The following is a 57671-nucleotide window of genomic DNA, read 5'->3' as shown; positions in this document are numbered from 1 at the left end:
CGGACCTGCCTGCAACAGCAGTGAACTGTAGCAACTTCGGGTCCAGGAGCCGAATCGTCCAGCGCCATGGTCAGCACCCGCCGGGCCGGGAACCAGCTGGACCACGGCGAACGAGGACAGCACCGACGCGCCGATCCCGATCCGCTCCGTAGCCGGTCCCGCGGCCACCCCGAGCGACGTCGGCTGACAGACCGCCCTCGCGTAGGCGAGGACGCCGACGCTCCAGACGGACCAGGCGCGCCGCGAGATCGACACAGGTTCGGCGACGGAAGAGGGCACGTCCCATCGTTTCCCCGCTTCGTAGGTCGGGTGGTCGCCTACGACGCGCGTGGGACAGGATGGGCGAGTGAGCCAGACCTACGCCCCTGACGCCGAGGTCGTCGGCATCTGCACCGACCTGATCCGGATCGACACCTCCAACTACGGTGCCCAGCCCGGTCCCGGCGAGCGTCCGGCCGCCGAGCACGTGGCGGCCCTGCTCGAGGAGGTGGGCATCGAGGCTCAGCTGTACGAGTCCGAGCCCGGCCGCACCAGCGTCGTCGCGTCCTGGGCGCCTGAGGGCGTCGACCCCTCGCTGTCGCCGCTGCTCGTGCACGGCCACCTCGACGTGGTGCCGGCCAACGCGGACGACTGGTCGGTGCCGCCGTTCGCGGGTGAGGTGGTCCAGGACTGCGTCTGGGGCCGGGGTGCGGTCGACATGAAGGACTTCGACGCGATGGTGCTGAGCGTGGTCCGCGCCCGGGCCCGCGCCGGTGTCGCCCCGCGGCGGGCGCTCCGCCTGGTCTTCACCGCCGACGAGGAGGCGGGCAGCGGGCTCGGTGCGCACTGGCTCGCCGACCACCACCCGGACACCCTCTCGGACTGCGAGCTCGCGATCGGGGAGGTCGGCGGCTTCTCCCTCACCATCCGCGACGACCTCCGCCTCTACCTGGTCCAGACCGCGGAGAAGGGGCTGGCCTGGCTCAACCTGATCGCGGACGGCCGGGCCGGCCACGGCTCTTTCCGCAACGACGCGAACGCCGTCACCGCGCTGAGCGCCGCCGTCGCCCGCGTCGGAGAGTACGCCTGGCCGCACCGGATCACGTCCGCCCAGCAGGCGTTCCTCGAGGCCGTCTCGGAGGCGTTCGAGATCGAGCTCGACCCCGACACCGTCGAGGAGACGTTGGCCCGGCTCGGCAGCATCGCCCGGATGGTCGGCGCGACCATGTCCAACACGGCCAACCCGACGATGCTCGAGGCGGGCTACAAGCACAACGTCATCCCCGGCCGGGCCACCGCCGGCATCGACGGTCGCTTCGTCCCCGGCTACGAGGAGGAGTTCTACGAGACCATCACCGAGCTGATCGGGGACTCGGTGCGCTATGAGGTGCTGACCCGGCAGCCGTCGGTGGAGACCGAGTTCTCCGGGGCGCTGGTCGAGGCGATGCAGGCCTGCCTCGCGGCCGAGGACCCGGGCGCCCGCGCCGTCCCCTTCCTGATGAGCGGGGGTACCGACGCGAAGGCCTGGGACCGGCTCGGCATCCGCTCGTTCGGGTTCGCGCCGCTGCGGCTGCCGCCCGAGCTCGACTTCGTCGGCATGTTCCACGGTGTCGACGAGCGGGTGCCGACCTCGTCGCTGGAGTTCGGTGCCCGCGTGCTGGACCGCTTCCTCGACCAGGCCTGAGCGCGGGTCTAGGCTGCGGAGCAATGAGCACGCGCACCGTGGAGTACGAGGTCGAGCGGGTCCGGCTGGGCCGGCACCTGTCGCGCGGCGCCGTCCGCCAGCTGCTGACCGACCACGCCGAGTACGGCGGCTGGGAGCTGACCCGGCTGCGGCGCTACCGCGACGGCACCCGTGACGTCTGGATCCGCCGGCGCATCATCCGGGTGCCCGCGACCGTCTGACCTCAGCCGGCCTCAGCGCGCGGGTCGGGCGGCGTTCGGCCCGCCGGAGACGTCGTCGAGCGCGGAGGCGATCTCGTACGGCAGGGTCTGGTCCTCCACCGCCAGCGCCGGGGCGAGCTGGCCGGCCGTCCGGGCCCCGAGCAGCGGTGCGGTGACCCCGGGGGCGTCGCGCACCCACAGCAGCGCGACCTGCAGGGGGAGGAGGTCCAGACCTTCGGCCGCCCGGACCACCGCCTCGACGACGCCACGGCTGCGCGGCTCCAGGTAGGGCTCGACGAACCAGGCGAAGTGCTCGGTCGCCGCCCGCGACCCCCGCGGCGTCCCGCTGCGGTACTGCCCCGTCAGCACCCCGCGTCCCAGCGGTGACCACGGGAACACCCCCAGCCCGAACGCCGCGGCGGCCGGCAGCACCTCCACCTCGGCCCGCCGGGCGAGCAGGGAGTACTCGACCTGGACGCTGCTGAGCGGCGTCCGCCCCGGCAGGGCCAGCTGCCACGTGGCGGCCTGCGCGGTCTGCCAGCCGACGAAGTTGGAGATCCCGGCGTAGCGCACCATGCCGCGCGAGATCGCCTGGTCCACCGCGTCCAGCGACTCCGCCAGCGGCGCCTCGCCCCAGGCGTGCAGCTGCCACAGGTCGATGTGGTCGGTCCCCAGCCGGGTCAGCGAGCCCTCGAGGTCGCGCAGCAGCGCCCGACGAGAGGTGTCGACGATGCGCTCGCCCCTGCGGACCGCGAAGCCGGCCTTGCTCGCGATCACCACGTCGTCTTGCAGGCCCAGCTCGGCGACCAGGGTCCCGAGCAGCCGCTCGGCGTCCCCCGCCCCGTACGCGGCGGCGGTGTCGACCAGCGTGCCGCCCGCCTCGACGAACATCTCCAGCAGCGACCGGGCCTGCTCGGGGGTGGTGTCGCGGGCCCAGGTCATCGTGCCGAGCCCGAGCCGGGAGACCCGCAGCCCGCTGGCGCCGACTGCTCGCGTCTCCATGGTGTCGACCCTAACGGCGCCGCCGTTACGGTGGGCCCATGCGCCTCGGTCTGAACCTCGGTTACCTCGTCGGCGCGGAGGACCCCCGGGGCCAGCTGCGGCTGACCCAGCACGCGGAGTCGCTCGGCTTCGACGTCGTCTGGGCCGCCGAGGCGTACGGCTCCGACAGCCCCACCGTCCTGGCCTGGCTGGCCGGTCAGACCTCTCGGATCGGCATCGGGTCGGCGGTGATGCAGATCCCGGCCCGGACGCCGGCGATGACGGCGATGACCGCCGCCAGCCTGGACCTGCTCTCCGGCGGCCGCTTCCGGCTCGGCCTGGGCGTCTCCGGACCCCAGGTGTCCGAGGGCTGGCACGGCGTCCGGTTCTCCCAACCGCTGGCGCGGACGCGGGAGTACCTCGCTGTGCTCGAGCTGGCCCTGGCCCGGCGCCGGGTCGCCTACGAGGGGCGGCACTACCGGCTGCCGCTGCCGGACGGACCGGGCGTCCCGCTCAAGCTGACGATCGCGCCGGTGCGCGAGCACGTGCCGACCTATCTTGCCGCGGTCGGCCCCAAGAACCTCGAGCTGGCCGGCGAGCTGACCGACGGCTGGCTGGCCGTCTTCTTCGCTCCCGACTTCGCCGCCGAGCAGCTCGCGGCGGTCCGCGCGGGCCGGGAGCGGGCCGGCCGGACCATGGCGGGCTTCGACGTGGTGCCGACGTTCCCGCTGGTCGTGGGCTCCGACGCCGCGGCCTGCGCCGACCCGGTCCGGGCGTACGCCGCGCTCTACCTCGGCGGGATGGGCAGCCGGACGCAGAACTTCTACAACGCCCTCGCCGTCCGGATGGGCTACGCCGAGGCGGCCGCCCAGGTGCAGGACGCCTACCTCGACCGACGCCAGCGCGACGCCATGGCTGCGGTGCCGGCAGAGTTCGTCGACGCGACCTCGCTGCTGGGGGACCGGGACCGGATCGCCGACCGGCTGCAGGTGCTGGCGGCCTCGGGCGTGACCACGTGCTCGGTGGCGCCGTACGGCACCTCGGGCGAGGAGAAGGCTGCGGCGCTGACCGTGCTGACGGAGGCGTTCGACCAGGCTGGCGTCGGCTGAGCTTCCCCTTCGAGCCGGTCAGGCCGGCGGCAGCGGCTGCAGCACGCCGCTGAGCAGCAGCACGACGACCACGGCGGCCAGCGCGAGCCGGTAGACCACGAACGGCAGGAAGTTGTGGGTGCTGATGTAGCGCAGCAGCCAGGCGATCACCGCGTAGCCGATCACGAAGGCGACCACCGTGGCCAGCAGGATCGGCCCCCACGCCGGCGGGGTCGGGTCGCTGGAGACGTCGGCCAGCTTGAACACCCCGGAGCCGACGACGGCCGGGATGGCCAGCAGGAAGGAGTACCGCGCAGCCGCCTCCCGGGTGTAGCCGAGCGCCAGTCCGGCGCTGATGGTGGCGCCCGAGCGGGACACCCCGGGCACCAGAGCCAGGGACTGGGCGAGACCGAAGAGGATGCCGTGTCCCCAGGTCAGCGACTCCAGCGGACGGACGTTGCGGGCCAGCCGGTCGGCCACGCCGATCACCACGCCGAAGCCCGCCAGCATCGCCACGGTGATCCACAGGTTGCGCAGGGCGGAGTCGATGGCGTCCTGGAAGGCCAACCCCAGCAGCACGATCGGGACCGAGCCGATGATCACCAGCCAGCCCATCCGGGCCTGCGGGTCGTCCCGCGGCACCCGGCCGACGAGCGAGCCCACCCAGCTGCGGATGATCCCGGCGATGTCGTGCCGGAAGTAGACGATGACGGCCGCCTCGGTGCCCAGCTGGTTGATGGCGGTGAACGCCGCGCCGGGATCACGGCCGCCGAAGAACTGGCCGACGATCGACTGGTGCGCGCTCGAGGACACCGGCAAGAACTCCGTCAGCCCCTGCACGATGCCCAGCACCAGTGCCTCGAACCAACCCATGCCCGCTCCTCATCACCTGCCGCGCCCGGCGTGAGCACCGGAGCACTCTACGGTCCCGAGGGGGTTGCGCTCCATCGTGTAGAGAAGACGCGTGACGATCCACCCCGAGCACCCGTTCCTGCCCGGCGACGGCGACCGGGACCCCGTCCGGCGGTGGCGAGGCCGGATGCCGGCCCCGGTGAGCGTGTGGACCACCCACGCCGCCCCGCGTCCGGTCGGCTGGACGGTGTCGTCGTTCGTGCTGGCCGACGGTCAGCCGCCCGAAGTGGTCGGCCTGGTCGACGAGGAGTCCGACTTCGCCGACGCGCTGGCGCTGAGCGGGCGCTTCGCGGTCAACCTGCTCGGCTGGTCCGACCGTGCCCTGGCTGACGTGTTCGCCGGTCTGGCGCCGGCGCCCGGCGGGGCGTTCACGGTTGGCTCGTGGTCGGACAGCGAGTGGGGACCGGTCCTGGACGGCGGTGCCGGTTGGCTCGGCGTCCGAGCGGTGGGGCCGTACGACCACGCGGGCTGGGGACTGCTGGTCCGCGGCGTCGTGGAGCACGTGGAGCTGGGCGCGCTGCCCGACGCGGGCGTCCTCACCTCCTTCCGGGGCCGGTACGGTGCCGCGGGCGCTAGCCTCGGCTCATGACTGCGGTGCTGCCATGACGACCGTGCTGCTGATCCGCCACGGCCGCACCTCGGCGAACACGGCCGGGATCCTGGCCGGCCGCACGTCTGGGGTCGAGCTGGACGCGGTCGGTGAGCGCCAGGTGGCCGACGTGGGCACCCGGCTGGCCGGCGTCCCGCTCCGCACGGTGGTCAGCTCGCCGTTACGCCGCTGCCGCCAGACCAGCCAGGCCGTGGTCGGCCCTCGGACCGACGGATGCCCGGTCGTGATCGAGCAGGGCCTGGTCGAGTGCGGCTACGGCGAGTGGACCGGCAAGGCGCTGCGCGACCTGGCCAAGGAGAAGCTGTGGGCCACCGTCCAGACGCAGCCGTCGGCCGTGCGGTTCCCGGGGGGTGAGTCGATGACGGAGATGTCGTCGCGGGCCGTCAACGCCGTCCGGACCTGGAACGGCCGGATGGAGGCCGAGCACGGACCGCACGCCGTCTGGGCCGCCGTCTCGCACGGGGACGTGATCAAGGCGATCCTCGCCGACGCGCTCGGCATGCACCTCGACGCCTTTCAGCGCCTGATGGTCGACCCCGCCTCCGTCTCGATCGTCCGCTACACCGAGAGCCGGCCGTACGTGGTCACCGTCAACTCGACCAACGCCGACCTCGGCCAGCTGCTGCAGCCGCCGCCGAAGAAGGCCCGCGGGCGACGCAAGGCGGTCGACGACGCCGCAGTGGGCGGCGGTCTGGGGGCGCTACCGCCGGTCAGCGCCGATCCGGACGCATAGGCTGGTTGGCATGGCCATTCTCGTGCACCGCTACGACGCACCGGACCGGTTCGTCGCTGGCACCGTCGGTCAACCGGGGGAACGCGCGTTCTTCCTGCAGGCGCGTGAGGGCAACCGGATCACCAGCGTCGCTTGTGAGAAGCAGCAGGTCTCGGTGCTGGCCGAGCACCTCGACCGCGTCCTCGACGAGGTGGTCCGCCGCAGCCCCGGCCCCACCGACGTACCGCCGGCGACCCGCAAGGCGTCCGACACCGACCCCCTCGACGCGCCGATCACCGAGGAGTTCCGGGTCGGCACCATGACGATCGCCTGGGACCCGACCATCGACAAGATCGTGATCGAGCTGTTCTCCAACGTCGACGGGGACGAGGACGAGACCGACGAGAGCCGTCCGGCCCCGGCCGTGGAGGCCGAGGCGGCGACTGAGGTCAACGCCGACGAGGTGTTCGTGGTCAAGATCACCGCCGGCTACGCCCGCGACTTCGTCGCCCGCGCCCAGGCCCTGGTGTCCGCGGGCCGGCCACCGTGCCCGTTCTGCCTGCAGCCGCTGGACCCGGACGGCCACGTCTGCCCACGCGCCAACGGCTACCGCCGGCCGCTGTTCTGACTCGTGGTCAGCCCCGGCGCATGAGCCACCCCGCCCTGACCGTCGAGCTCGACGACGCCACACTCGCTGACGCCGAGCTGGAGATCACCGGTCGACTGATGCAGGCGTCCAACGCCACCTTTCTCGCCGAGCTGACCACCCCCGCCGGCAAGACGTCCTGGGTCTACAAGCCGGTGGAGGGGGAGCGGCCGCTCTGGGACTTCCCGCACCGCACCCTCGGACTTCGCGAGGTCGCGGCGTACGAGGTGTCGCGGAGCGGCGGCTTCGACTGCGTCCCGGTCACCGTGTACGCGAACGGTCCGTTGGGCCCGGGCTCGCTGCAGGCGTGGATCGACAGCGAAGAGGACGCGGTCGCCGAGCTGGTGGACATCGTGCCCAGCCCCAAGGTGCCGAAGGAGGGCTGGTTCTCCTGCGTGGAAGGTCTCGGTGCCGACGACCGGCCGGTCTCGGTGATCCACGCCGACGACCCCCGGCTGCACACGCTGGCCGTCTTCGACGTGCTGATCAACAACGCCGACCGCAAGGGCGGCCACATCCTGGCCAGCCAGGGTCACGTGTTCGGTTGCGACCACGGCATCAGCTTCCACACCGACCACAAGCTGCGGACGCTGCTGTGGGGCTGGGCCGGGACCGAGCTGCGGCCCGAGGACCGGGAGGCCGTGGCCAAGGCCCGGGAAGAGGCGCCCGAGCAGCTCGAGCTGCTGCTGGCCGAGGACGAGATCGCGGCCTTCGTACGGCGGGCCGACCTGCTGCTCAACCGGGGCAAGCTGCCGCGGCCCCGCGGTCAGTGGCCGTCGATCCCGTGGCCGCCCTTCTGACCTTCTGCGGTCAGCGCCGCCCGATAAGGTGACGCCATGCAAGCGTGGACCTCCGGACCGGTCATCCCCCTCGAGGTCCCCTCGGACGGACGGCGCGTCCGCGCGTTCGACTCCGCCGCCCAGCAGCTGGTCGAGGTGGGTCCGGAGTCGGGGACGGCCCGGCTGTACGTCTGCGGCATCACCCCCTACGACGCGACCCACATCGGCCACGCCAACACCTACGTCGCCTTCGACCTGCTGAACCGGGTCTGGCGTGACGCCGGCCTCGAGGTCGTCTACGTCCAGAACGTGACCGACGTCGACGACCCGTTGATCGAGCGGGCCGCCGCCACCGGGGTCGACTGGGCCGAGCTGGCCCGGGAGCAGACGCAGCTCTTCCGCGAGGACATGTCCGCGCTGAACGTGCTGCCGCCCCAGCACTACGTCGGCGCGGTCGAGTCGATCCCGCTGATCGTCGACCTGGTCGAGGACCTTCGCTCACGCGGTGTCGTCTACGCCATTCCTGGGGACGCTGGCGACGAGCACCCCGGCGACCTCTACCTGGAGCAGAGCCTGGACCGCGAGTTCGGGTCCCTGTCGCACCTGAGCCCTGCAAAGGCGCGTCCCGTCTTTGCCGAGCGCGGCGGCGACCCCGACCGAACCGCCAAGAAGGACTCGCTCGACTCGTTGGTCTGGCTGCGGCACCGCGACGGTGACCCGGCGTGGCCATCACCGTTCGGCGAGGGCCGGCCGGGCTGGCACGTCGAGTGCGCCGCCATCGCGCTGCAGCACCTCGGCGTCGACTTCGACGTGCAGGCCGGCGGCAGCGACCTGGTCTTCCCGCACCACGAGATGTCGGCCTCGGTGGCCCGTCTCGCGACCGGGAAGCCGTTCGCCCGGGCGTACCTGCACAGCGGCATGGTCGCCCTCGAGGGCGAGAAGATGTCCAAGTCGCGTGGGAACCTCGTCTTCGTCTCCGCCCTGCGCCGCGACGGGGTCGACCCGATGGCGATCCGGCTGGCCCTGCTCAGCCAGCACTACCGCGACGACTGGGAGTGGACCGCCGACCTGCTGACCGCCGCGGAAGGGCGGCTGGCCCGTTGGCGTGAGGCGGTGCAGCTGCCGGCCGCCGTGGACGCCGGCGACGTCATCGCCCACCTGCGCAGCGCCCTCGCCACCGACCTCGACGCCCCCACCGCCCTCGCCGCCGTCGACGCCTGGGCCGGCGCCTCCACCGCCGTCGCCGGGACCGACACTGCCGCCCCCGCCCTGGTCGCCCGGGCGGTGGACACCCTTCTGGGTGTCAAGCTCTAGACCACCCGCCCCAACCCGACTTGTCAGGGTGGTACTCGGGCCAGATCCGCGGGGCGTGTCGTGTACCGAGCGTGGCCAGCACGGCGTCGTCGAAGCGGCGGGCGGCCTCGAAGTCGTCCACCTGGATGCCGACGTGATCCAGCATGGGCCGAGCGTGACGCACGGAACATCTCAGTGACAAGGAGCGAACGCTCACGGCGTGCCGAACGTGTCAGACTGTGGTCGACGAGTTGTCAAACTCGCACGTGTTCCGGGGTCGGTGAAAGTCCGAGCCGGCGGTGAAAGTCCGCGACCCGATCGCAGCCAGCGACCGGTTGATGTGGTGAAACTCCACGACCGACGGTGAGAGTCCGGATGGGAGGAACACGGGAGCGGTTCGACGACGCCCGGAGCAGCAGGCTCCGAGCGTTGCTGAGCGTTCTTTCACCCCGGGTAGTCGTGCGACCGGATGAGTGGAGGACAGATGGATTACTCAGACCTGCTCACGCGGTTGCTGAACGCCAAGCTGGACATCGGTCCTGGCGTTCTCCTGCGTGAGATCATCGGTAACGCCTTCGGGCTGGCGAGTGCGGTGTTGGGGATGAGACGCAAGGTCTCGGCCTGGCCGATCGGCATCGTGGGCAACGTGCTGTTGTTCACGGTGTTTCTTGGCGGGGTGTTCCACACCCCCCAGGACCTCGACCTGTGGGGCCAGGCCGGCCGCCAGGTCTTCTTCCTGATCGTGAGCGTCTACGGCTGGGTGCGCTGGCAGCAGTTCCGGCGCAGCGGCGGCTCCGGCGGCGTCGGCGTGGTGCCGCGCTGGGCCGGCGCCCGCGGTCGGATCCAGCTGGTCGTGGCGGCGGTCGTGCTGTGGGTGGCGTTCTACCTCATCCTCGGCCAGTTGAACTCCTACGGTCCGGCGAGCGACGCCTGGATCCTCACTGGCTCGATCCTGGCCACGTACGGGATGGCCCGCGGCTGGGTCGAGTTCTGGCTGATCTGGATCCTGGTGGACCTGGTGGGCGTCCCGCTGCTGTTCGCCGCCGGCTACTACCCGTCCGCAATGATGTACATCGTCTACGGCGCGTTCTGCGTCTGGGGGCTGCTGTCCTGGCGGCGGATCGAACGCAGTGGCCGACAGCCGGAGCCTGTCAGCGCCGCCGACCCGGTGATCGAGACCGTCGGCTGACCGCGAGCCGTTACGCTTCCCCGGGTGACGGCCAAGACCTTCGAGACCCTGTTCGCCGAGCTGACGGCCAAGGCGGCGGCGCGGGAGCCCGGCTCCAGCACCGTCGCCCGGCTCGACGCGGGCGTGCACGCCATCGGCAAGAAGGTCGTCGAAGAGGCCGCTGAGGTCTGGATGGCGGCGGAGTACCAGTCCAAGGCCGAGGCGGCCGAGGAGATCAGCCAGCTGCTCTACCACCTGCAGGTGATGATGCTCGCGCTCGACCTCAGCCTGGACGACGTCTACGCCCACCTCTGAGCCGCCTACTCTGGGGCGGTGAGCTCCACCCGTACGCCCGTCAAGGTCGCCGTCCCCAACAAGGGCTCACTGGCCGAGCCGGCCGCCGCGATGCTCCGTGAGGCCGGGTACGCCCAGCGCTCCGACCCCAAGGAGCTGGTGCTCTTCGACGAGGCGAACGGGGTCGAGTTCTTCTACCTGCGGCCGCGCGACATCGCGGTCTACGTGGGTGAGGGCACCCTCGACGTGGGCATCACCGGACGCGACATGCTGCTCGACGCCCGCGCGCCGGCGACCGAGGTGCTGCCGCTGGGCTTTGGCCGCAGTCGCTTCCGCTTCGCCGCGCCAGTGGACCGCCACCTGTCGGTCGACCAGCTGCAGGGTTTGCGGCTCGCCACCTCCTATCCGGGGCTGGTCGAGACCTACCTGGCCGAACGGGGCGTCAGCACCCGGCTGATCAAGCTGGACGGGGCGGTCGAGACCGCGATCCGGCTGGGCGTGGCCGACGCGATCGCCGACGTGGTCGAGACCGGGACGACGCTGCGACAGGCCGGCCTGGAGCTGTTCGGCGACCCCATCCTGCAGTCCGAGGCCATCTTGATCCGGCGGACCGACTCACCCGAACCGCCGGGGCTCGGCCAGCTCGAACGGCGGCTGAACGGCGTCCTCGTCGCCCGCAACTACGTGATGATGGACTACGACGTGGCCAGCGCCGAGGTCGAGCAGGCGTGCGCCATCACCCCCGGCTTTGAGTCACCGACGGTCTCCCCGCTGGCCAAGCAGGGCTGGCACGCGGTCCGGGCGATGGTGCCGCGGACCGAGGCGCAACAGATCATGGACGACCTCTGGGAGTTGGGCGCCCGCGCCATCCTGGTCACCGACATCTCCGCCTGCCGGATCTGAGGTGCGCCCCGCTCCGGACGCCGTCGCGCCAGGTCCGCTCGTCATCCGACCCCGCCGGCTGCGCGTCGTGGCCGCCGTGATGGCCGCTACCCTCACCCTCGCCGCGCTCTACGGCTGGCTGGTGCTGCCCCGCAACGTGCGGGACCTGTTCACGCCGTCCCAGGTGCTGACCCTGCTCGGTTTGCTCGGGGCCCTGCTGCTGGTGATGATCTCGCTCGCCCTCAGCGTCGTCCGCGCCGACGAGACCGGGCTGCGCTTCCGCAACGGGCTGCGCAGCCACGTCGTGCCCTGGGACCGCGTGCACAAGATCATCCTGCGACGCGGCGACCCGTGGGCGATGCTGCTGCTCACCCCGGCCGACGGCCGGCCCTTCACCGCCGACCTCGACGCCGACAAACGCCAGCTGATGGCCCTGCAGTACGGGGACGGCGCCGCGGCGCAGATCGGGGTGGAGGAGCTACGCCGGCGCCAGCGGTACTACGCCGACCGCTGAGCCGGCCGCCCGGGACAGATCACTCGATCCCGCGGGACTTCAGCAGCGCCTCGATCTCAGCCATGTCGTCGTCCACCGGCGGCTTCGCCGCTGCCGGCTTGCCCTTGCTGGCCGTCACGGCCGGTGGGGCCGGTTGCGCCGTCCGGCTCGCGGCGCTGGCGGCAGGCTTCTGCGTGGATTGACGGGGCTCCTTGGTCCGGCGGGGAGTCCGGCGGGCGATGACGCCGCCTACCACCCACAGCACCACGCACACGGCGAGCAGCGAGAGCCCGAACCAGACAGCGGGGGACAGGAGCACGTGCGCGGCCCAGTCCACGACCGCGACCACCCCGTTCCAGACCAGCCGCAGCAGCCCGCTGAAGTAGAGGGCGACCGGGGCCAGCGCCAACGCCACCCCTTGCACGGCTCGTCCCTTCCGGCCGCGGCGCCCGGCCAGGATGGCGACGATCAGCCCCAGCAGGGACAGACCCAGGCACAGGGGGAGCAGGACGGCTTCGGCGGTGGGCACCCTCCCAGCCTGCCACGACCGGAGCCGATCGGGATCGGGGAAGCGTCCCCCTCGACCCCGGTCGACCCCCGAGTCGAGCGGCACCGTCACGTACGGTGACCAGGTGGACGCCGGACGCCTGCTTGCCCCTTCACCGTTCCCCGGTGACGACGGGCTCGCCCGACCCGAGACCCGGCGCGCACTCGCCGCGGCCGTGGCCAGCTCGGACCCCTCGGCGTACCTGCGGGCCGTCGCAGTCCTCTGCACCGACCGGGTCCTCGTTCCCGTCATCGCCACCGCCACCCGGATCGGTACCGGTGCCGCGGGACTCACCAGCGACAAGGAAGCCGACATGTCGGTGGTGATGCTGCAGGCGGCCGACGGTCGCCGGGCCCTGCTCGCCTTCACCGGTCTCGACGCGCTGCAGGCCTGGCGGGCCGACGCCCGACCAGTACCGGTCACCCTCGACCGTGCCGCCCAGACCGCGCAGGCCGAACAGGTCAGCACGGTGCTGGTCGACGTCGCCGGACCACACCCGCTCGTCATCGACGGCGACGTGCTCGATGCGCTGGCCGCCGGTCACCGGCTCGTCGAGCTGGACTCCAGCCAGGGCGAGGGCGAGCAGTTCGGCTGGGCCGTCCCTCAGTGGTAATGTAGGCGCCGACCGATTCGGCTACGGCTGGATCTGCAAAGCGGAGACCCGATCTCCCACCCGTACGACGCTCCACCAGCCGGTGGAGACAGTCGCCGGGTTGGTCCATCTGGACGAGGCGCGCTCGCTTGAGCAACGCGCCTGGTGCTGTGGTTTGGGGTCCTCGCTGTCGGCGGAGGCCCTTTTTGCGTTTCTCGGGTCACCGACGCGCAGGTTCGCCTGGAGACCGGTCGTTCACCACCGCACACCTCTGGAGGACATATCAGCACCGAACCGCGAATCAACGATCGCATCCGCGTCTCCGAGGTCCGACTTGTCGGACCGGCCGGCGAGCAGGTCGGGATCGTTCGTATCGAGGACGCCTTGCGCCTGGCGCGTGAGTCAGAGCTGGACCTGGTCGAGGTCGCGCCGATGGCGCGTCCCCCGGTGGCCAAGCTCATGGACTACGGCAAGTTCAAGTACGAGAACGCGCAGAAAGCGCGGGAGAGCCGCCGTAATCAGACCAACACGGTGATCAAGGAGATGAAGCTCCGGCCCAAGATCGACAGTCACGACTACGACACCAAGAAGGGTCACGTCGTGCGGTTCCTCAAGGCCGGGGACAAGGTCAAGATCACCATCATGTTCCGGGGCCGCGAGCAGTCGCGTCCCGAGCTCGGCTACAACCTGCTCAAGAAGCTGGCGGCCGACGTGGACGAGTTCGGCTTCGTGGAGTCCTCGCCCAAGCAGGACGGCCGGAACATGCTGATGGTCCTCGGACCGCACAAGAAGAAGACCGAGGCCCGCGCCGAGGCCGCCGTCGAGCGTGACCGCCGGATGGCTGAGCGCGAAGCCGGAGCCGAGGCCGAGCGCGAGGCGCTGGCCGGGATCCGGGCCCAGCACGCCGCCGAGCCGGCGACGCCCAAGCGTCGTGGACCGGCCGACAACCTCGACCCTGACGTGGACCTCTGAGCGAGGTCCGAGCACGAACAGCAAGGCCCCTGCGGAGCACAGCAACGCGTGGGGGAAACGAGAGACGCACCGCTCCGGCGGGCGCGGACAGGAAGCAGTGAGATGCCGAAGATGAAGACGCACTCCGGTGCCAAGAAGCGGTTCCGGTTCACGGGAACGGGCAAGATCATGCACCGCAAGGCGGGCAAGATGCACCTGAACGAGCACAAGGCCAGCACGCGGACGCGTCGGCTCGACGGCGACGCCGTGCTGGCGCCTGGCGACGCCGCCAAGGCCCGCAAGATGCTCGGCAAGTACGCCAAGTAGCCCTCTTCTCTCGATCACTGACCCGCCGAACATCAAGCAAGGAGCAACCCCATGGCACGCGTCAAGCGTTCTGTGAACGCGCAGAAGAAGCGCCGTCAAGTACTCGAGCAGGCGTCCGGCTACCGCGGCCAGCGTTCCCGGCTCTACCGCAAGGCGAAGGAGCAGGTCACCCACTCCCTCGTCTACGCCTACCGCGACCGTCGCGCCCGGAAGGGTGACTTCCGCAAGCTGTGGATCCAGCGGATCAACGCCGCTGCACGGGCCGAGGGCATGACCTACAACCGCTTCATCGCCGGTCTGAAGACCGCCGGGGTCGAGGTCGACCGCAAGATCCTCGCGGACCTCGCCGTCACCGACCCGGCCGCCTTCGCCTCGCTGGTCGCGGTCGCCCGGAGCCACGCTCCCGCTGCGGCCGAGACCGAGTCCGCCGAGACCGCGGCCTGAGGTCGGTCTGACCGACGACGACGGCGTCTACACGAGCCGCCTCGAGCTCACCTTCGACGAGCCGATCGCCCCGGACCCTGCCTCGCAGGGGCTGGTGCGGTCGGCTCGTCGTCTGCTGCGCCGCAAGGAGCGTGAAGCCGCCGGTGAGTTCCTCGCCGAAGGTCGCCAAGCCGTCGCCGGAGCGCTGGCGCAACCCGGGACGGTGATCGACCTGCTGGTCGGGGCCGACGTGGTCGAGCGGCACCAGGACCTGCTGCACGTCGCTGTCCGCGCCGACGTCCGGGTCGGCAGCGTGCCGCCAGCCCAGCTCGCGACCCTCGCTGACACGGTGACACCTCAAGGGGTGCTGGCGGTCTGCCGGACCGTCGACGTCAGCCTGGACGAGGCTCTCGCGGGGGAGCCGCGGCTCGTCGTGCTCTGCGACCAGGTGCGCGACCCCGGCAACCTCGGTACGGTCGTCCGCTGCGCCGACGCGTTCGGCGCGGACGCGGTGCTGGTCAGCCGAGGCTCCGTCGACCTCTACAACGCCAAGACCGTCCGGGCCAGCACCGGGAGCCTCTTCCACCTGCCGGTGGTCGTCGACGTCGACCTCGCCGAAGCCGTGTCCCGTGCCCGTACGGCCGGCCTGCAGGTCTTCGGCGCCGACGGCGGCGGGCACGGGACGGTGGACGACGCGATCGCCTCCGGCGAGCTCGCCCGGCCGGTGCTCTGGGTGCTCGGCAACGAAGCCTGGGGGCTGCCGTCGGAACACGTGGCCCTGGTCGACCGGCTCGTCGCCCTGCCGATGTACGGCCGGGCCGAGAGCCTCAACCTCTCCACCGCTGCCGCCGTCTTCCTCTACGCCACCGCCACCGCCCAGCGCGCCCCTTCCTGACCGACTTGTCAGCGTGGGTGGCTGCTCTAGCGACCACTGCCGCTGACAAGTCGGTGTCCAGGCGGCAAACCGGTTAGCCGGTCGGGGCCGAGGCTTTCTAGACTGTGCCGGTTGCCAATCCGAGGGGAGCCCATGTCCGGGCCGAACAAGAGCTACGACCCCGTCCAGGTCGCGCCGTTGCACGCCGAGCACGTCGAGGCCATGGTGGCCGAGGCGCTCGCCGCCTTCGCCGCCGCCGGCTCGACGGCCGAGCTCAAGCAGGCCCGGCTGGCGCACGCGGGGGACCGGTCCCCGATCGCCCTGGCCAACCGCGAGATCGGCGCGCTGCCGCCGCAGGCCCGCAAGGAGACTGGCGCCCGGATCGGCCGGGCTCGTGGACAGATCAACGCCGCGCTGAAGGCCCGCGAGGCCGAGGTCTCCGCCGCCGAGCTCGAGCGCGCGCTGGTCGAGGAGCGCGTCGACGTCACGCTGCCCGTCGCCGCCCACCCGGTCGGGGCCGTGCACCCGATCACCGGCCTGATGGCCCTGATTGAGGACGTCTTCGTCGGGATGGGCTGGGAGGTCGCCGAAGGACCCGAGCTCGAGGCGGAGTGGCTCAACTTCGACGCGCTCAACTTCATCCCCGACCACCCGGCCCGCACCCTGCAGGACACGCTGTTCGTCGAACCCGAGGACGGCGGACTGGTGCTGCGTACCCACACCTCACCGGTGCAGGCCCGGACTCTGCTCACCCGCGAGCCCCCGGTGTACGTGATCTGCCCCGGCAAGACCTACCGGGCTGATGAGTACGACGCGACCCACGTGCCCGTCTTCCACCAGATCGAGGGCTTGGTCGTAGACCGCGGCATCACCCTCGGACATCTGCGCGGCACGCTCGACCACTTCGCCCAGGCGATGTTCGGCGACACCCGCACTCGGATCCGTCCGCACTACTTCCCCTTCACCGAACCCTCCGCCGAGGTCGACCTGCAGTGCTTCGTCTGCCACGGCGACTCGGTCGGCCACCCCGACCGCCCCTGCCGTACGTGCAAGAGCGAGGGCTGGATCGAGTGGGGCGGCTGCGGCATCGTCAACCCCCGGGTGCTGGCCGCCTGCGGCGTCGACAGTGACGTCTACTCCGGCTTCGCCTTCGGCATGGGCGTCGAGCGCACGCTTATGTTCCGCAACAACAGCGAGGACATGCGCGACATGGTCGAGGGCGACGTCCGCTTCAGTCGCTCGCTCGTCGGGGCAGCGCGGTGAAGGCGCCCCTGTCGTGGCTGCGTGAGTACGCCGCGCTGGCGGCGGACCTGGACGGCCGCGCCTTGGCCGAGGCGCTGGTCCGGGCCGGGCTCGAGGTCGAGGGCGTCGAGCAGGCGGGTGCCGACGTCACTGGACCGCTGGTCGTCGGCCGGGTGTTGTCCGTCGAGCCGGAGCAGCACTCGAACGGCAAGACGATCAACTGGTGCCGGGTCGACGTCGGTGACCACAACGACCCTGCTGACGCCGGTCAGCCGGCCTCCCGGGGCATCGTCTGCGGCGCACACAATTTCGTTGCCGGCGACCTCGTCGTCGTCGCCCTGCCTGGCGCAGTGCTTCCGGGTGACTTCGCGATCGCGGCCCGCAAGACCTACGGCCACGTCTCCGACGGCATGATCTGCTCGGCCCGCGAGCTCGGCCTCGCCGACGACCACGACGGCATCATCGTGCTGGACGACGCCAGTCTGGTGCCGGGCACCGACGTAGCGCCGACGCTGCACCTCCGTGACGAGGTGCTGGACGTCGCCGTCACGCCTGACCGCGGCTACACCATGTCCATCCGCGGGCTGGCCCGCGAGGCCGCCCAGGCCGCGGGGGGCGCGTTCACCGATCCCGTCGACCGACCCGTCCCGGCCGCGACCGACGCCGGCTACCCGGTCCGGCGCGAGTCGGCTGACTGTCCGCTCTTCGTCGCGGTCTCGGTGACTGGTATCGACCCCAGCCGGCCGAGTCCGCGCTGGCTGGCCCGCCGCGTCCAGCTGACCGGGATGCGGCCGATCTCCTTGGCGGTCGACATCACCAACTACGTGATGCTCGAGACCGGCCAGCCGCTGCACGCCTACGACGCCGACGCTGTGGCCGGCCCGATCGTCGTCCGGCAGGCCGCGGCGGGGGAAAAGCTCACCACCCTCGACGACGCGGTCCGCGCCCTCGACCCGGCCGACCTGGTGATCGCCGACGACTCCGGCCCGATCGGCCTGGCCGGGGTGATGGGTGGGGCCTCCAGCGAGCTCTCCGCCGCGACCACCTCGGTCGTCCTCGAGGCGGCGTCGTTCGACGCGCTGACCCTGGCCCGTACGTCGCGGCGGCACCGGCTCTCCTCCGAGGCCTCCCGGCGCTTCGAGCGCGGCGTCGACCCCGGGGCCGCGTACGCCGCCGCGCACCGGGCCGCCGCCCTGCTGGTCGAGCTGGCCGGTGGCACGCTCGTCGAGGCCGAGACGATCAGCGGTGCCGTGCCCCCCGGCGCCACCCAGACCCTCGACGTCGCTCTGCCGGGGCAGATCCTCGGCGTCGAGCTCGCGCCGGGCCGGGTGGTCGAGCTGATCGAGACCGTCGGCGCCTCTATCGCGGTCGACGGCACGACCCTGACCGTGACCGCGCCGACCTGGCGGCCCGACCTCACCGACCCGTACGACTACGTGGAGGAGGTCGGCCGGCTGGTCGGCTTCGACACCATCCCGCCCGTGGTGCCGCGGGCCCCCACCGGCCGCGGCCTGACCCGGGCCCAGCGGACGCGACGCGCGGTCACCGCTGCCGTGGTGGCGGCTGGGTTCGTCGAGGTGATCAGCTTCCCGTTCGTGGCGGCCGACGACCTCGACCGGCTCGGTCTCGCCGCCGACGACCGGCGCCGCCGGACCTCACGCGTCCTGAACCCGCTCGCCGAGACGACCCCGTACCTGCGGACCTCGGTGTTGCCCGGCCTGTTCGCCGCGGTCGCCCGCAACGTCAGCCGCGGGCTGGACGACCTGGCCCTGTTCGAGGCCGGTTCGGTGTTCTTCGCGCCGGAGCCCCGCCTCACAGCGCCGCGGCCCGGCGTCGAGACTCGGCCGAGCGCGGAGGTGCTCGCGCAGATGGACGACGCGCTGGGCGACCAGCCGCGCCACCTCGGCGCCGTGCTCTGCGGCGACTGGCGCGTGGCGGGCTGGCAGGGTCCGGCCGAGCGCGCCGGCTGGACGCACGCGGCCGCCCTGGTGGATGCCGTTGGCCACGCCGTCGGTCTCGACCTGGTCCGCCGCCAGGCCGAGCAGGCCCCCTGGCACCCCGGCCGCTGCGCCGCGGTCCTGCTGCCCGGCTCGGACGTGGCGATCGGCTACGCCGGTGAGCTGCACCCGCAGGTCATCGCGGCGTACGGCCTGCCGCCCCGGACCGCGGCGGTCGAGCTCGACCTGACCGTCCTGGTCGCAGCCGCTCCGGACGGCGGCTCCGTCAGCCCGATCTCGTCCCACCCGGTCGCCAAGGAGGACGTCGCGCTCGTCGTGGACGCCTCTGTCCCCGCGGCCGAGGTCGAGGCCGCTCTCCGAGCCGGCGCGGGAGAGCTGCTCGAGTCGGTCCAGCTGTTCGACATCTACACCGGTCCGCAGGTCGGCCAGGGTCGCAAGTCGCTGGCCTTCGCGCTGCGGTTCCGTGCGACGAACCGCACGCTGACCGATGCCGAGACCGCGGCGGCCCGAGACGCCGCGGTGGCTCGGGCTGGAAAAGATACTGGCGCGGTCCAACGCACCGAGTAAACACGGCGAGCCAGGCAGGTGACATTCGTGTGACGCTTGAGCGCTATCGCCGCGCCTCGTGGCTGGCTTGGTTTCCACGGGGCTGCCGGAACTGATAGCGTCGTGTGCGTTGGCAGTATTGCCGCCTGTTTGGGGGAAACAGAATGCAGGACTCCACATGCTTTGGGTTCATCCGGTGACGACAACGACCCGTGCCGAAACGGCGCAGTCCCGTACCGGGGAAAATGCGAGACGTGCTAACTGGCGTCGGGAATATGCGTCGCGACTCGTCGTGACGGATGTCCTGGTTCTGGTCTGGGCCATTCTCGGCGCGGCGCTGGTGAGCGTCCGCCTGTTCGAGCCTTTGGTGACGCCGTCGTGGATGGCCTCGCTCAAGCTCAACTACTTCGAGGCGAGCGCGGCGCTCATTATTGTTTGGACATTCGCGCTCGCCGCGGTGGGGTCTCGCGACTATCGCAAGCTGGGTACCGGGATGGGCGAGTACAAGGCTGTCCTGCAGTCCGCTCTCCTGGTGCTCGTGCTGATCGCGCTCGTCTCGTTCGCCTTCCGCATTGACATCTCCCGCGGACTCATCTTGCTGGCCATGCCCGCCGCGCTGGTCGGCTTGCTCCTGTCACGGGCGATCTGGCGGAGGTGGCTGCGACTGCATCGTCGCCGCGGTCAGTTCTCCGCCCGGGTGCTACTCGTCGGGTCCTCCAGCACGACCTCGCACGTGGCCGCAGACCTCCGCCGCCACCCAGCGGCCGGATACCACGTCGTGGGCGCGCTGGTCACCAGTGGCGCGCACGGGTCGGTGCTCCTGGGCGACATCCCCATCCTCGGCACCGTCGAGCACCTGCTCGATGCCGTGACGGCCTCTGACGCCGACACCGTGATCGTGACCGACGGTCACAACCTGGAGCCGGCGAAGCTTCGTGAGCTGAGCTGGAGCCTGGAGCCCGGGCGTCAGCACCTGGTGATGGCGCCGAGCCTGACCGACATCGCCGGCCCGCGCATCCACGCTCGCCCGGTCGCGGGGCTGCCGCTGGTACACGTGGAGACGCCGCGCTACGAAGGCGCCGACCGCTTCGTCAAGAGAGCGTTCGACGTCTGCGCCTCCGGCGGCCTGCTCCTGCTCGGGTCGATCCCGCTGATCATCGTCGCCGTGATCATCAAGCTCACCTCGCCGGGCGACCTGTTCTTCTCCCACGAACGGATCGGGAAGAACGGTGAGCCCTTCCGGATGCTGAAGTTCCGCTCGATGGTGGCGGGCGCCGACTCGCAGCTCGCTGGTCTGCTCAAGGAGCAAGGAAGCGAGGACAAGCCGCTGTTCAAGATCGAGAACGACCCTCGGATCACCCCGATCGGTCGCATCATCCGGCGCTACTCGATCGATGAGGTCCCGCAGCTGATCAACGTCCTCAAGGGCGACATGAGCCTGGTCGGTCCGCGTCCCCAGGTCGCCAAGGAAGTCGCGCTCTACGACCACGCCGCGGCCCGCCGGCTCAACGTGAGCCCTGGGATGACCGGCCTGTGGCAGGTCAGCGGCCGCTCCAACCTCGGCTGGGAGGAGAGCGTCCGGCTCGATCTCTTCTACGTCGAGAACTGGTCGCTCACCGCAGACCTCGCCATCTTGGCGCGGACGGTGCGTGCGGTGGTGGCGAGCGACGGAGCCGTGTGAGCGCCCCGACGGGAGGCGGCCAAGGCGTGCTCGTTCACGAGTGGGTCGCGCAGTCGGGCGGGTCGGAGAACGTCTTCCAAGCCCTGCACGACATCTATCCGGACGCCGACCTGGTGTGCCTGTGGAACGACTCCACCGGACGGTTCGACGAGGGTCGGCTGAAGCAGACCTGGCTCTCGCGCACCCCGCTGCGGCGCAGCAAGGCGCTCGCCCTGCCGTTCATGCCGGCGACCTGGCGGCGGCTGGCCAACGAGGGCTACGACTGGGCGCTGATCAGCTCCCACCTCTTTGCGCACCACGCTCACTTCGTCGGGCAGCCGGCTGGTTTCCGGCGCTACGTCTACGTGCACACGCCGGCCCGCTACATCTGGAACCCGGAGCTGGACGGCCGCGGGACCAGCCTGCCAGCGCGGGCGGTCGCGGCCGCGCTGAAGCCCCTCGACCGTCGGCGGGCTCAGGAGCCGGCCTCCTACGCAGCGAACAGCGCGTTCGTCCAGGCTCGTATCCGCGAGGCCTGGAGGGTCGAGTCGCAGGTGATCTTTCCGCCCGTGGAGGTCGAGGCGATCCAGGCCGTCGACGACTGGCGGACCCGGCTCACCGATGCTGAGCAGGAGGTGCTGGACAGCCTGCCCGAGGGCTTCGTGCTCGGGGCGTCGCGCTTCATCCCGTACAAGCGGCTGGACCTGGTGATCAAGACCGCTGAGGCGGCCGGTCGGCCGGTGGTGCTGGCCGGCAAAGGTCCCGAGCTGGAAAGTCTCCAGGCGGCGGCCCGGGACGCGTCTGTCCCGGTGCACTTCGTGCTCGCTCCGTCAGGTCCTATGCTGTGGGCGCTCTACCAGCAGACGGCGCTCTACGTCTTTCCCGCCATCGAGGACTTCGGCATCATGCCGGTCGAGGCGATGGCGGCCGGAGCTCCCGTCTTGGCCCAGTCGGTCGGCGGTACCGCGGAGAGCGTGGTGCCCGGCCGGACGGGGGCGTTGATCCCCTTCGTCTCGCCGGCGGAGATGGCTGCGGGCGCCGAAGCAGCGATGGACACCACCAGGGTCGAGCGGGTGAGCCGGGCGCAGGACTTCTCGCGCCGACGCTTCGAGGAGCGCATCACCGACTGGGTCGGAGCGGCGTGACCGGGCCGCGAGGTCGGCGGTCCGTGCTGGTCAACCAGAGCTTCGTGATGCAACGGGTGACCGGCCAGCAGCGCTACGCGACCGAGATCGGCAACCGGCTGCTCGCCCACGAAGGCTTTGACGGCGTCCAGCCGGGCGGCCGGTGGGCGGGCTCGGCGCTCCGGGTATGGCTCTGGGTGATGGCGGTGCTACCGGCGCGGGCCGGGTCGTCGGTGTTGCTCTCGATGACCGCGCGCGCACCCCTGTGGCAGCGTCGACATGTGTTGGTGGTGCACGACCTGTTCGTGCTGACCAACCCGGAGTGGTTCTCCCGGCGCTACTACTGGACGCATGCCCCACTGCTCCGGCTCCAGTTGCGTACCGCAGCCGCACTCGTGGCGGTGAGCCAGCCGGTCGCCGACCAGCTCGCCGGCTACAGCGCTGACGTGCACGTCGCCCCGAACGCCCCGAGCGACGTGTTCACGGCCGGCGGCGGGCCAGTCGTCACCGACGCGCTCGCCGTTCGCGGCCTGGAGCCAGGCGGCTACTTTCTGACGGTCGGCAGCATGGACCCGCGCAAGAACCTCCCTGCCCTGGCTCAGGCCTACGCGCGACTGAGCGAGCAGGAGCGCCGAGCCCATCCCCTGGTGGTCGTGGGCGGAGGGAGCGCCGTCTTCCGTGACCAGGACATCAGCTGGCCGGCTGAGGTGGTAGATGCGGGTTACGTGACCGACGAAGAGCTGCGCGAGCTCTACCGGGGCTCGCTCGCCGTGGTCTTTCCCAGCCTGGCCGAAGGATTCGGCCTTCCCCTGGTCGAAGCCGCCGCCGCTGGCGCGCCCTGTCTGGTCATCTCCGACATCCCCGTCTTTCGTTGGGTCTGCGGGGACGCGGCTCACTACGTCGACCCGACCGATGTCGCGTCGATCACCGCAGGGCTCACCGAGGCCGTCGCGACGCCCCGAGCCCAGGTCGTCGACCTGGGACGCTTCAGCTGGGACGAGAGCGCCGGGGTGGTGCGAGAGCTGTGCAGCACGGTAGCGGCGCGATGAGCGAGACCAATGGGGGTGCTGGTACGGGAATATGCGTTGATCGTGACGCATTGCACACGCCAGGGTTCGCTTTGGGACTTTAGTCCCGATAGGATCAGGACTGAAAGCGAAGGGTAGGACCCGGCTCGGGGTGGAGCTGGTAGAAGAGGCTGGACGACGTTGTCAAGCTCAAGTTTCGACAGCGTACGGGGAACTCACAATGGTGCACAGTGCTTTGATGTTGGCTGCCTGGATTACGACAGGTACGGCCGGAATGATTGTTGGAATGGTGGCGGTAGGCCTGGCTAAGCGCCGGTTGAGCGCGCCGCAGACGGAATCCCCCGTCGAGAATCCGGTCTCCGCCTGATTCTCGTCAGCACTGATCGCCAGCCTGGCGAATTCACCATTCTCCTGAGTCGCGCACTCAATGCCGCAGGTTTTGTCTCGGTCTGAGGCTGGCGGCTCGGGCGGAGGGCTTTGGCCGGGCCCGGCGAAGACACGCACGGTCCTGGCCGGTCTGGTTACACTGAGCCGCCCGGAGAACCGACCTATGAGGGGGTACCGGTGGAGCTACGCGATTACCTACGCATGCTCAGGCGCGGGTGGCCCACCGTCCTGCTGGTCACAGCCTTGGCGGTCGGACTCGCCGCCATCTATCTCACGGTGGCACCAAAGCGCTACGAGGCTACGGCCGTGATATTCGTCTCGGCGAACCAGCCCGACACGATCACCGACCTGCAGCAGGCGAACCAGTTCGCGGTCAACGCCGCGGCCACCTACGCCGAGATCGCGCACTCGGCCACCGTCCTCGCACCGGTCGCCGAGCAGCTGCGGCCCAGCCGGACCGTCGAACAGCTGGAAGAGATGGTCACGACCGGCCGGCGGGAGTCGACGTCGTTGATCGACGTCACGGCCAGTGCAAGCAGCGCGGCCGAGGCCGCGAACGTCGCGAACGCCACAGCCGCCAGCGCCGTCAAGGTGATCCCGGCGCTCACCCCGCAGTCCGGGAGCGGCACGCGTTCCTTGGTCGACCTCCAAGTGGTGCGGTCCGCGCCGGAGCCTTCGACGGCGCTCAGCCCGGACACGTCTCGAGTACTGGCAATCGGTCTGATCGCCGGACTGGCACTCGGGCTGGGCCTCACCATCACGAGCCAGGCCCTGGACACGCGCCTGCGTCGACCCGAGGACCTGCGCCACCTGACCAAGCTGCCCCTCCTGGCCGTGCTGCCCCGGCTGAGACGTTCGCAGCGAGATGCCATCGTCGTCAGGGATGATCCGGCGAGTGCCGCGGTCGAGAGCTACCGCTCGTTACGCACCAACCTGAGCTACCTGGAATCGGCCGGCCGACGTAGCCTGCTCTTCACCGGAGTGGCTGATGATCGCCACAGCGTCCAGGTGCCGGTCAACCTGGCGTGGTCGATGGCGCAGTCAGGGCGCAGCGTCCTGCTCGTCGACCTCGACCTGCGGCAGTCCTCGGTCGGGGAGATCCTGCACCTCACGAGCCAGGCCGGCATGGCTGACGTGTTGGCTGGGACGTCGGAGATGCACGACGTCATCCACGAGACCGCTCAGCCCGGTCTGCACGTGGCTCTCGCAGGGACCACGCAGCCGAGCCCGTCGGACCTGCTCAGCACCCCCAGGATGGAAGCTGTGCTGCGGCTGGCCGAGCGAGACTACGACTACGTGGTGCTGCACGCACCGCCGATCCTTACCTACACCGACGCCGCGGTGGTGGCGCGCGCCGCCGGTCAGACTCTGGTCACGGTGTCGGCCGCCCACACTCGGGCCGTCGAGCTGACGAGTGCGCTGGTGGCGCTGGGGAACGTCCGGGTCGAACCGCTTGGCTTGGTGCTCGTCGGATCACGCGTGCACGTGGGAGACATCAACAAGGTGCGGGGCATCTGGACGCGTCGTCCGCCGACCGGTGGCGTGTCCCAAGGCCGGCGCGTGGAGTGGGACTGGGCGGACCGGCCGAAATTCGGGGGAGAGGCGAGATCGTGACCACCAGCCGCGCACCGGAGGCTGACGACCTACGGACGACGTTCCGAACGGCGGTCGTGCTGGCCTCGGCTGGACGGCCCGAGCTGCTCGCTGAAGCCCTCCGTTCCTGCTCTGCGCAGCACGGGGCCGAGTTCGAGCTCGTGGTGTCCGTTCCCGACGAGAACAGCCTTCCAGTCGAGCCGCGGCTGCTCGACGGCGTTCGGGTCGTCACCGGTACCCGGGGCCTGGCTGCTCAGCGGAACGCCGCACTCGAGGTTCTGGACGACGTGGACGTGGTCGCCTTCTTCGACGACGACGCCGTCCTTCGCCCCGACTACCTGGTGGAGGCGCTGCGCTTCCTCCGGTCGCACCCCGACGTCGTCGGCCTGACCGGTCGGGTGCTGATCGACGGGGCCGTCAGCGGCGAGGTCCCGCGGGACGTCGCGGATCGGGCCCTGGCAGCGTCGGCCGCCGAGCCGGCGTCCGGACGCTGGCGGAACACTCGTGAGCTCTACGGCTGCAACTTCGTGGTCCGCGTCGATCGCGCTCCCCACCTGCGCTTCGACGCTCGGCTGCCGCTCTACTCCTGGCTCGAGGACCACGACTTCGCCCGGCGGTTGATGGTGGTCGGACGGCTGGTCGAAGCCGAGGACTGCGTGATCGTGCACCGGGCCGCCGCCTCGGGCGGACGGCAGGCCCACACCCGGTTGGGCTACTCACAGGTGATGAACCCGGTGTACCTGCAGCGCAAGGGCAGCTTTCCCCTCTGGCTCGCCGCCGAGCAGATCTTTCGTCCTGTCGCCAAGAATGTGGCGTTGTCCGTGGCCGGACCCTCCCGACAGTGGCGCCGGGAACGGCTGCGGGGCAACCTGATGGCGGCTTGGGACGCCCTCAACGGACGAATCACTCCAGAACGGATCACCGAGCTGTGACGACGCTCTCCAGCCGATCGGGCCACGACCCTGCGGGCAGCCCGCCCATGGCCGCTTCCCACGAGGCCATGACGACGCTCAGCATCGTGATGCCGAACTACAACTACGGTCACTTTGTCGCCGACGCGGTCAGGAGCGCTCTCGACGTCGACTGGCCTGACGTCGAGGTCATCGTCGTCGACGACGGCTCAACCGACAACTCGCTGGAGGTGCTGGCCGCCTTCGGGGACCGGATCACGGTCATTAGCCAGGAGAACTCGGGTCCGCGCGTGGCCTGCAACCGTGGTTTCGCTGCCTCCCGCGGGGACGTCGTGATCTTCCTCGACTCCGACGACCAGGTCGAGCGGTCCATCGCCCGAGAGGTGGCGGCGGTCTGGCGCCCGGGCATCAGCAAGGTCCAGGTCCAGATGCAGCGGGTGGACAAGCACGACGTCGAGGTCGGTGGGGTCTTTCCGAAGTACCCCGGGACGCCTTCCCCGGAGCAGATTCAGGCCTGGATGGCGGCCACTTCCGCCTATCCGACGCCGCCCGGGTCAGGCAACGTCTACTCACGGGAGTTTCTGGAGCGGCTGTTCCCGCTGGACGGCCGGTGCGGAGACGCGACGGACTCAGCGTGCCTGGCCGCGGCACCGTACCTGGGTGACGTCGTCACCATCGTCAAGCCCCTGGTCCGTTACCGGATCCACCAGGACAACCGGAGCAAGCTCAACGATCCGGTGCGTTTCACCCGCCAGATCGAGCGCGCCTACCAGCGGCACCAGTTCGCCTTGGAGATCTCCGGCCAATCAGCCGCTGAGGCGGACGTGGTCGTCCCCCTGCGGCGCGGCCGGCACCTGCTCCAGATGCGCGTGGCTGAGCTCAGACTGAACGGTGGCGAGCCACCGGTGCCGCACGACAGCCGCTCACGGCAGTTGAAGGACACCCTCCGCAGCGTGGCGGCGCCGGGGCCGGAACCGTCGCTGGACCGTCTGCTCATTGCGGGTTGGTGCCTGGCGACGATGTTCGCCCCCCAGCGGGTGGCTCGGCGGTTGATCCGCCGTCGCTTCGGCTGACCTCGGCGGAAGCCCCCGCCCCGGCAGCCCGCAGGCGGCCACCGGGCACGACCTGACTCACACGACCATACGAACGGAGGACGGCCGATGCCGGTGATCGACCTGCGCAGCATCCGCGGAGACAACCCTGTGCCTCTGGTCGAGTGCGACGTGTGCATCGTCGGCACGGGCCCGGCTGGAGTCACGCTGGCGCGCGAGCTGTCCGCGACCCAGCTGCGGGTGACCGTGCTGGAGAGTGGTGACGACGAGCGGAGCGAGCCCGCCGACCGCTTGAACGACATTGAGAACGTGGGGCGGCCGCGGGTTCCCGACCAGTGGTCGGTGCGCAACCGGATCGTCGGGGGCAGCTCGCACACCTGGGGCGGGCGTTGTGCGCCCTTCGACGAGATCGACTACGAGCAGCGCTCGTGGGTTCCGAACTCGGGTTGGCCGTTCGGACCGGAGGAGATGGAACCGTACCTGGATCGGACGACCAGCCACCTCGGCCTCGCCGTCGGCACCGGCTTCAGTGACGACCGGTTCTGGACGATCGCTGGTCGCCCCCGGCCGGCGGACAACCCGGATCCCGCGCTCCTTCGCCCCTTCTTCTGGCAGTTCAGCCGCGACGAGGAGGAGTCCTACCCCTTCGAGTACGTGCGTTTCGGCCGCGGCCTCGCGACTCGGCTGGGGCCAGACGTCACTCTGGTCACCGGGGCGACCGTCGTCCGCGTCCTCCCCTCAGATTCCGGCGATGCGGTGTCCGCCGTCGAGTACGCCGCACCCGATGGGCAACGGCGCACGCTGAGCACCAGCACGGTCGTGCTGGCCACGGGCGGCATCGAGAACGCCCGCATCCTGCTCAGCTCGGACAGCCAGTCCCCGGCCGGGCTCGGGAACGGTCACGACCAGGTCGGCCGCTACCTGATGGACCACCCTCGCGGGCCGGTGGGCTTCTTCGACGTCGACGCCTCCCGGGAGCTGCTCAAGCGGCTGGGCCGTTACAACGTCCGAGGGCGCCTGTTCCGGGCCGGATTTCGGCTGAGCCCTGAGGTTCAGCGAGACGAGCGGCTTCTCAACTGCGCCGCGTGGCTGGGGGAGGAGGTCGGACCCGACGACCCGTGGGACGCGCTGCGCCGCATCATCCGGCGGACGCCCAACCTGCCGGCCGACGCAGTGGCTCTGGTCAAGGGAGCCCCGCTGTTCGCGCGCGGAGTGCGCGAATACTTCGTCGAGCGGAACGGCATCCCTCGTCGTTTCCAGGCGGTCACGTTGCTGGCCATGGTGGAGCAGCGCCCCGACCCAGACAGCCGCATCACCTTGGGCGCCGGCCGGGACGCGTACGGGATCAGACTGCCCCAGGTCGACTGGCGCATCCATCCCGACGAGGTGCAGACGATGCGGCGGACGGCGGAGATCGTCGGCCAGCAGCTGCAGGCGATGGGCTTCCCGGCCCCGACGCCGGCCCCCTGGGTGGTCGAGGGCGGTGACCTGCCCGCCTCGTTCGTCGACGTCGCCCACCCCACCGGGACCACCCGGATGTCCGCCGACCCCACCCACGGCGTGGTCGACCCGAACAGCCAGGTGCACGGCGTACGAGGGTTGTACGTGACGGGCAGCTCGGTGTTCCCGACGGCCGGGCACTGCAACCCGACCCAGATGATCGTGGCGATGGCCATTCGTCTGGCGGACCACCTGAAGGCCGCGGCCCGTCAGCGCAGGACGTCGCCGTCGCGGACCGTTCTGGTCACCGGGGGGACCGGTCGGATCGGTTCGGTGGTCGTCGCCGACCTGCTCGAGCGTGGCTACCAGGTCCGCGGCACCACGTCGCGGTTGCCCCTACCCGAGTCGGCCCCCGGCCTGGAGTGGCGGTCGGTCGACTTCATGACGGCTGCGGCGGCGGACTACGACGCGCTGCTCCAGGGGTGCTCCGCCGTGCTTCACCTCGCGGCGGAGATCGGCAAGCAGGACCGGATGCCGTCGGTGAACGTGACCGCGACGCGGCTGTTGGCCGAGGCCGCCGAACGGGCCGGGATCGAGGCGTTCGTCTACACCAGCACCGTCTCGGTCTACGGCAGCGGCAAGACGCGGACCATGACAGAGGACGCAGCGACGCTGACGGTCGAGGAGGACGTTGCGGGGGAGTACCTGGCGATGGACTACGTCCGGACGTACGGCCGGACGAAGCTGGCCGGCGAGCGGGCCATCGCCGACGCGGCTGACCGGGTTCGGTACACGGTGCTGCGGCCGACGGTCGTGGTCGGGGAGCAGGCGTTGCTGGGCATCCGCGACTGGAGCCGCAGCAAGCGTGTCCTGGCCGCGCACCGGCACGCTCACCACGTCTACGTCCGGGACGTCTCCGAGGCGCTGATCTGGTCGATGGAGCAGTCCCTCAGCGGGGCCGGTGCTCCCGGTTCGGTGGAGACCTACAACGTCTCCGAGGACGACCTGGCCTCGCCGACCCACGCCGCTTTCATGCGGCGCGCCCTGGAGGCCACGGGGGACGAGCGGTTCAAGGTGCCGACGGTGCCGGGGGCTGCGGACTGGCTGCACGACGTCGTGCGGTTCCGGCAGCCGACTCTGCGCAACCCGCTGTGGCGGATGCGCTTCCCGGCCGACAAGCTCGCCCGGGCCGGCTTTCGACCGCGTTACGGGATGCGCTACGCCGAGGCGCGCGCTCTCGAGCTGCTGCGCCAGGAGCGACTCGTGGTGGACGGCACCTCACCGGAGCCGGTACTGGCGTCGGCCGGTCAGCGCACCACAGGATGACGACCACCGCGCAGGCGCCGACCCTGCGTCGCGCCGTCGTGCTGATGACCGCGTCCAGCTTCTTGGTGCCGGCCGGAGGCCTGCTCACCGCCCCACTGCTGGCGCGCGCGCTGAGCACCGACGGTCGGGGAGAGCTCGCGGCCGCGATCGCCCCCGCAGGTCTGATGCTGGCGGCGGCCACGCTCGGACTTCCCGACGCACTCACGTACTTCCTGGCCAAGCGGCCCGGCGCTACCCGCCCCGCGCTCGCCTGGGCCTCGCTCGTCACGGTGGCCCTTGGCCTGGTCTGCCTGCTGGCCACGTTCCTGGCGTTGTCCTTCCTGTCCGCTGGGGATCCTGATCTCGGCCGGCTCATCCTGCTGGCCACGGCGCTCACCGTGCCCGCCCTCGTCGTCAACGTGTTTCGTGGTGCCGCCACCGGACGCCAGATGTGGGGCGCGATTGCCGTCGAGCGGGTGATCATCACCGCGATCCGGGTGCTGGGCTTTGGCCTGCTGTTTGTGGGCGGCGAGCTGGGCGTGCTGGCCGGGGTCCTGGTGAACACCGTGACCCCGATCGTCGCCGGCATCGTCTACTGGCCGCTGCTCCGACGTCCGCAGGAGGCGACGGAGCCCGCCGAGGCCGCGGGCGACCCAGCAGACCTGCCCGACGACGAGAACGACCGGGGCACTCTCGCGACGATCGTCGCCTTCGGCAGCAAGGTGTGGCTCGGCAGCGTCGCGAGCATGGTGCTCGCTCGCGCCAGTCAACTGCTGATGACGCCACTGTCGAGCGTCGAAGACCTGGGCCTCTACACGGTGGCCAGCACCGTCTCGGACCTGCCCCTGATCGTCGCCCTCGCCATCCAGGGTGCGCTGTTCGGGGTCAACAGCAAGACGCGGGACGCGAGCCAGCTCACCGGGACCGCCCGGCTGACGCTGCTGGTGGCCTTCGGGGGGTGCCTCGTCCTCGGGGCGAGTCTCCCGTTCTGGATCGGTCCGCTCTTCGGGTACGAGTTCGAGGCTGCCACCGTTCCCACTCTGATGCTGCTCGTCTCGGCCCTGATCTGCATCCCCGGCCTGCTGGCCGGCACGGCCCTCAGCGCCTGGGGTCGGCCCGGACTGCGGAGTGCCGGCCTCGGCGTCACCCTGGCGGCCAACGTCGGGTCCTTCGTGCTGCTGGTGCCGCACTTCGGCGTCTACGGGGCGGCGTGGACGAGCATCATCAGCAACGTGGTCCTGGCCACCTTCATGGTGGTCGCCGCCCGCCAAGTCGTGGGCGTGCCCGGGCGGGACTTCTTCTTGGTGCGGCGATCGGACGTGGTCCGGGCCTGGACCGAGGGCCAGCGGATCCTCGCCCGGCTGCCGCTCGGAGGCCGGTCGTGAGCGCGCCCGGTCGGGCCCAGGGCTTGGCGGCGCGGCTGCCCCTCCCCGGTCGTCCCGGTGATGACCCGACACCGCTGACCGCTCTCGAGGAGCTCGCGGATCCCGTACGCTGCGACCTCCTGTCCAGCGACCTGTTCGACACCGTGCTGCTGCGCGACCGGAGCACCGAGACGGCGAGGTTCGCCGAAGCCGCCCGCCGCGCGGCCCCGCTGATCGGGGTGGACCCGGACGCGCTGGTCCCCCTGCGCTGGACGACGCAGGCGAGCGTGTACCGGGCTGTGGCCGTGGAACGCCCCGACGGTGAGGCGACGCTGGCCACGATCACCCAGATCATGGCCACGGCACTGGGCCTGGGCTTCGAGGCGGCCGACGTGCTGCGGCGCTCCGAGGTCGAGGTCGACGGTGAGCACCTGCGGGCGAACCGGCCGCTGCTGGAGGTCTTTGACCGTGTTCGGCGCTCAGGCGTGCCGCTGGTGGCCGTCTCGGACACCTACTACAGCGAGGCCGACCTGCGGCAGCTCCTCGACGCCGTCGTGGGGGACCACCCGTTCCGCGCGGTGTACTCGAGCGCCGATCTCGGCGCCACCAAGCACGCGGGCAGCATCTTTGCCAGGGTGACCGAGATGGAGCAGGTGGCGGCGGCGCGGGTGGTGCACGTGGGCGACAGCAGTACGGCCGACGTGCGGCAGGCCGCCGCGGCCGGTTGGACGCCGGTGCACCTCCCTCGTAGTGCCGGCTTCCACCGCGGCCGTCGGCTGGGTCAGCTGCAGGCGCTCCCGCTCGTCGTCTGGAGGGACCGATGAGCACGCGGACGTCCGACCCGCAGGAAGTCGGACGCGAGGTCCTGGGCCCGATCGTGGCGGAGTTCTGCCTCCGGCTGTGGTCGCTGGGTGCCGCCTTCGAGCGTCCTGGGGAGGCAGCCTTCCTCTTCTGCGCCCGCGGCGGGCTGCGGATGCAGCTGGCCTACGAGCGGTTCCTCGCCGCCTCGGCTCTGCCATCCGCGGTGCACGTCGCTCCGCTGATGGTCTCCCGGGTGGTGGCGATGCGCCCGGCCCTGTCGCGGACGGCGGAGGAGGGACTGGACCACCTGCTGCCCGCCGCGGCCCGTACGCTCGGCCACGAGTTCGGACAGGCATCGGTGGCCGAGGTGGCTCGGGCCATGTCCGGAGCGGTCCCGCTGGGCGACGACCTGCAGTGGCAGCGCCCGCTGACGTCCGACGGTCTGGCGCGGCTGCTGCGGCACGCCGACGGTGAACCGGTGAGCGAGGCGTTGCGGAGCCAGTCCGCGCTCTTCGGTCGTCACCTGCAGGAGTCGCTCGACGGGCGCCGCCAGGCGGTCCTGGTCGACACCGGCCTGCACGGCACCACCGCTCTCGTGCTGGCTGAGGGTCTGCCCCAGGTGTCGGTCAGCTCGGCGCTGATGGCCAACTACTTCCCGCCCACGCGCAACGAGCGGCCCCCGCGCACGTTCGGCCTGACGCTGGAGGCGGACGGTTACTCACCGCTGCGGCCGCGCAGCGTGCTGCTGCGTTACTGGCACCTCGTGGAGTGGCTGTTCGAGCCGGCCCTGGAAAGCGTCCGCTGGTTCGAGGAGACTGACGGCGTGGTCCGGAGCAACCTCGAGGTCCCCGGCTGGCAGGAAAAGGTCCCCCCCGAGGCCGGCAGTGCCTTCGCCGGAGTCCTCAGCTATCTCGACGCGCTTCCGCCGGCACCTGCGGAGAAGGTGGTGCTGGATGCCGAGACCGCCTGGGACCGCCTTCATCGTGCCGTGGTGTTCCCCCGGGCCGGCGATGCTCTGGCGCTCGCGGTCAGTGACCGTACGCACGACTTCGGCCGGGACACCACCTTCTCCACCCGCCCGTGGCAGGGGCCCGTCGCTGCTCTCCGCGGGGCGGCCATGTGGCGGGAAGGTGAGATCGCCCGCTCCGGCACGGCGTTCCGCGTCCCGCTGCTGGCGCTGGTCCAGGCGGCTTACGGCGCGCGACGGGTCAAGCGTGCGCTGATCCGCGGGAGCTGACGGGTGCCACACAACCAGGTGCCACACAACCAGGAGCACTTCACCAGAAAGGCGGGGGTATGGAGAGCACGACGGAGGTGAGCGGGACGCCGGAGATCGTGGACGCCGTCGTGCTCGGGGCCGGGATCAGTGGTCTGGTGAGTGCCTCGGTGCTGCTCGACCAGGGTGAACGCTCGGTTCTCCTGGTCGACGAGTACCCGCGGGTCGGCGGAAACCATCTCGACATGGCCATCGGGGACTACACCTTCGACGTCGGCAGCTTCATCTTCCAGGACGACTCGCCGTTGCTCCAGCACTTCCCGGAGCTGCTGCCAGAGTACGAGCCGATCCGACCCAGCTGGTCGCGGCTCAATCCCCAAGGTGTGGTGACGTCCTACCCCTTCTCGCTGCGCGACGACGTGCTCGCCGCTGGTCCGGTCGAGCTGGCACGCATCATGGCCTCGGCCGTCTTCGCTCGCCTGGACCGGCGGCCGCTGGTCAGCGCCCGCGACTTCGCCCGGCACTGGATCGGGGCACGGTTCCTGTACCGGTCGGGCCTGGAGAACTACATGGCCCGGTTCTGCGGCTGCCCGATTGACCGGATCGACCTCACCTTCGCCCAGAGCCGGATGCTGTGGATCCGCGACCAGACGACGGTGCCGGCCCTGGTGCGGCAGGTGAAGCAGCAGCTGCGGCGGACCCCCCCGACAGCGCCGACCAACCGCCAGCTGGCGCGCCCGCGGCAGGGCTTCGCGACGCTCTACGCGCCAGCGGTGGCCACGCTGGAGAGCCGTGGCGCCAGCTTCGCGCTGGGCCGAGGGGTGCATCGGGTCCAGCGGACGCCGGACGGCTTCGTGGTCGAGACCGCCGCAGGCACGGTCCAGACCCGCCGCCTCGTGTCGACCATCCCCCTGGCGCAGATGGCCGCCCTGTGTGACGTGCCGTTCGAGCCGCTGCCGGCCGTCACCCTGGTCAGCCTCTTCTACAGCTTTTCCGGCCGGCGCGGGTTCGAGGAGTCCATCCTCTACAACTTCTCGCACGAGGCCCGGTGGAAGCGGCTGACCGTCTACTCCGACTTCTACGGCACGGCAGGGGGGCGCACCTACTTCGCCGTCGAGGTGGTCGCTGACCAAGCGGGCACCTCCGTCGCCGAGGCAGCCGAGGAGTTCCGCCGGCACACCGCGGCCAACGGACTGCTGGAGGGCGATCTGCGGCTGGAGGGTAGCCACGTGCTCGAGCAGGCCTACCCGATCTACACCGGCGGGAGTGCCGAGCGGGCAGCTGCCGGCGTCGCAGCCCTCAAGGCGCTCGGGATCGAGTCCTTCGGACGCCAGGGCGCTTTCCGCTACCAGCCGACGGCCCGTGTCTCCGCGCTCGAGGCCGAGGCCGCCTTGCAGTCCGTATGATCACCCCGACCCACAGCCACAGCCAGCAGGACCTAGACCAGGGGGTCTCGTGAGGATCATCCACCTGCTCAAGCACGGAGTGCGGGGGAACGGCCACGTCCACGTCGCCGTCGACCTCGCCTGCGCGCAGTCTGACGCGGGCCACGACGTCGTGTTCGCCGCGGCACGGTCCTCCTACGCCGACGTGCTGCGTCGGCACGGGGTCGAGGTCGTCGACCTGCCCGAGCCCCAGCGGGTCAAGGACGCACCCGGCAGCGCGTGGGCCCTCGCCAGGCTCTGCCGCCGCTTTCGCCCGGACGTGATCAACGCCCACATGATGTCGTCGGCCGTGCTGGCCTATCCGATCGCCAAGGTGCTGCGAGTGCCGTTGGTGACCACCATGCACAACTCCTTCGACAAGCACTCGGTGCTGATGCGGCTGGGCAAGGTGGTGGTGGCGGTGAGCGAGGCCGAACGCCAGCTGCTGCTGTCCAGGGGATACCCCGAACGTCAGGTCGTCACGATCTTCAACGGTGCCGACCAGTCGCCGCGGGAGGGTGCTGAGGCCGACGACCCGCCGCTGCTCCGCCCGTGCGTGGTGACCCTCTCCGGGCTGCATCCACGTAAGGCGGTCAGTGACGTGATCACCGCCTTCTCCCATCTCGCTCCCGACTTCCCCGAGTGGCACCTCAACGTCATCGGCTGGGGTGCGGAGCGGAAACGACTTGAGCTGCAGGTGGCCGAGCTGGGGCTGCAGCAGGCCGTGCACTTCCTCGGCTCCACCGCGGCACCGCGACCGCTGCTCGAGCAGGCCGACATCTTCGCCACCGCCACCTTGGCCGACCCGTGCCCGCTCACAGTGATGGAGGCCAGGGCGGCTGGCTGTGCCATCGTGGCCACCGCCGTCGGCGGCATCCCGGAGACGCTGGAGCACGGCAAGGCGGGTCAGCTGGTCCCCGTCCACGACCCGCAGGCGATGGCCGGCGCGTTGCGGGTGCTGATGGGTGATCCGGTGGTCCTCGAGGAGTGGCGGGCCCGGGCGCTCGAGGGCGCCGACTACTTCACCGTCGAGCGGATGTCGAGGGACTACCTGAGCCTGTTCTCCCACCTGACCGGTCTGCCCGCCGACGTGCGCGACACGGTGAGCGCGGCGGCCCCGTGAGCGAACCTCGCCGGCTCAAGGTCGCCTATTTCGTGCCGCCGTCAGCGCACTTCGCGGGAATCGAACGAGTGGTGCACGAGATCGCCAGCGGCCTGGCCGAGCAGCACCCCCGGCTGCTCGACGTCCACGTCATCTTCTCCTCGTCCTACGACGAGGAGCTGCTGCGGAACACGCCGTACACGATGCACGTGCTTGGCGTGGACCGGCTGCGCCGGCTGGGGGTATCGCTGCGCCGGTGCGTGGCCGAGCATGACTTCGACGTGCTCGTCACCCCGCAGATCGAGGCGTCGGTGATCGCGTGGACCGTCACCCGAGGCCTCCGGCTGCCGGTGCTGCTGCCCCACCTGCACGGCAATCCCCGGCTCGAGGAGGCCGACGGAACCCGTCGGACCCGAGCAGCGTTCGCGGCCTTCCGCACGCTGGTCAGCCGGGACGTGCCGGCGGTGCTGGCCGTGTCGCCCTCCCTGCGGGACTACGCCGCCGGCACGGTGGCGAGACGGACCCGGACCATCTTCGCCAAGAACCCGGTGCGCGACCTGGGTTCACCCGAGCCGCTGCCCGCCACTGACGCACGCTTCCGTTTCGTCAGCGTCGCTCGGCTCTCCTACCAGAAGGGTCAGGACATCCTGCTGCGAGCGTTGGCGTTGGCCCGTCCCGACCTGCCGCCGGTCGCTCTCACCCTGGTGGGCAGTGGCCCCGAGGAGCACACGTTGCGTGCGCTGTGCACTGAGCTGGGGCTGGACGACCTCGTCACCTTCGCGGGCTACAGCACCGACCCCGTCCATCATCTGCAGGCGGCAGACTGCTTCGTCCTGGCCTCGCGGTGGGAAGGCTTCGGGGTCGCTCTGGTGGAGGCCCTGCAGTGCGGGCTGCCGCTGCTGGCCACCGACTGCGAGTTCGGACCGGCCGACGTCATCACCGATCCCGAGATCGGAGAGCTGGTCGCTTCGGAGAGCCCCGAGGCCCTGGCGGAGGGCCTGCTGCGCGCTGTCCGCCGGCCTCGCACCTCGGCCGGTGACGAGCACCGGAGGGCCGCAGCGGCGGCCTACCTGCCGACGGCGGCGGTGGAGTCGCACTTCTCCATCCTCACCTCCGTCGCCCCGGGTAGCTGACGACAACAGAGCAGTTGACGACAGGGAGTGTCATGACGTGGAACGGGGCACGGCTGGTCCGCGCCGCCAAGCTGGTACTGGTGAACTCGGTGGGCATGGCCTACGCCGTGCCGCATTCCGTGCGCCTGGCGTCGTTGCGGGCAGCCGGCTATCGGGTGGGTCGGGTGGCCTTCCTCTCCGGGACGGTCGTTCGTTGTACCTCGCTGGAGGTCGGCGACGGCAGCTACGTCAACCACGGCTGTCTGTTCGACCGGGGGGACATCACCCTGGGTCGGAACGTCTACGTGAGCACCGGGGTGACCTTTGCCACCGGTGGTCACGACCTGGGGCCGCCGGACAAGCGTGCCGGTCAGGACTACTCGCGGCCGATCGTGGTGGAGGACGGTTGCTGGCTGGGTGCGAACGTGGTCGTGCTCAGCGGCGTACGGATCGCGTCCGGCTGTGTCATTGGGGCCGGGGCGATCGTCACCAAGGACACCGAGCCCGACGGGGTCTACGTGGGCGTGCCGGCTCGTCGGGTGAGGACCCTCGACTGATCTGTCGGCTCGACCCGTCCCAGCGGGACGACGCGTGCCGCCAACGCTCCAGCCCAACGGGACAGATGGTGAGACGGCCGCTCCGCGACCTGGTAGAACCCAGCAGCCACGAGGAGCGAAGCAGGTAGCGCCATCAGAAGCACGATGGCCGGGTTGTGGGTGTGCAGGAGCAGAGCGACGCTGGTGACGATGGGCTCGTGCACGAGGTAGAGGCTGAACGAGACCGTCCCCAGCCAGTGCACCGGGCGCCATGCCCCGAGCCGCACCGCCGGAGCCCAGCGGGCGAAGAGGACGACCAGCGCGGCAGCAGCGAGAACGGTGACCGGAGAGACGGTCTGACCCGTCAGCCAGCGCGACTCGGTCAGCACGAGGACAGCGAGGACAAGCAACACCGAGCCGCTGAGTCTTCCGACCCGGTCCAGCAGCGCCCCCAGCCTGTCCAGCTCGGTCGCCAGCAGTACCCCGACCCCGAAGACCGGGAGGTAACGGAGCGGGTCGAGGTGCAGCAACGCCCCGGCCTCGGTCGCACCGAGCAGCAGCACCAGCTTCAGCAGGGGCCACCGGCGGAAGCGCACCAGGAGCAAGAGGTAGAGGGGCAGCAGCAGCGAGAACCACATTTCCCACCGCAGCGACCAGAGCACACTGTTCAGCCAGGTGGTGCCGAGCAGCAAAGTCAGATCACCCCCGAGACCCTGCGGCGTGAGCCGGAAGTCGTGACCGTTCACCCACCACGACGACCCCGGGACCGCCACGCGCGGCACCAGCGAGCTCCAGAGCAGCGCCAGCGCCACCGACGTCCACACGGGCAGGTAGATCCGCACCAGCCGGCGGGGATAGTAGGTCACGGCCGAGAAGGGTCGAGTGCGGAACGGCAGCGTGAGGACGACTCCGGACAAGACGAAGAAGACCAGGACAGCTTCCTCACCGGACCAGACGAGCCGCAGGGGCGTGTAGGTCACGGTGGCCAGCCAACCGCCGACCCGGCTCTCGCCCGAGACGACATTGGCGATTGACGGCAGCACGAGCATGGCGTGGAACACCACCACGACCAGCGCGGCGAGTCCGCGCAGGCCGTCGAGTGCGGGGAGTCGCCCGGAGAGTAGCGGGACAGGGGGCGCAGTCACGATGGCGACGATAGGGAACTCCTGGGTCGCTCGTGTTACGACCGGTGTCGGTTCACTGAGAAGCCGACGCGGCCGTGGTCGGCATCACGCTTGACGGGGCGATGTGGCACCAGCATGACCGTTAGGGTGGGGCGGGCCCGTTCGGGAAACGTGGCCTCGTCGACGACCGGAGGGCGGCCCGTGCAGCGTCTCAGCGTCGTCATCCCCAACTACAACTACGCGCAGTTCGTCGGCGCGGCCATCGACAGCGCGCTCGCCCTGCGATGGTCGGACGTCGAGGTGGTGGTCGTCGACGACGGCTCGACCGACCAGTCGCTAGACATCATTCGCGGCTACGGCGACCGGATCAGCCTGCTCGCCACCGAGAACGCCACCCAGCGCGTCGCGTGCAACCGGGGCTTCGCCGCCAGTACGGGGGACGTGGTGGTGTTCCTCGACTCCGACGACGTACTACCGCCTGACTTGCCCATCCCGCTGGCGGAGGCGATGGGACCCACAGTCAGCAAGGTGCAGTTCCAGATGCAACGGATGGACGAGTCGGGTACACCGCAGGGTGATCCGTTCCCGACGTACGACCCGGTCCCGCCCCCGACCGACATCAGGCGGTGGTTGCTCGCCACCTCGGCCTACCCGACGCCGCCAGGGTCCGGCAACGCCTACGCCCGCTGGTTCCTGGACCAGATCCTGCCGGTCGGTCCGGAGGTCGGAGACGCTGGAGACTCGGCGCTGCTCGCGGCAGCGCCCTTGCTCGGCGACGTGGTCAGCGTGTCAGGGGTCCTGGTGGGTTACCGCCAGCACGGGCGTAACGACAGCGACCTGCTGCGTGACGTGAGCCGATTCGCTCGTGAGGTGACTCGAGCTCGGGATCGCTGGCGTTTTGCGCTTGCCGCCGACCGTCGGCCGGCGGACGACCGTCCCCTCTTCGCCAGCCGCGAGCTGCTCCAGCTGCGCGTGGCGGCCCACCGACTGGCTCCGCAGGCCGCGACCTTGCCCGGCGACCGGCCGGTCCGGATGCTGCTCGACGCGTTGAGGTCCCCCTTCCGACCGGGACCCGACCGCTGGGGTCACCGTTGCGCGCTGGCTGGCTGGTCAATGCTCACGCTTCTCGTGCCTGGTCGCTTCGCTCGCCAGCTGGTTCAGCTCCGTTACGGCAGGACGCCGTGAGCGCTCAGGGAGGTCATCGGTGTCGGGACTGACGATCGTCACCCTGCTCGTGGTGGCCTACGGTGTGCTCGGCCGCGGTGGGTACGGTCGCGCGCTGGCCCTGGGCGGCGCGACCGCTGCAGGCTCGGCCATCGTGGTCAGCGGGACGGCCATCCCCACCTTCTACGCTGCCGCCCTTGGGGTGGTGGTCGCCCTCGTGCTCCGGTTGCTGGGGAGCGGACGCACTCCCAGCCGGGTGCGGGAGCCGCTACCACCTGCGACCTCACTGCTGGTGCTGTTTCTGGGATGGTCGGTCGTGGTGACCCTGGTGGCACCCCTGCTGTTCGACGGCTTGGTGACGGTGACGCCCGGATCCACCCCCCTGATAGCCGGCGTCGTCACCAACTCGAACCTGGCCCAGATCATCTACGTGTTCCTCGGCGTCTGCGTGGTGGTCTTCCTGGCGCGGTCACCGCGGGCGGGACCGGAGCTGATCGGTCTCGCGGCCGGGGCTTGCACCCTGCTGTCGCTCTGGCGCTACCTGCACCAGCTGGTCGGCCTGCCTTTCCCGGAGGGCTTTTTCGACAACTCCCCATCCTTCGCCTACATCCAGACGGCGGCCGGCAACATCCCCCGCTTTCGTGGGATACTCTCCGAGCCCTCGTCGCTGGCCGGGAGCTCCCTGGTGACCATGGCTTACATGTTGCCGCGGGCCAGTGCCCTCCGAGGATGGCGGCAGTTGGGAGCCCTCACGGTCGCGGGGATCGCGTGCTACCTGGGCATCATCTCGACCTCCGCAACGTTCGTCGTGGCCGGGATTGCGGCGGCGCTGATACTAGGCGGTGCGAGCCTGATCGGCTTCCTCGCTCGGCGCACGTCGCTCAGCCGGGTGCTGAGCCTGGTCGGCTGTGCCGCCGTCATCGTCGGAATCTGGGTGCTGCCGGTCGTCGCGGCTTTTGTCGAGTCCACGATCAACGACAAGGTGGCGTCCTCCTCCTTCACCGAGCGGTCCTCGGCCAACGGTGACTCCGTGAACATCTTTCTCGACACCTGGGGCTTCGGCGTCGGGCTGGGGTCGGCCAGGGCGTCGTCGTTCATCCCGACCCTGCTGAGTGCGACGGGCATCGTAGGGGCACTGCTCTTCACCGCGGCCGTGGTCACCCTGCTCTACCGCGGTGCCGCGCTCCGGGAGTACCGCCCCGTGCTCTGGGCCTTGGTGACGCTGCTGGTGGTCAAGATTGCGGCCGGTCCCGACCTGTCCGACAGCACGGGCGTCTTCTGGCTGTCCCTCGGGCTCCTCTCCCGAGCGGCGCTGCTGAACAGTCGGCTTCCGGTCGACCGGGTCGAAGCGGTCGACCCGTCAGCACCGCCATCGGCGCCTCCGCTCGGCGATGGTCTGCCCCGGCTGGAGCCACGACCCAGCACGTCAGGGCCAGCCCTGCCGTGAGGCGACCCAACGTGAGGCGGCTGAGGTGGCTCGTCGCCGTCGTCGTGGTCGCTCTGGTGGTCGTGATCGCGGTGGTCGTCGTCCGACGCCAGCCGGGCGTCGGTGACGGACTGGCCGGTCGAGCCACCGTGAGCACCAGCTCGGCCAAGATCGGCAGCTCCCCGCGGCAGGTCGTGACCACCGATCATGCCGACGACCCGGGCCGGGGCTGGCGGACCGACCGGCAGACGACCGGGGCCTGGCTCGAACTGCAGTGGACGGCGCCGGTCGAGGTGCGCCGGGTGGTGCTCCAGCGCAACCCGGTCGCCGACCCGGGGATCGAGTCCGGGTTCCTCACCTTCGGCGACGGGTCCGAGATCCAGGTGACGCTGTCGGGATCGGATCGCACCACCACCGTGCCGGTGGCCCCGCGATCGGTCGACCGGGTGCGCTTCACCGTGTCTCGGGTCACCACAGGGGCTCGGTCGGTAGCGTTGACCCGGGTCGCGGTCGACGATCAGCCAGCGGCTGACGACGTCGCCGTGGACGCCCCGCCGAGCGGCGACGTGGCAGGTGCCGCGACCGTGACGGCCTCGGCTGGGGCTGCTGATCCGCGACCCCTCGTCGACGCCGCCGCTGGCGGGGCGGGGCAGCGGTGGACCGTTGCGGACCCCGCAGGTGCTTGGGTCCAGCTGAGCTGGCCTCAGCCGCGAGAGCTGACCACCATTGGGCTGGCCGGCATCCCCTCGACCGCGGAGCTGCGGAGCGCCACCCTCGAGTTCTCCGACGGCTCCCGGCTGAGTGTGGGTGCCGTGCTGCCCACCACCGCCCGACCGACGGTCCTGAGCTTCATGCCACGGGTCACCACCTCGGTCCGGCTCGTCCTGGACACCGTCAGCGGTCCGGGAGCGTTGAGCCTGGCCGAGCTCTCGACCTACCAGCGAGCTGCCCCACCCCGGACGGCTGCCGGTGGTGAGGCCACCTCGTTCGGTGACAGCGACCTCAACTGCGACACCCCACTGCCCCGCCCCACGGACAAGGTCGGACTGGTGGTGCGGTGCCCCACCACGGGAGCGGTCGTCGGGGCGAGTGTCGACGTCCGCGTCGCCGTTGGCCCCTCCTTCACCGGCGCCAGCGCCAGCGTCTGGCCAGGCGACCCCACGGCGGCCGTGCCCCCCTCCCAGCAGGCCGCGCCGGACCCGGACGGGACGGCCACCTTCCGACTCGACCTGTCGGCTCTGCCGCCCGGACCGTTCACCGTCCGGTTCGAGGCGACCGGGCGGCGCTCCCGGGCGGCATCGGCGCTCTTCCAGCTTTACCGTGGCTTACCTGCCGTCGGCACAGTGCCTCCGGCCCCGACCTCACCGCCCTCAGCCGACGTCGCGGCGGGGCGCTCACTGGTGTACGCCGAGGAGTTCACCCGGCCCATGTCGATCTCGCGGACCGGGAAGGACGCCGACTACGCGGCCGCGAAGCCGGTGGTGGGCGGAGCTGAGGACTTCGGCTTCGCGATCTTCGCCGACCCGGCGAAGAGGTTCGGCAACGTGCGGGTCGTGGACGACCAGTACCTCAAGATCTCGATCGAGCCCAGACCCGAGGACTTCGCCGATCCGCAGGGGTGGGGACGGAGCCACCTGGGCGGCCTGCTGTCCTCGGCCCGGCCCGGCGGTTCCGGCTTCTCGGCCCAGTACGGCTACTTCGAGGCACGGATGTTGGCGCCTGCGGCGCCCGGCACCTGGCCGGCGTTCTGGATGCTGCCGACGCCCAACCTGGTCACCGACCAACCCGCCATCGCCGAGATCGACGCCGTCGAGCTGTACGGCCACGAGCCCACAGGTGCCTGCCACACCACGCACGAGTACGTCGCCGGCAAGGACGACGGTGTCGCCCACTGCGGGACTCGCTGGGACACGCGGCAGGAGGCGATGACCTGGCACACCTACGGCGTCTCGGTGGGCCCCACCGTGATCACGTTCTACATCGACGGTCGACTGACTGCGACGGCTCCACAGGTCCAGGGCGGGGACGAACCGCTCTTCTTCCTGCTCGACCTGGCGCTCGGCGGTGGCTGGCCGATCGATCTCGCGTCGGTGCAGGACCGGGCTGACCTCTACGTCGACTACGTCCGGGTCTACGTCTAGGTTCGCATTAAAATGCTAGTTCTGGCATAGTCATGCGTATGAGTGTGAAGGTGGCGGTGGCCGGTGCCACAGGCTACGCCGGCGGGGAGCTGCTCCGGCTCCTGCTCGGCCACCCCCACGTCGAGCTCGGTGCCCTGACCGCGGGGGCCAGCGCCGGCCGCCTGCTGGGTGAGTCCCAACCGCATCTTGTCCCGCTGGCGGACCGGGTGGTGGTCGACACCACCCCTGAGACGCTGAGCGATCATGACGTCGTCTTCCTGGCTCTGCCGCACGGCGCCTCGGCCGCGGTGGCGGCGGCGCTGGATCCCGAGACGCTGGTCATCGACTGTGGGGCCGACTTCCGGCTCACCGACCCCGCAGCCTGGCTGCAGTTCTACGGCTCGCCGTACGCCGGCAGCTGGCCGTACGGCCTGCCGGAGCTGCCCGGCCAGCGGGAAAAGCTGGCGGGTGCTCGGCGGATCGCGGTGCCAGGCTGCTATCCGACGACAGCGACCCTCGCGCTCCTCCCCGCTCTCGCGCACGGTCTCAGCGACGGTCGTGACCTGGTGGTGGTGGCGGCGAGCGGACCGTCCGGCGCAGGTCGGTCCCTCAAGCCGCACCTGTTGGGCTCGGAGCTGATGGGATCGGCGAGCGCGTACGGTGTCGGCGGGAGACACCGGCACGTCCCCGAGCTGCTGCAGAACTTCGCCGTCTGCGGAGCTACTGCCCCAACGGTCTCCTTCACCCCCGTACTGGTGCCGATGTCCCGGGGCATCCTGGCAACCTGTACCGCGCCGGTGGCCGCGGGCATCACCGCCGGCGACGTGCGGGCCGCGTACGCCGGCGACTTCGCCGACGAGCCGTTCCTGCACCTGCTGCCCGAGGGCGCGTGGCCGCAGACCCAGTCGGTGCTCGGCGCCAACGCCGTCCACGTCCAGGTCACCGTCGACGCCGCCGCGGGACGGCTCGTCGCGGTCGCCGCCTTGGACAACCTGACCAAGGGCACGGCCGGCGGAGCGGTCCAGTGCCTCAACTTGGCGCTCGGGCTGCCGGAGACGACCGGCTTGAGCACGGTGGGAGTGGCGCCGTGAGCGTGGCCCATCACCAGCCGACCCCGTGGGAGCTGACCCGGCACGACGTCGGCCTTGGCATGGCTCAGCTGCCCGCCCATGCCTCGGTGCCGCGCTGGGCCCTCGACGACAGCTACGAGGCCCCCTTCTGGAGCGTGACCCGGACCACCGACGAGCTCAGCGTCATCTGTGCCTGGGACGCGTTGCCCGGCACCGTGACCGGCGTCGGCCCGTTCACCGCCTTCAGCATCGACGGTCCGCTCGACCACTCCCTGATCGGGGTCCTTGCCGGCCTGCTCGCCCCGCTGGCCGAGGCCGACATCTCCGTGCTCGCCGAGTCGACGTTCGACACGGATTGGATCCTCGTCCCCACCCTCCAGGCCGACCTCGCCGTCCAGACCTGGATCGCAGCCGGCCACCTGGTCACCAGTGAGGAGTCCCGATGAGCGTCACCCGAGCCGCCGGCTTCCTCGCCACCGGTACCACCGCCGGCCTCAAGGCCAGCGGACGGCCCGACCTGGCCCTCGTGGTCAACACCGGACCCCACTTTCATGCGGCGGCGGTGTTCACCGGTAACCGGGTCAAGGCTGCACCGGTGCTCTGGTCGCAGCAGGTGCTGGCTGACGGCCGGCTGCAGGCCGTGGTCCTCAACTCCGGCGGGGCCAACGCCTGCACCGGGCCCGAAGGCTTCGCCGACACTCACCGGACGGCGGAGCACGTCGCCGAGGTCCTCACCGGATCCAGCGCCCCGGTCGGGGCGATCGACGTCGCCGTGTGCTCGACCGGGCTCATCGGCGAACGGCTGCCGATGGACCTGCTCACCGCCGGCATCACCGACGCGGCCGCCAGCCTGAGCGCCAACGGCGGAGCGACCGCCGCCGAGGCGATCATGACCACCGACACCCGCGCCAAGCAGGCCAGCTACGCCGACGAGGGCTGGTCCGTCGGTGGCATGGCCAAGGGCGCGGGCATGCTCGCCCCCGGCTTGGCCACCATGCTCGTCGTCCTGACCACCGACGCGGTCGTGGACCCTGCCAAGCTCCAGGGCCAGCTCGAGCAGGCCTGCCGACGCAGCTTCGACCGGATCGACAGCGACGGCTGCATGTCGACCAACGACACCGTGCTGCTGCTCAGCAGCGGTGCGTCCGGGGTTCGGCCGCACGCGATCGACTTCCAGGCCGCCCTCGACGAGCTGTGCGCGGACCTGGCGCTGCAGCTGCTGCACGACGCCGAAGGCGCGGCTCACGACATCGCGATCACGGTCACCCATGCGGCCACCGAGGACGACGCCGTCGAGGTCGGCCGAGCCATCGCCCGCAGCAACCTGTTCAAGTGCGCCATCTTCGGCGGAGACCCGAACTGGGGCCGGGTCCTGGCCGCGATCGGGACGACGTCCGCCGCTTTCGAACCGGATCGGCTCGACGTGTCGTTCAACGGCGTCCAGGTGTGCCGGGACGGTCAGATCGGTGACCCCCGCGACCTCGTCGACCTGAGCGGACGCGCGGTTGAGGTCCGGGTCGACCTGCGGGCCGGCCCACGCTCGGCAACGGTGTGGACCAACGACCTGACGTACGACTACGTGCGCGAGAACGCGGAGTACGCGACCTAGCTCAGAGGGTCCCCGCGCGTCCAATCTGGACGAGCTTCCAGCCGGCATCGGTCCATGAGGGAGCGTGCAGCTTGAGCCGCCCGTCGATGATCACCTTGTGGCGAACCAGCTCGCCGAGGGCGACGGGGTCGATCTGACGAAACTCCGGCCACTCGGTGAGGTGCAGGGTGATGTCGGCTCGGTGAGCCGCCTGCTCCACGCTCGCCACCTGGGTGAAGCCTTCCCGAGGAGGCAGCCGAGCCTGCGGGTCGTAGATACGGACGTCCGCACCGGCCGCGTGCAGGCGGTCCGCCACCGTCAGAGCCGGAGAGTTCCTCGTGTCGTCCGTGCCCGGTTTGAACGCCGCGCCGAGAACGGCGACCCGCTTGCCGTGCACGTCCCCGCCGGCCTGGGCGATCGCCAGCTCAGCCAGCTCGGTGCGCTGTCCCTCGTTGATGGCTTCGACCGAGTGGATGAGGTCACTCAGCACGTGCACGCCGAGCTCGTCAGCCCGGACAGCGAGCGCAGCGATGTCCTTGGGGAGGCAGCCGCCGCCGAAGCCCAGGCCGGCGTTGAGGAAGTCGCGGCCGATCCGCTTGTCGTACCCGATCGCGTCCGCCAGCAAGGTCACATCGCCGCCTGCCGCCTGGCACATCTGCGCCATGGCGTTGATAAAGCTGATCTTGGTGGCCAGGAAGGCGTTGGCCGACGCCTTGATCAGCTCGGCCGTGGCCAGATCGCACCGGACCACCGGAGTGCGGTCAGTCAGCGGGATGGCGTAGATCTCTTCCAGCACCCGCAGCGCATGCGCCGAGTGGGTGCCGAAGACCAAGCGATCGGGCCTCATCGTGTCCTCGACCGCGTAGGCCTCGCGCAGGAACTCAGGGTTCCAGGCCACCTCGATCTCGTCGCCCGCAGGTGCCAGCCGGCGGATCCGCTGCTCCAGAGCCACCGCCGTACCCACCGGGACGGTCGACTTGCCCACGATCAGAGCCGGCTTGGTGAGGAGAGGAGCCAGGGTGTCGACGGCTGCGTGCAACTGGCTGAGGTCGGTCTTGCCGCCGGATCCAGACGGCGTACCCAGAGCCAGGAAGTGGACGTCAGCCCAGTCAGCGATCTGGGTGTAGTCGGTGGTGAACCGCAGCCGGCCCGTGCTGGTGTGACGCTCAAGCATGGGTTCGAGGCCAACCTCGAAGATGTGGGACTGACCGGCGTTGAGGGTCTTCACCCGGGCCGAGTCGATGTCGACGCCGATCACGTGGTGGCCGAACTCGGCCATCCCCGCCGCGTGGGTCGCCCCCAGATAGTTCGTCCCGATGACGCTCATCTTCATCGTCATGCCAGTACGCCCCCCAACGTTGTCATGGTCAAAGTCTTGCACTGCTCGGTGACAGGAGCGTTAATGCGGGCTGAGGGGCGGCCCGACCGTCGGTGTGCGAACAGGACGTTGGTCCCGGAGTCAGCAAGGCTTATGTCCCTCTGACTGGGGACCTTCGACCTCTCTGCCGCGCCGGGCCCTCCTCCCTAGGTTGAGACGTGTCCCCGTTCAGCGCGGTCGGGGACACAGTGGCTCGGGGACCCCACACCAATCCCGAGGAACCGTCATGGACGCAGTGGCTACCGCCCCGAGCCCGCTACCAAGCCTTGCCCGCCGGCACTTCCTGGGCACCCTGCTCGCCGCTGGAGCAGCGGTCGCGATCCCCGTTCCCGCGTCGGCGGCAACGGTGTCGTACTACGGGCGCGGTTACCGGACTGGCGGCTACCGCTGATGGGCGGACCGAAGCTTCCCGTCAACATCGACACGACGTACCCCGACGTCAAAGCCGATCCCTCGATCAAGGCGCACCAGCAGGCGCACGACGCGCTGCACCGCATCGCCAACACATTCGACACGGCGCTGGGCACGGCGACCGCCGGTCAGGTCCTGACCTGGAACGGGACGGTCTACGCGCCGGCTGCGGTACCGAGGGGGGGCGGCCCGAGCCTGAAGAGTCTTGAGGATGCCTCCCGCGCGATCTACGCCTTGAGCCCGTCGCCCGAGACCGGTCTCACCGCGGTCGCCGCCGACGCGGGCACCGACGACGCTCCCCGGTTGCAGGCGATGCTCGACTACCTCAAGAAGACCTACGGCGGCGGCCAGCTGATACTTCCCCCGGGGCGCACCTCCAACTGCAACTCCACCATCACCATTCCCGCCGGCGTGCAGGTGATCGGCTCAGCGACCAGCGTCTGGGACTTCTGGTACGCGGGTAGCGCGGCGACCGCCGTGGTCGTGAACGACAAGGAGTGCACGCCGATCATCGGCCTCAAGATTCACGGGAACCAGTGGGACGCCAACCGGACGTCGCACAACACGACCACCTCCACGGGGCTGAGGGTCTCCGGCTACACGCTGAACTTCGTCGACGTCCACGTGAGCGGGTTCAACTGGGGCGTCGACTTCACCAACGACAACACCTACCTGGTCAGCTTCGAACGCTCGACCATCGACGGCTGCATGGTCGCGATCAACATCGACCTTGACAACACCTGGACCGGCGGCTCGGGCAGTGTCTCCAACAGCGGCGAGCGGATGGCGTTCACCGACTGCGTCATCGCCAACTGCGACACCGTCTACTGGGCGACCGGCAACGGCGTCGGGTTGTTCTTCACCCACACGTCGATGGACTTCTGCACGACCTGGGGCCGCCAGCGCAACGCTCACGTCTTCTTCCAGGGCTGTCATCTCGAGTCGACCTACTCAGGCCGCAACCGCTACCTGTTCGACCTCGACGTCAACTCTCGTCTGTACATGGTGAACTGTCTCTTCATCCTCGGCACCCCCGGGATCTACTACGCCATCAACCCCGCGAGTGCGCCCTGGAACCTGGGGTGGGGCATCGCCCACTTCACCAGCTGCGGCGTGAGCTACAACCCCACCCCAGCCGCCCAGGGCGACGGGGCGGTGAGCACCGGCTACTCGGAGTCGCTCGTCCCCGTTCCGACCGGGGCGGCCAAGGTCGTCGTCGCGTCGTTCTTCGTCTCGAAGTGGAACGCGATGAAGGTCAACGTGGTGGCTGCCGGCGGACCGGCGGCCGATGTCACGGCCCGCATATCGGCAATCAGCACCGCCAACGCCACCGTGACCGTTACGCTCTCGGCACCTGCTCCCGCCGGCACCTGGCTGGAGGTCCAGTTCTGACCGCCGATCATCGTGCCACTCCGCTTTGCATGGAGTTGCTAATCCTGGCATAGTTATGCGGGTGACCCCGCCCGCGACCGCAGAGCCGATGTCGCTGGTGGAGAAGGCCGCGATCCTGACCGAAACGCTGCCCTGGCTGGAGACCTACGCCGGCAAGGTCGTGGTGATCAAGTACGGCGGCAACGCCATGGTGGACGAGGACCTCAAGCGCGCGTTCGCCCAGGACATCGTCTTCATGAAGCGCTGCGGCGTGCACCCGGTCGTCGTGCACGGCGGCGGACCCCAGATCTCCTCGATGCTGAAGCGGCTGGGCATCGCCTCGGAGTTCCGCGGCGGGCTGCGGGTGACTACGCCCGAGGCGATGGAGGTCGTCCGGATGGTCATGGTCGGCCAGGTCGGCCGCGACCTGGTGGGCTTGATCAACAGCCACAGCACCTTGGCGGTGGGGCTTTCCGGCGAGGACGGCGGCCTGTTCACCGCCGAGCGTCGCGGTACCGTCATCGACGGCGAAGAAGTTGATCTTGGTCTGGTGGGTGACGTCGTGCACGTCAGGACCGAAGCAGTACAGGGATTGATCAACTCCGGCAGCGTCCCCGTCGTCGCCGGGATCGCGCCGGACATCCATGGGGTCGTGCACAACGTGAACGCCGACACGACCGCGGCGGCCCTGGCGGTCGCCCTGCAGGCCGACCGGCTCGTCGTGCTGACCGACGTCGAGGGCCTCTACCGCAACTGGCCCTCCAGCACCGACGTGATCACCGAGCTCTCGGCCTCGGAGCTGCGCGAGCTGATGCCGACGCTCGAGTCCGGGATGCTGCCCAAGATGGCGGCCTGTCTGCGGGCGGTCGAGGGCGGGCTGACCCGCGCGACCGTGACCGATGGCCGGGTGCCGCACGCCCTGCTGCTCGAGATCTTCACCAACGCCGGGATCGGCACCATGGTCACCCAGGACGGGCTCGTCCGGCTCGGCAGCCGGGTCTTCTCCCGCGAGCAGGGCATCCCGCCGCACGAGCTCACCAACGGCGAGTTCGCCCTCCGCACCACCGACCCGATCCAGGAGCAGTCGTGACCGCCGACCTGAGCGCGATTGAGCTGACGGGAGCCCCGTCCGAGCTGGCGGGCCCGCTGACCACCTCCGCCGCCGTGCTGGCGGGCTACGAGCACGCCGTGATGGCCACCTTCGGCCTGCCTAAGCGGGTCTTCGTCCGCGGCGAGGGCTGCTACGTCTGGGACGCCGAGGGCCATCGCTACCTCGACCTGCTGGCCGGGATCGCCGTCAACGTGCTCGGCCACGCGCACCCCACCGTGCTGTCCGCGGTGACCGGGCAGATCACCACGCTCGGCCACGTCTCGAACTTCTTCGCCACCCCGGCCCAGGTCGCACTAGCCAGCCGGCTGGCGGCGATGGTCGACCCCGACGACCCCAGCGACGCCAAGGTCTTCTTCGCCAACTCCGGCACCGAAGCCAACGAGGCCGCGTTCAAGATCACCCGGATGACCGGCCGGACCAAGATCATCTCCACCGAGGGCGCCTTCCACGGCCGGTCGATGGGCGCGCTGGCCATCACCCACAACCCCAAGTACCGGGCGCCGTTCGAGCCGCTGCCCGGCGGCGTGGTCTTCGTCCCGTACGGCGACGCCGACGCTCTCGCCGCCGAGATGGACGACACCGTCGCCGCGGTGGTGCTCGAACCGATCCAGGGCGAGAACGGGATCGTCGAGCCGCCCGCCGGCTACCTGGCCCAGGCGCGGACGCTAGCCGACGAGTACGGCTCGCTGCTGTGGATCGACGAGGTACAGACCGGGATGGGCCGGACGGGCAGCTGGCTCGCGTCCGTGGCCGAGGGCGTCCGGGCCGACGTGGTCACCCTTGCCAAGGGCCTAGGCAACGGCTTCCCGATCGGCGCCTGCGTCGCCCGCGGTCGCGCCGCGTCACTGCTGAGCGCCGGCAGCCACGGCAGCACCTTCGGCGGCAACCCGGTCGCGGCCATCGCCGGTCTCGCGGTGATCGCGGTGATCGAGCGCGACGGCCTGCTGGCGCACGCGCAGGCGATGGGTGAGCACCTGGCCGCCGCCGTGACCGGGCTCGGGCATCCGCTCATCGCCGGTGTCCGCGGCCGCGGCCTGCTGCGGGGGATCGTGCTGACGGCTCCGGTCGGGGCCGCGGTCACCGACGCCGCCTTGGAGGCGGGCTTCATCGTGAACGCGCCGCGACCGGACGTGCTGCGGATCGCGCCACCGTTGGTGGTCACCGCCGACCAGCTGGACACCTTCGTCGCCGCGCTGCCCGACCTGCTCGACGGGGCGGTGAGCGCCTCATGAGCTCGGTCCGGCATTTCCTGGCCGACGACGACCTGAGTGTGGCCGAGCAGGCCGAGGTGCTTGCGCTGGCCGCGATGCTCAAGACCGACCCGTACGCCGAGCAGCCCTACCGCGGGCCGCGCAGCGTCGCGGTGCTCTTCGACAAGCCGACCCTGCGGACGCAGACCTCCTTCGCCGCCGGGATCGCCGAGCTTGGGGGCTACCCGATGATCGTGGACGCCCGGCTGGCCGGGATCGGCGTCCGCGAGTCGGTCGCCGACACCGCCCGGGTGCTCGGCCGGCAGGCCGCCGCGATCGTGTGGCGCACGTTCGCCCAGGCCGACCTCGAGCAGATGGCCGACTACGCCGGCGTCCCGGTGGTCAACGCGCTGACCGACGCCTTTCACCCCTGCCAGATCCTGGCCGACCTGCTCACCATCACCGAGCACAAGGCCCCGGGCAACGGCGGCCGGATCGCCGGGCTGACCCTCGCCTACGTCGGCGACGGGGCCAACAACATGGCGACCAGCTATCTGATCGGCGGCGCCCTGGCCGGTCTGCACGTCCGGATCGGCGCCCCGGCGGCCTTCTCTCCGTCGGCGCAGGTGCTCGCCCGGGCGGGGAAGATCGCGGCCGCGACCGGCGGCAGCGTGTCGGTGTCCGACGACGTGTCCGCCGTAGTGGCCGGCGCCGACGTGGTCGCCACGGACACCTGGGTGTCGATGGGCCAGGAGGCCGAGATGGCCGAACGGGTTGCGATCTTCGCCCCGTACGGCCTGACCACGTCGCTGCTGGCCCAGGCCGCTCCGGACGCGATCGTGCTGCACTGCCTGCCGGCGTACCGCGGCAAGGAGATCGAGGCGGCCGTGCTCGACGGCCCGCAAGCCGTGGTCTGGGACGAGGCGGAGAACCGCCGGCACGTGCAGAAGGCCGTGCTGGTGCTGCTCGACGCCTGGTCCGCCGGCACCGCGGGAGTACGGACGTGACTGCGACCGCTCCGGGAGGCACCCCGCTCACCCGGACGGGCCGGCACGCCCGGATCATCGCCCTGCTCGGCTCGCACCAGGTCCGCTCCCAGACCGAGCTCGCCGAGCTGCTGGCCGCCGACGGCGTCCAGGTCACCCAAGGCACGTTGTCCCGCGACCTGGTCGAGGTCGGCGCGCTCCGCGTCCGCGGCGCCGGTGGCCACCTCGTCTACGCCGTTCCCGGTGACGGCGGTGACCGCAGCCCCCAGGTGGGGGAGTTCGCGACCTTCGAGGCGCGGCTCGTCCGGCTCTGCGGTGAGGTGCTGGTCTCGGCCGAGGCCTCGGCCAACCTTGTCGTGCTGCGGACCCCGCCCGGCGCCGCCCAGTACTTCGCCTCGGCCATCGACCGGGTCGGCTGGACCTCGATCCTCGGCACCATCGCCGGCGACGACACCGTCCTGCTGATCACCCGCAGCCCCTCGGGGGGCAGCGACGTCGCGGACGCCCTGCTCACCATGAGCCGCGGCGACCGGCAACCAGACCGCACCACCACTAGCAAAGGAAACCTCTCGTGAGCGAACGAATCGTCCTGGCCTACTCCGGCGGGCTCGACACCAGCGTGTGCATCGGCTGGCTGTCGGAGGAGACCGGGCAGGAGGTGGTGGCCGTGGCCGTCGACGTCGGCCAGGGCGGTGAGGACATGAGCGCCATCCGCCAGCGCGCCCTCGACTGCGGAGCGGTCGAGGCCATCGTGGTCGACGCCCGGGACGAGTTCGCCGAGGACTTCTGCTTGCCCGCCCTCCAGTCCAACGCGCTCTACATGGATCGCTACCCGCTGGTCAGCGCACTGTCGCGGCCGCTGATCGTGCGGCACCTCGCCGAGGCGGCCCGCGCGCACGGCGCGACCGTGGTCAGCCACGGCTGCACCGGCAAGGGCAACGACCAGGTGCGCTTCGAGGTCGGCATCGCCAACCTCGCGCCCGAGCTCAAGGTGATCGCCCCGGTCCGCGACTACGCCTGGACCCGCGAGAAGGCGATCGCGTACGCCGAGGAGAAGGGGCTGCCCATCAACCAGAGCAAGAAGAGCCCCTACTCGATCGACCAGAACGTCTGGGGGCGAGCGGTGGAGACCGGGTTCCTGGAGGACATCTGGAACGCGCCGATCGAGGACGTCTACGACTACACCGCCGACCCGACGGTGCCGCGGGAGCCCGACGAGGTCACCCTCACCTTCGCGTCCGGCGTCCCGGTGGCCATCGACGGCACGCCCGTCTCGATGCTCGAGGCCATCGAGCAGCTCAACACCCGCGCCGGCGCCCAGGGTGTCGGCCGGCTCGACATGGTCGAGGACCGGCTCGTCGGGATCAAGAGCCGCGAGATCTACGAGGCTCCCGGCGCGATCGCGCTGATCGCGGCGCACATGGAGCTCGAGAACGTCACCATCGAGCGCGAGCTCGCCCGCTACAAGCGGGGCGTCGACCAGCGCTGGAGCGAGCTGGTCTACGACGGGCAGTGGTTCTCCCCCCTCAAGCGCGCGCTGGACACGTTCATCGCCGAGGCGCAGTCGGCCGTCAACGGTGACATCCGGATGGTGCTGCACGGCGGCCGGGCGACGGTCACCGGCCGGCGCAGCGGGACCAGCCTGTACGACTTCAACCTCGCCACCTACGACGAGGGTGACTCGTTCGACCAGTCCCAGGCGCGCGGGTTCATCGAGATCTACGGCATGTCGAGCAAGCTCGCCGCCCGCCGGGACGGCATCACCACCGGTCGGGCTGGCTGACGCCGACATGCCTGAGGAGCACGAGGGACGGCTGTGGGGTGGTCGGTTCGCCGGCGGCCCGGCCGAGGCGATGTTCGCTCTGAGCCGGTCCACCCAGTTCGACTGGCGGCTGGCGCCCTACGACCTGGCCGGTTCCCGGGCGCACGCCCGGGTGCTGTACCGGGCCGGGCTGCTCGGCGACGACGAGCTCGCCGGGATGCTCGACGGGCTGGACCGGCTAGGTGCCGACGTCGCCTCGGGCGCGTTCGCTCCGGCGCCCACGGACGAGGACGTGCACGGCGCGCTCGAGCGTGGTCTGGTCGAACGGGTCGGGGACGAGCTCGGCGGCCGGCTGCGGGCCGGCCGCTCCCGCAACGACCAGATCGCGACCCTGATCCGGATGTACCTGCGGGACACGCTGCGGGCCGTCACCGCCGAGCTGCTCACGGTCGTGGCCGCCCTGCACGATCAGGCCGAGCGCCACCTCGGGGTCGCCATGCCGGGCCGGACCCACCTGCAGCACGCTCAGCCGATCCTGCTCTCCCACCACCTGCTCGCCCACACCTGGCCGCTGCTGCGCGACGGCGACCGGTTGGTCGACCTCGACCGCCGGCTCGCGCTCAGCCCGTACGGTTCGGGCGCCCTGGCGGGCACCTCGCTCGGCTTGGACCCCGAGGCCGTCGCGGCCGAGCTCGGCTTCGCCGGCAGCGTGGCCAACTCCCTCGACGGCACCGCCGCGCGCGACGTCGTGGCCGAGGCGGCGTACGTGCTGGCCCAGGTGGGCGTCGACCTGTCCCGGCTGAGCGAGGACGTCATCTTGTGGTGCACCCATGAGTTCGGCTTCGCGACGTTGTCCGACGCCTGGTCGACCGGCTCGAGCATCATGCCGCAGAAGAAGAACCCCGACGTGGCCGAGCTCGCCCGCGGCAAGGCTGGCCGGCTGCTGGGCAACCTCACCGGTCTGCTCGCCACGCTCAAGGGGCTACCGCTGGCCTACAACCGCGACCTGCAGGAGGACAAGGAGCCGGTCTTCGACTCTCTCGACCAGCTGCTGGTGCTCGTGCCGGCGGTGGCCGGCATGGTGGGGACGCTCACCTTCCACCCCGAGCGGCTGGAGGCGCTCGCGCCCCGCGGGTTCTCCCTCGCCACCGACGTCGCCGACTGGCTGGTCCGGCAGCGGGTGCCTTTCGCCCGCGCGCACCACATCGCCGGCGCGACGGTCCGGTACTGCGAGAGCGCCGGCATCGAGCTGTCGGACCTGACGCCGGCGATGCTCACGGAGATCTCCCGCGAGCTGGGCGACGGGGTGCTCGAGGTGCTGACGGTGGCCGGTTCCATCGACTCCCGCGACGGCCGTGGCGGTACGGCGACGGCGCGGGTGCGTGAACAGCTCCAGGAAGTCGCTGGAGAGCACGCTCGTCTGACCCGTTGGGCAACCGGCGTGACCGGCAGCTGACCCAGCGCCTGTCCACAGGCCGCGGCGTGCGGTTGCGTTGTCCACAAGACCAATGCCGAAGCGCAGATCGGTGGTCTCCGTCCGCATCATCTCCGTGAGAACCCAACGGAGAGGAAAACGAGATGGGCGTCAGCACCACCTACATCGGGCACATCGAGATCGAACCGCCGCTCAACGCGGCCGAGCGGAGCTATCTCCAGGCATTCGCGGGCAGTCGGCGCTGCTGGCGCCGGAGCGGGCCGTACGCGGTGACCCCCAGCGACCCGGAGTACACGTCGACCGACCGGTACAACCGGATCGCTCAAGGCCAGCCCAGCCTGTGGTGCCAATGGGTGCCCTGCTATCGGGGGTGCTGCCTCAGCTGGAACGGGACCGAGAAGTTCTACGCCGGCGCGTCCTGGCTGCAGTACCTGATGGACCACTTCCTTCGCCCAGGAGCGGAAGCTGCTTCGAGCAAGGCCCGTCAGTTCAGCGGCTTCACCTTTGACCACCGGATGGACGGCGTCATTGCCGGGCGCCAGGAGGACACTCGTGAGCTGTTCCTGCTCCGCGTCGACGACTCGCGGCTGACTCAGGAGGTCCTGAGGCCGCCAGACCCGATGCCCTGGGACGAGTGGTGGCCGGGCCCGCTGGGCGAAACCGCTGCCGACGACGAGCCACTCGCCCGTATCGTGGCTGGTCGTGACGAGCGCGGTGCTGGACGAGCTGAAGTGGCGGGGCCTGCTGGCCAACTCGACGGATGAGCAGGCGCTCGCCGAGCACCTGGACGCGGGCCCAGTCACCTTCTACGTCGGTTTCGACCCCACCGCCCCCAGCATCCACTTCGGCAACCTCGTCCAGCTGATGGTTGCTCGCCAGCTCCAGGCGGCCGGCCACCGGCCATTGCTGCTGGTGGGGGGATCGACGGGGATGATCGGGGACCCGAAGGACTCCGGCGAGCGCACCCTCAACTCCGCCGACACGGTGGCGAGCTGGGTCGAGCGGATCCGGGCGCAGGTGGGGAAGTACCTCGACTTCACCGGCCCCGCGGCCGCCCGGATGGTCAACAACCTGGACTGGACGGGACCGATGCCGGTCCTGGACTTCCTGCGCGACATCGGCAAGCACTTCCCGGTCAACCGGATGCTGGCGCGCGACGTGGTCCGCAACCGGCTCGAGGAAGGCATCTCCTACACCGAGTTCTCCTACGTGCTGCTGCAGTCGATGGACTACCTCGAGCTGCACCGCACGCTTGGCTGCACCCTGCAGTTCGGCGGCAGCGACCAGTGGGGCAACATCACCGCCGGCGTCGAGCTGATCCGGCGCGCGGAGGGGACGCGGGTGCACGCCCTGGCGACGCCGCTGCTCACCAAGGCCGACGGCACCAAGTTCGGCAAGACCGAGGGCGGCTCGATCTGGCTCGATCCCGGCATGACCTCCCCGTACGCCTTCCACCAGTTCTTCCTGAACGCCGAGGACGCGAAAGTCGTCGAGTACCTCAAGGTCTTCAGCCCCCGGGGCCGGGCCGAGATCGACGAGCTGGCGCGGCTGACGGCTGAGGCACCGCAGCGCCGAGCGGCTCAGAAGGCGCTGGCTGACGACGTCACCGCCCTGGTGCACTCGGTCGAGGAGCGGGACGCTGCCGTGGCAGCGGGAGCGGCAATCTTCGGGCGCTCCGACCTGCGCGAGCTGCCGGAGGCCACCTTGGCCGGCGTCGCTGCCGAGATCGGCACGGTCGAGATCGACGGCAGCGTCGGGCTGCCGACCGTTGTCGAGGTGCTCGAGCGCAGTGGGGTCGTGGCGTCAAAGGGGGCGGCGCGACGTGCGGTGGCCGAGGGTGGCGCCTACCTGAACAACGTCAAGATCACCGAGGCGGAGGCGCAGCTGAGCGAAGCGGACCTGCTGCACGGACGTTGGGTGATCGCCCGCCGGGGCAGGCGCACCGTGGCCGCCGTGGCGGTCAGCCGGCGGTCCTGACTCGCTCCGGTGGCAGCCCGTTGCCTCGACTTGACCAGCTCGTCACACGCGCGTAATGTCACTCAAGCCTTCACGGGGTGCAGGACACCGGATCTGAGGATCTGGCGGCCGACCCGGAGGTCCCAACACGGTCACAGCAGTCCGGGTCGGGTGCGTCTCCTTGGAGAGCACCCGCTTCGGAGTTCACTGTCACGTCCTGCGGGAGGTCGATCGGCCCCAGTTTGAATCGGGCAGTGAGATCAGGTAATGTTTCTTGAGTTGCCCCAGGCCGGGATTTATGGTTTCGGTGTGGTGTGTGTCTGAGTCTTGAGAACTTAACAGC

Annotated in this window: 55 protein-coding genes, 1 tRNA gene and 1 riboswitch (1 of these 57 running past the window's edge); of the genes, 49 read left to right on the top strand and 7 right to left on the bottom strand. The window is 70.6% G+C overall.

Annotated features, from left to right (window positions below; all coding sequences use genetic code 11):
• A tRNA-Leu gene (locus ACFE76_RS14795) sits at positions 1-5 on the bottom strand; it reaches 81 nt to the left of the window's first position.
• Between the two features lie 341 nt (positions 6-346).
• On the opposite strand from ACFE76_RS14795, the gene ACFE76_RS14790 reads away from it, so the two are divergent.
• Both ACFE76_RS14790 and ACFE76_RS14785 read left to right on the top strand, forming a co-directional pair.
• The gene (locus ACFE76_RS14790) at positions 347-1663 is read left to right on the top strand and encodes a M20/M25/M40 family metallo-hydrolase (protein WP_375432531.1); all 1317 of its coding nucleotides are present in this window, start codon (positions 347-349) and stop codon (positions 1661-1663) included.
• A 23-nt stretch (positions 1664-1686) separates the two neighbouring features.
• A complete protein-coding gene (locus ACFE76_RS14785; protein ID WP_375432530.1) occupies positions 1687-1884 on the top strand; it encodes a DUF5703 family protein in 198 nt (65 codons plus the stop codon).
• A gap of 12 nt (positions 1885-1896) precedes the next feature.
• On the opposite strand, the gene ACFE76_RS14780 is transcribed toward ACFE76_RS14785, so the two are convergent.
• On the bottom strand, positions 1897-2865 hold the full coding sequence (locus ACFE76_RS14780; RefSeq protein WP_375432529.1) for an aldo/keto reductase: 969 nt from the start codon (positions 2863-2865) through the stop codon (positions 1897-1899).
• A 38-nt stretch (positions 2866-2903) separates the two neighbouring features.
• Between ACFE76_RS14780 and ACFE76_RS14775 the strand changes: the two genes are divergently transcribed.
• Positions 2904-3953 carry an LLM class F420-dependent oxidoreductase gene (locus ACFE76_RS14775; RefSeq protein WP_375432528.1) on the top strand — a complete coding sequence of 350 codons (1050 nt, stop codon included), beginning with the start codon at positions 2904-2906 and terminating at the stop codon, positions 3951-3953.
• Between the two features lie 18 nt (positions 3954-3971).
• Here ACFE76_RS14775 and ACFE76_RS14770 read toward each other — a convergent pair whose 3' ends face one another.
• On the bottom strand, positions 3972-4805 hold the full coding sequence (locus tag ACFE76_RS14770; RefSeq protein WP_375432527.1) for an undecaprenyl-diphosphate phosphatase: 834 nt from the start codon (positions 4803-4805) through the stop codon (positions 3972-3974).
• A gap of 91 nt (positions 4806-4896) precedes the next feature.
• Here ACFE76_RS14770 and ACFE76_RS14765 point away from each other — a divergent pair, with 91 nt between their 5' ends.
• From ACFE76_RS14765 to mshC, 5 genes are read left to right on the top strand one after another with little or no spacing between them, the layout of a single operon-like run.
• Positions 4897-5433, top strand: coding sequence for a flavin reductase family protein (locus tag ACFE76_RS14765; protein ID WP_375432526.1), 537 nt, complete (start codon positions 4897-4899; stop codon positions 5431-5433).
• 13 nt (positions 5434-5446) lie between these two features.
• Entirely contained in the window at positions 5447-6187 is a 741-nt protein-coding gene (locus tag ACFE76_RS14760) for a histidine phosphatase family protein (RefSeq protein WP_375432525.1), read from the top strand.
• A gap of 10 nt (positions 6188-6197) precedes the next feature.
• Entirely contained in the window at positions 6198-6794 is a 597-nt protein-coding gene (locus ACFE76_RS14755; RefSeq protein ID WP_375432524.1) for a DUF3090 domain-containing protein, read from the top strand.
• Positions 6795-6814: 20 nt separating this feature from the next.
• Positions 6815-7612, top strand: coding sequence for an SCO1664 family protein (locus ACFE76_RS14750; protein WP_375432523.1), 798 nt, complete (start codon positions 6815-6817; stop codon positions 7610-7612).
• Between the two features lie 36 nt (positions 7613-7648).
• Complete coding sequence (mshC, locus tag ACFE76_RS14745) at positions 7649-8905, top strand: cysteine--1-D-myo-inosityl 2-amino-2-deoxy-alpha-D-glucopyranoside ligase (RefSeq protein WP_375432522.1); 1257 nt, start codon at positions 7649-7651, stop codon at positions 8903-8905.
• On the opposite strand, the gene ACFE76_RS14740 is transcribed toward mshC, so the two are convergent.
• Positions 8895-9050, bottom strand: coding sequence for a hypothetical protein (locus tag ACFE76_RS14740; protein WP_375432521.1), 156 nt, complete (start codon positions 9048-9050; stop codon positions 8895-8897). The genes mshC and ACFE76_RS14740 overlap by 11 nt on opposite strands.
• 97 nt (positions 9051-9147) lie before the next feature.
• Positions 9148-9275: riboswitch (FMN riboswitch) on the top strand.
• 93 nt (positions 9276-9368) lie between these two features.
• On the opposite strand from ACFE76_RS14740, the gene pnuC reads away from it, so the two are divergent.
• Genes pnuC through ACFE76_RS14720 form a run of 4 tightly spaced genes read left to right on the top strand, consistent with a single transcriptional unit; the run spans position 9369 to position 11742 of the window.
• Positions 9369-10073 carry a nicotinamide riboside transporter PnuC gene (gene pnuC / locus ACFE76_RS14735; protein ID WP_375432520.1) on the top strand — a complete coding sequence of 235 codons (705 nt, stop codon included), beginning with the start codon at positions 9369-9371 and terminating at the stop codon, positions 10071-10073.
• A 24-nt stretch (positions 10074-10097) separates the two neighbouring features.
• Positions 10098-10367, top strand: coding sequence for a phosphoribosyl-ATP diphosphatase (locus ACFE76_RS14730; RefSeq protein WP_375432519.1), 270 nt, complete (start codon positions 10098-10100; stop codon positions 10365-10367).
• An 18-nt stretch (positions 10368-10385) separates the two neighbouring features.
• On the top strand, positions 10386-11249 hold the full coding sequence (gene hisG, locus ACFE76_RS14725) for an ATP phosphoribosyltransferase (RefSeq protein WP_375432518.1): 864 nt from the start codon (positions 10386-10388) through the stop codon (positions 11247-11249).
• A gap of 1 nt (position 11250) precedes the next feature.
• Positions 11251-11742, top strand: a complete 492-nt coding sequence (locus tag ACFE76_RS14720; protein WP_375432517.1) for a PH domain-containing protein — start codon at positions 11251-11253, stop codon at positions 11740-11742.
• A 19-nt stretch (positions 11743-11761) separates the two neighbouring features.
• On the opposite strand, the gene ACFE76_RS14715 is transcribed toward ACFE76_RS14720, so the two are convergent.
• On the bottom strand, positions 11762-12250 hold the full coding sequence (locus ACFE76_RS14715; protein ID WP_375432516.1) for a hypothetical protein: 489 nt from the start codon (positions 12248-12250) through the stop codon (positions 11762-11764).
• 103 nt (positions 12251-12353) lie between these two features.
• Between ACFE76_RS14715 and ACFE76_RS14710 the strand changes: the two genes are divergently transcribed.
• The 21 genes from ACFE76_RS14710 (at position 12354) to ACFE76_RS14610 (ending at position 37257) form a co-directional block, all read left to right on the top strand.
• Positions 12354-12881 (top strand): SseB family protein, encoded by a 528-nt coding sequence (locus ACFE76_RS14710; RefSeq protein WP_375432515.1) that lies wholly within the window; start codon positions 12354-12356, stop codon positions 12879-12881.
• A 144-nt stretch (positions 12882-13025) separates the two neighbouring features.
• Positions 13026-13832, top strand: coding sequence for a translation initiation factor IF-3 (gene infC / locus ACFE76_RS14705; protein WP_375432514.1), 807 nt, complete (start codon positions 13026-13028; stop codon positions 13830-13832).
• Positions 13833-13934: 102 nt separating this feature from the next.
• Positions 13935-14138, top strand: coding sequence for a 50S ribosomal protein L35 (gene rpmI / locus ACFE76_RS14700; RefSeq protein ID WP_375432513.1), 204 nt, complete (start codon positions 13935-13937; stop codon positions 14136-14138).
• Positions 14139-14189: 51 nt separating this feature from the next.
• Positions 14190-14582: a 50S ribosomal protein L20 gene (rplT, locus tag ACFE76_RS14695; RefSeq protein ID WP_375432512.1), complete on the top strand. Its 393-nt coding sequence runs from the start codon at positions 14190-14192 to the stop codon at positions 14580-14582.
• Between the two features lie 94 nt (positions 14583-14676).
• A complete protein-coding gene (locus ACFE76_RS14690; RefSeq protein ID WP_375432511.1) occupies positions 14677-15456 on the top strand; it encodes a TrmH family RNA methyltransferase in 780 nt (259 codons plus the stop codon).
• Between the two features lie 132 nt (positions 15457-15588).
• Positions 15589-16698: a phenylalanine--tRNA ligase subunit alpha gene (pheS, locus tag ACFE76_RS14685; RefSeq protein WP_375432510.1), complete on the top strand. Its 1110-nt coding sequence runs from the start codon at positions 15589-15591 to the stop codon at positions 16696-16698.
• Complete coding sequence (gene pheT, locus ACFE76_RS14680) at positions 16695-19202, top strand: phenylalanine--tRNA ligase subunit beta (protein ID WP_375432509.1); 2508 nt, start codon at positions 16695-16697, stop codon at positions 19200-19202. The genes pheS and pheT overlap by 4 nt, the downstream gene beginning before the upstream one ends.
• A 271-nt stretch (positions 19203-19473) precedes the next feature.
• On the top strand, positions 19474-20862 hold the full coding sequence (locus tag ACFE76_RS14675) for a sugar transferase (RefSeq protein WP_375432508.1): 1389 nt from the start codon (positions 19474-19476) through the stop codon (positions 20860-20862).
• Positions 20863-20888: 26 nt separating this feature from the next.
• Positions 20889-21986 (top strand): glycosyltransferase, encoded by a 1098-nt coding sequence (locus tag ACFE76_RS14670; protein WP_375432507.1) that lies wholly within the window; start codon positions 20889-20891, stop codon positions 21984-21986.
• The gene (locus ACFE76_RS14665; RefSeq protein ID WP_375432506.1) at positions 21983-23014 is read left to right on the top strand and encodes a glycosyltransferase family 4 protein; all 1032 of its coding nucleotides are present in this window, start codon (positions 21983-21985) and stop codon (positions 23012-23014) included. The genes ACFE76_RS14670 and ACFE76_RS14665 overlap by 4 nt, the downstream gene beginning before the upstream one ends.
• Before the next feature lie 543 nt (positions 23015-23557).
• Entirely contained in the window at positions 23558-24994 is a 1437-nt protein-coding gene (locus ACFE76_RS14660) for a polysaccharide biosynthesis tyrosine autokinase (protein WP_375432505.1), read from the top strand.
• Positions 24991-25905: a glycosyltransferase family 2 protein gene (locus ACFE76_RS14655; RefSeq protein WP_375432504.1), complete on the top strand. Its 915-nt coding sequence runs from the start codon at positions 24991-24993 to the stop codon at positions 25903-25905. The genes ACFE76_RS14660 and ACFE76_RS14655 overlap by 4 nt, the downstream gene beginning before the upstream one ends.
• A 47-nt stretch (positions 25906-25952) precedes the next feature.
• Positions 25953-26957 (top strand): glycosyltransferase family 2 protein, encoded by a 1005-nt coding sequence (locus ACFE76_RS14650; RefSeq protein WP_375432503.1) that lies wholly within the window; start codon positions 25953-25955, stop codon positions 26955-26957.
• Positions 26958-27044: 87 nt separating this feature from the next.
• Positions 27045-29702, top strand: a complete 2658-nt coding sequence (locus ACFE76_RS14645) for a GMC oxidoreductase (RefSeq protein WP_375432502.1) — start codon at positions 27045-27047, stop codon at positions 29700-29702.
• Positions 29699-31066, top strand: coding sequence for an oligosaccharide flippase family protein (locus ACFE76_RS14640; protein WP_375432501.1), 1368 nt, complete (start codon positions 29699-29701; stop codon positions 31064-31066). The genes ACFE76_RS14645 and ACFE76_RS14640 overlap by 4 nt, the downstream gene beginning before the upstream one ends.
• On the top strand, positions 31063-31869 hold the full coding sequence (locus ACFE76_RS14635) for an HAD family hydrolase (protein WP_375432500.1): 807 nt from the start codon (positions 31063-31065) through the stop codon (positions 31867-31869). The genes ACFE76_RS14640 and ACFE76_RS14635 overlap by 4 nt, the downstream gene beginning before the upstream one ends.
• Complete coding sequence (locus tag ACFE76_RS14630; RefSeq protein ID WP_375432499.1) at positions 31866-33083, top strand: hypothetical protein; 1218 nt, start codon at positions 31866-31868, stop codon at positions 33081-33083. Before ACFE76_RS14635 ends, ACFE76_RS14630 begins: the two co-directional genes overlap by 4 nt.
• 59 nt (positions 33084-33142) lie before the next feature.
• On the top strand, positions 33143-34468 hold the full coding sequence (locus tag ACFE76_RS14625; protein ID WP_375432498.1) for an FAD-dependent oxidoreductase: 1326 nt from the start codon (positions 33143-33145) through the stop codon (positions 34466-34468).
• 49 nt (positions 34469-34517) lie between these two features.
• Positions 34518-35609, top strand: a complete 1092-nt coding sequence (locus ACFE76_RS14620; RefSeq protein WP_375432497.1) for a glycosyltransferase family 4 protein — start codon at positions 34518-34520, stop codon at positions 35607-35609.
• Positions 35606-36721 carry a glycosyltransferase gene (locus tag ACFE76_RS14615; RefSeq protein ID WP_375432496.1) on the top strand — a complete coding sequence of 372 codons (1116 nt, stop codon included), beginning with the start codon at positions 35606-35608 and terminating at the stop codon, positions 36719-36721. Before ACFE76_RS14620 ends, ACFE76_RS14615 begins: the two co-directional genes overlap by 4 nt.
• Positions 36722-36753: 32 nt before the next feature.
• Positions 36754-37257: an acyltransferase gene (locus ACFE76_RS14610; protein ID WP_375432495.1), complete on the top strand. Its 504-nt coding sequence runs from the start codon at positions 36754-36756 to the stop codon at positions 37255-37257.
• Here ACFE76_RS14610 and ACFE76_RS14605 read toward each other — a convergent pair.
• A complete protein-coding gene (locus tag ACFE76_RS14605; RefSeq protein ID WP_375432494.1) occupies positions 37215-38381 on the bottom strand; it encodes an acyltransferase family protein in 1167 nt (388 codons plus the stop codon). The two genes, ACFE76_RS14610 and ACFE76_RS14605, sit on opposite strands and share 43 nt — an antisense overlap.
• Positions 38382-38561: 180 nt before the next feature.
• Between ACFE76_RS14605 and ACFE76_RS14600 the strand changes: the two genes are divergently transcribed.
• Genes ACFE76_RS14600 through argJ form a run of 6 tightly spaced genes read left to right on the top strand, consistent with a single transcriptional unit; the run spans position 38562 to position 45749 of the window.
• The gene (locus tag ACFE76_RS14600; RefSeq protein WP_375432493.1) at positions 38562-39545 is read left to right on the top strand and encodes a glycosyltransferase family 2 protein; all 984 of its coding nucleotides are present in this window, start codon (positions 38562-38564) and stop codon (positions 39543-39545) included.
• Between the two features lie 19 nt (positions 39546-39564).
• Positions 39565-40971 (top strand): hypothetical protein, encoded by a 1407-nt coding sequence (locus ACFE76_RS14595; RefSeq protein ID WP_375432492.1) that lies wholly within the window; start codon positions 39565-39567, stop codon positions 40969-40971.
• An 11-nt stretch (positions 40972-40982) separates the two neighbouring features.
• Positions 40983-43091 (top strand): family 16 glycosylhydrolase, encoded by a 2109-nt coding sequence (locus ACFE76_RS14590; protein ID WP_375432491.1) that lies wholly within the window; start codon positions 40983-40985, stop codon positions 43089-43091.
• Between the two features lie 38 nt (positions 43092-43129).
• Positions 43130-44161 (top strand): N-acetyl-gamma-glutamyl-phosphate reductase, encoded by a 1032-nt coding sequence (argC, locus tag ACFE76_RS14585; RefSeq protein ID WP_375432490.1) that lies wholly within the window; start codon positions 43130-43132, stop codon positions 44159-44161.
• Positions 44158-44586: an ACT domain-containing protein gene (locus ACFE76_RS14580; protein WP_375432489.1), complete on the top strand. Its 429-nt coding sequence runs from the start codon at positions 44158-44160 to the stop codon at positions 44584-44586. Before argC ends, ACFE76_RS14580 begins: the two co-directional genes overlap by 4 nt.
• Positions 44583-45749 (top strand): bifunctional glutamate N-acetyltransferase/amino-acid acetyltransferase ArgJ, encoded by a 1167-nt coding sequence (argJ, locus tag ACFE76_RS14575; protein ID WP_375432488.1) that lies wholly within the window; start codon positions 44583-44585, stop codon positions 45747-45749. The genes ACFE76_RS14580 and argJ overlap by 4 nt, the downstream gene beginning before the upstream one ends.
• 1 nt (position 45750) lies before the next feature.
• Here argJ and ACFE76_RS14570 read toward each other — a convergent pair whose 3' ends face one another.
• On the bottom strand, positions 45751-47055 hold the full coding sequence (locus tag ACFE76_RS14570; protein ID WP_375432487.1) for a UDP-glucose dehydrogenase family protein: 1305 nt from the start codon (positions 47053-47055) through the stop codon (positions 45751-45753).
• Between the two features lie 277 nt (positions 47056-47332).
• On the opposite strand from ACFE76_RS14570, the gene ACFE76_RS14565 reads away from it, so the two are divergent.
• From ACFE76_RS14565 to tyrS, 10 genes are all read left to right on the top strand, one after another.
• The gene (locus ACFE76_RS14565; RefSeq protein ID WP_375432486.1) at positions 47333-47497 is read left to right on the top strand and encodes a hypothetical protein; all 165 of its coding nucleotides are present in this window, start codon (positions 47333-47335) and stop codon (positions 47495-47497) included.
• Positions 47497-48909 (top strand): hypothetical protein, encoded by a 1413-nt coding sequence (locus ACFE76_RS14560; RefSeq protein ID WP_375432485.1) that lies wholly within the window; start codon positions 47497-47499, stop codon positions 48907-48909. The genes ACFE76_RS14565 and ACFE76_RS14560 overlap by 1 nt, the downstream gene beginning before the upstream one ends.
• Before the next feature lie 88 nt (positions 48910-48997).
• A complete protein-coding gene (argB, locus tag ACFE76_RS14555; protein ID WP_375432548.1) occupies positions 48998-49978 on the top strand; it encodes an acetylglutamate kinase in 981 nt (326 codons plus the stop codon).
• Positions 49975-51231: an acetylornithine transaminase gene (locus ACFE76_RS14550; RefSeq protein ID WP_375432484.1), complete on the top strand. Its 1257-nt coding sequence runs from the start codon at positions 49975-49977 to the stop codon at positions 51229-51231. The genes argB and ACFE76_RS14550 overlap by 4 nt, the downstream gene beginning before the upstream one ends.
• Positions 51228-52196 (top strand): ornithine carbamoyltransferase, encoded by a 969-nt coding sequence (gene argF / locus ACFE76_RS14545; RefSeq protein ID WP_375432483.1) that lies wholly within the window; start codon positions 51228-51230, stop codon positions 52194-52196. The genes ACFE76_RS14550 and argF overlap by 4 nt, the downstream gene beginning before the upstream one ends.
• Positions 52193-52750 carry an arginine repressor gene (locus tag ACFE76_RS14540; RefSeq protein WP_375432482.1) on the top strand — a complete coding sequence of 186 codons (558 nt, stop codon included), beginning with the start codon at positions 52193-52195 and terminating at the stop codon, positions 52748-52750. The genes argF and ACFE76_RS14540 overlap by 4 nt, the downstream gene beginning before the upstream one ends.
• Positions 52747-53958, top strand: coding sequence for an argininosuccinate synthase (locus ACFE76_RS14535; RefSeq protein WP_375432481.1), 1212 nt, complete (start codon positions 52747-52749; stop codon positions 53956-53958). Before ACFE76_RS14540 ends, ACFE76_RS14535 begins: the two co-directional genes overlap by 4 nt.
• A gap of 7 nt (positions 53959-53965) precedes the next feature.
• Entirely contained in the window at positions 53966-55393 is a 1428-nt protein-coding gene (argH, locus tag ACFE76_RS14530) for an argininosuccinate lyase (protein WP_375432480.1), read from the top strand.
• Between the two features lie 122 nt (positions 55394-55515).
• Positions 55516-56136, top strand: a complete 621-nt coding sequence (locus ACFE76_RS14525; protein WP_375432479.1) for a hypothetical protein — start codon at positions 55516-55518, stop codon at positions 56134-56136.
• Positions 56075-57349 (top strand): tyrosine--tRNA ligase, encoded by a 1275-nt coding sequence (gene tyrS / locus ACFE76_RS14520; RefSeq protein WP_375432478.1) that lies wholly within the window; start codon positions 56075-56077, stop codon positions 57347-57349. The genes ACFE76_RS14525 and tyrS overlap by 62 nt, the downstream gene beginning before the upstream one ends.
• Positions 57350-57671: the final 322 nt, after the last annotated feature.

This window comes from uncultured Friedmanniella sp. (assembly GCF_964244005.1).
Classification (GTDB): Bacteria; Actinomycetota; Actinomycetes; order Propionibacteriales; family Propionibacteriaceae; genus Microlunatus.
The sequence above is the reverse complement of the archived record's forward strand: the minus strand, read 5'-3'. Positions and strand labels throughout refer to the sequence as shown.

What these genes read in the sequence shown, in the direction of transcription:
- ACFE76_RS14785 (WP_375432530.1), top strand. Translation starts at nt 1,687, where the DNA reads ATGAGCACGCGCACCGTGGAGTACGAGGTCGAGCGGGTCCGGCTGGGC.
- ACFE76_RS14780 (WP_375432529.1), bottom strand. Translation starts at nt 2,865, where the DNA reads ATGGAGACGCGAGCAGTCGGCGCCAGCGGGCTGCGGGTCTCCCGGCTC.
- ACFE76_RS14775 (WP_375432528.1), top strand. Translation starts at nt 2,904, where the DNA reads ATGCGCCTCGGTCTGAACCTCGGTTACCTCGTCGGCGCGGAGGACCCC.
- ACFE76_RS14770 (WP_375432527.1), bottom strand. Translation starts at nt 4,805, where the DNA reads ATGGGTTGGTTCGAGGCACTGGTGCTGGGCATCGTGCAGGGGCTGACG.
- ACFE76_RS14760 (WP_375432525.1), top strand. Translation starts at nt 5,447, where the DNA reads ATGACGACCGTGCTGCTGATCCGCCACGGCCGCACCTCGGCGAACACG.
- ACFE76_RS14755 (WP_375432524.1), top strand. Translation starts at nt 6,198, where the DNA reads ATGGCCATTCTCGTGCACCGCTACGACGCACCGGACCGGTTCGTCGCT.
- ACFE76_RS14750 (WP_375432523.1), top strand. Translation starts at nt 6,815, where the DNA reads ATGAGCCACCCCGCCCTGACCGTCGAGCTCGACGACGCCACACTCGCT.
- mshC (WP_375432522.1), top strand. Translation starts at nt 7,649, where the DNA reads ATGCAAGCGTGGACCTCCGGACCGGTCATCCCCCTCGAGGTCCCCTCG.
- ACFE76_RS14740 (WP_375432521.1), bottom strand. Translation starts at nt 9,050, where the DNA reads ATGCTGGATCACGTCGGCATCCAGGTGGACGACTTCGAGGCCGCCCGC.
- pnuC (WP_375432520.1), top strand. Translation starts at nt 9,369, where the DNA reads ATGGATTACTCAGACCTGCTCACGCGGTTGCTGAACGCCAAGCTGGAC.
- rpmI (WP_375432513.1), top strand. Translation starts at nt 13,935, where the DNA reads ATGCCGAAGATGAAGACGCACTCCGGTGCCAAGAAGCGGTTCCGGTTC.
- rplT (WP_375432512.1), top strand. Translation starts at nt 14,190, where the DNA reads ATGGCACGCGTCAAGCGTTCTGTGAACGCGCAGAAGAAGCGCCGTCAA.
- pheS (WP_375432510.1), top strand. Translation starts at nt 15,589, where the DNA reads ATGTCCGGGCCGAACAAGAGCTACGACCCCGTCCAGGTCGCGCCGTTG.
- ACFE76_RS14650 (WP_375432503.1), top strand. Translation starts at nt 25,953, where the DNA reads ATGGCCGCTTCCCACGAGGCCATGACGACGCTCAGCATCGTGATGCCG.
- ACFE76_RS14645 (WP_375432502.1), top strand. Translation starts at nt 27,045, where the DNA reads ATGCCGGTGATCGACCTGCGCAGCATCCGCGGAGACAACCCTGTGCCT.
- ACFE76_RS14640 (WP_375432501.1), top strand. Translation starts at nt 29,699, where the DNA reads ATGACGACCACCGCGCAGGCGCCGACCCTGCGTCGCGCCGTCGTGCTG.
- ACFE76_RS14630 (WP_375432499.1), top strand. Translation starts at nt 31,866, where the DNA reads ATGAGCACGCGGACGTCCGACCCGCAGGAAGTCGGACGCGAGGTCCTG.
- ACFE76_RS14625 (WP_375432498.1), top strand. Translation starts at nt 33,143, where the DNA reads ATGGAGAGCACGACGGAGGTGAGCGGGACGCCGGAGATCGTGGACGCC.
- ACFE76_RS14610 (WP_375432495.1), top strand. Translation starts at nt 36,754, where the DNA reads ATGACGTGGAACGGGGCACGGCTGGTCCGCGCCGCCAAGCTGGTACTG.
- argC (WP_375432490.1), top strand. Translation starts at nt 43,130, where the DNA reads ATGAGTGTGAAGGTGGCGGTGGCCGGTGCCACAGGCTACGCCGGCGGG.
- argJ (WP_375432488.1), top strand. Translation starts at nt 44,583, where the DNA reads ATGAGCGTCACCCGAGCCGCCGGCTTCCTCGCCACCGGTACCACCGCC.
- ACFE76_RS14570 (WP_375432487.1), bottom strand. Translation starts at nt 47,055, where the DNA reads ATGAGCGTCATCGGGACGAACTATCTGGGGGCGACCCACGCGGCGGGG.
- ACFE76_RS14565 (WP_375432486.1), top strand. Translation starts at nt 47,333, where the DNA reads ATGGACGCAGTGGCTACCGCCCCGAGCCCGCTACCAAGCCTTGCCCGC.
- ACFE76_RS14560 (WP_375432485.1), top strand. Translation starts at nt 47,497, where the DNA reads ATGGGCGGACCGAAGCTTCCCGTCAACATCGACACGACGTACCCCGAC.
- argB (WP_375432548.1), top strand. Translation starts at nt 48,998, where the DNA reads ATGTCGCTGGTGGAGAAGGCCGCGATCCTGACCGAAACGCTGCCCTGG.
- argF (WP_375432483.1), top strand. Translation starts at nt 51,228, where the DNA reads ATGAGCTCGGTCCGGCATTTCCTGGCCGACGACGACCTGAGTGTGGCC.
- argH (WP_375432480.1), top strand. Translation starts at nt 53,966, where the DNA reads ATGCCTGAGGAGCACGAGGGACGGCTGTGGGGTGGTCGGTTCGCCGGC.
- ACFE76_RS14525 (WP_375432479.1), top strand. Translation starts at nt 55,516, where the DNA reads ATGGGCGTCAGCACCACCTACATCGGGCACATCGAGATCGAACCGCCG.